Origin of the sequence: Rhodococcus sp. C3V (genome assembly GCF_029269915.1) — a bacterium.
Lineage (GTDB): Bacteria > Actinomycetota > Actinomycetes > Mycobacteriales > Mycobacteriaceae > Rhodococcus_F > Rhodococcus_F qingshengii.
The window spans coordinates 1-56,501 of record NZ_JARJBE010000017.1 but is presented as its reverse complement, the minus strand read 5'-3'; the positions used below and the strand labels follow the sequence as shown (position 1 = coordinate 56,501).

The window sequence follows — 56,501 nt, the reverse complement described above, 5'->3', positions numbered from 1 at the left end:
TGATCCGTCGTGGTGTCCAGTTGCCACAGCTTGCCGTCCTGTCTGGTGAGGAAGGACAGCCTCGAACCGTCGAGCTGCAAACCGCCAGGAGCAGCAATGCCGTCGAGGACGGTTCGTACCTGTCCTTCGGCGTCGACGTGATAGATCTTCGACTCGCCGGAGAGGTAGAACCCGCCGTTGTCATCGGTCTCGAGGTTTTCGAGCTGTTTCAACCCCTGGGCTACGGTCTCGACCTGCCAATCGCCGCACATCGGCGCGGTTGTCCAGGTTGCCTCCGCCGGCGTCGCCGCGGCAGCGGTCCCGGCTGCGATTGCCGCGACGATCAACAACGCCCGAGTTCGGTTGCGTGATAGCCCCATTGCGCACAACTTACGGCAAATCGGACCAATATCAAACGGTCTGGTCGGTATAGCCGGCGCCCAGGGGGTCGCTCCAGGTGGTCCACACGTCTGGCCCGAGTTCGATCTCGGCTGTGGTGAGTAGACACGCGTCGAGTTCTCGGTGCAGTCGAGACGGGTCGATGGATTGGCCGATGAAGACGAGTTCTTGTCGGCAGTCACCGACAGGTTCTTCCCACTTGTCGAGGATTCCGTCACGACGGTAGTCGTCGGCCGGCCACTCGTCACGGGGTAGAAACTTCCACCAACGGCCGACGTATCCGTGGCGAATGAGATGACCGGCCTGAGAAATACTCCCGATCTCGGTGAACCGGCCGGCATTCCAGTAGTAGCCCTTGGCCCGAAGTAACTTTCCGTTGGTCCACTCGCTGCTGAGGAAATCATGCAGCCGTTGGGGGTGGAAGGGTGCGCGCTCGCGGTACACCACCGAACTGATTCCGTACTCTTCGGTTTCGGGGATGTGTTCACCTTGGAGTTCTTGTAACCATCCGGGGGCCTGTGCAGCCTTTTCGAGTGAGAACAAACCGGTGTCGAGAATCGTGTCGAGTGGGATGCGACCGAGCGTCATCGGAACTATCGCAGCGGATGCGTTCAAAGAGCGCAGGACTGCGGTCAATTCGACCAGGTGCTGGTGCGAGACGAGATCGGCCTTGCTCACCAGGATGACGTCGGCAAATTCGATCTGATCGACAAGCAGATCCGCGATGTCTCGTTCGTCTTCCGGGGCATCGGCTTCGACGCGGCCCCCAGCCGTGTAGTCGCGCAGAAAACTGTGGCCGTCGACGACGGTGACCATGGTGTCGAGTCGGGCGACGTCGGCGAGGGCGTGGCCGTCGGTATCGATGAATGTGAACGTCTCTGCGACGGGAAGCGGTTCGGAGATGCCCGAAGATTCGATGAGTAGGTAGTCGAATCGGCCATCGGCGGCCAAGGCACTGATCTCGGAGAGAAGATCCTCTCGCAGAGTGCAGCAGATGCAGCCGTTGGTCATCTCGACCAGTTTCTCCTCGGAGCGACTGAGCGAGATCTCACGCTCGACTTCTGCACTGTCGATGTTGATTTCGCTCATGTCGTTGACGATCACCGCAACCCGCCGACCCTCCCGATTTCGCAGGATCTCGTTGAGTAGTGTCGTCTTCCCGGCGCCCAGGAAACCTGACAGCACCGTGACCGGAAGTCGTGTGTCGACCATGATTTCCAGTGTCCTTCCGAATGAGAGAATCGCTGTGATCAGGCGGCGGTCACGCGAAACGCTGTGATCGCGTGACCGCCGCCCGGAATGTTGGACGATCAGGCCGCAGGCTCGAGGTAACCCTCGAAAAGGTCGACTACGACGCTGCCGCCGTCGGTGTCGCTACCGAACAATTCCTCGGCGGCGAACTTCACGTGGTACGTCGGTTCTTCGCCGGCGTCGTTGCGCCCGTGGCCGATTGCGTCGGGAAACGGCCACTTCTCGGTAGTCCGATGAGAGATGGTCCCCACTCGTCCGCGGCAGTACGCAGGCATTCGAATATGCCCCGGAACGTACTCGTCGCGCACGCGTACTCGCTGACCGATTTCGAAGGTGGTCGTCTCGACGGGTGCCGGCCGCCCTTCGGATTCGCTGGGCCGCGACAGTGGGAACGGTCCCCCTGCAAGGCTTTCGAGTTCTTCCTGCGTCAGGATTCCCTTTTCGACCATCAGTGTCGCGACGCCGATGACGTACCTCTCGTAGTACGGGGTCATCATGTAGTGGCGTGGTTCCATCCGCTCGACGACGTATCGAACTTCGTCGACGCTGAATGCCCCGAGTTCGGCGACACCGGCGAACATCAGGCTGTACGGCAGGTGTTCCCACTCGGCGTGGAAGGTGGGGCCGATGTCGGCGTTGACGGTATGCGGGACTTTGCCGAAGCCTTGAACTCCGGCAAGATCGTGTACTCCATCCATGGTGTGCTTCTTTCTTGTCGGGGTGGTCAGACGGTGGGGACCTGCGGGACTGCGACGCCGATCAGGCAGTCCTTGGTGACGATTTCCTGCAGTTGTTCCTGGCTCCAGCCTTCGGTGCCTGCGGGACGTTGCGGTAGGACCATGTACCGAGTTTCGGCGGTGGTGTCGTAGACGCGGATCTCGACGTCCGACGCGATCTCGGTTCCCATCTCGGAGAGAACCTTCCGTGGCTCGCGGACCACGCGTGCACGGTATTCGAAACTCTTGTACCAGGTCGGCGGCAGACCGAGGATGGGCCACGCGGTGCATGAACACAGCGAGCACACGATCACGTTCTTGAGGGTCGGGGTGTCTTCGACTGCCACGATGTATTCGCCCTGGGGGCCCAGATATCCGTACTGGGCAACCGCGGCGGTACCGTCGGTGAGAAGCAGTTGCCGGAAATCGGGGTCGGTCCAAGCCCGCGCGACCAATTCCGCTCCGCGCCTTGGACTGAAGTCCTCCTCGAAGGTCTTCTTCCATCCCTCGACGTAACCGTCGGGTACCAATCCCTTACCGTCGAGTGCGCGGAACAGAGCCCACGCGCGATCGGAGACCGGCGCCTGGGCCGGTGCGGCGTTCTCCGTTGTGTGGTCGATCGTTACTGACATCTGGTTCACCTTTTCTATGCGGGCTGATCATGTGTGAATCGGTGGAATTTGTTGTGCAAGTGCGGATACAGAACTAGGTGAGGCTGAGTTGTGGTGCAGAGTCGGAGATGTGGTCGGCAGGCGTCGGAAACGCGCCGCGAAGCTTTTCGAATGCGCGCCCGACCCGGAGGACCGTCGCATCGTCGAAGGTCTTGCCGGTGATCATCATTCCGACCGGAAGCCCGTTCACCAGGCCGGCGGGAACGGACAGGGACGGGTGTCCGGTCACGTCGAATGGTGCTGTGTTGGCGATCATCCCGAGAGCCTTCGTGATGAAGGTTGCACGATCCACGTCGTTCGCCGGCAATTCGGATGCGACGTAGGGCAGTGTGGGCATCACCAGGACGTCGAATTGTCTCAAGGCAGTGTCGTAGGCGGCGCGGGCGAGCGGTACGAGGTTCCGGGCTTTGCCGTAGCTCGCGCCGCCGAGGGTGGTGATGCCGTGGTGGCCGGTCAGAGCCACCAGTTTGACGGTTTCGGACAGAGCGTCGGCGTGCTGAAGGCGTCGAGAAGCAAAGTGTGCCATCAGTTCCGGATCGTACAAACCTTCGGCGTTCATGCCGTATCCGTTGCCGTCCAACATCTGGTAGGCACCACCGTCCGTGGCGATCACGTTCCAGATGTGGAAAGCATGTAGGTGCCACGGGATGTTTACTTCCTCTACCGTGCAACCGATTTCGGCCAGACTGTGTGCCGCTGCGCGGACTGCGTCGTCGACCTCGGGCTGTGAGACCGCGTGCCCGAAACCTTCTCGAACGATCCCGATTCGCAGACCATCCACATCGGAGTCGAGGGTGGACAGATAGTCACCTGCTTCGACGCTGTCGGCTTGGCGTGGGTCGTTACCGTCGCGACCGGCGATGACCGAGAGCATCAGTGCGGCATCGTGGACCGTGCGTGTGATCGGGCCGAGATGGTCGATTGTTCGCTCGATGGGAAATGCACCGGTATACGGGACGAGCCCGAACGTCGGCTTGTGTCCGACGACGCCGCAGAATGCCGCCGGGATCCGGATCGATCCACCCTGATCCCCGCCGATGGCAAAATCGACGTCACCGTTTGCGACGAGAGCCGCACTGCCACCGGATGATCCACCTGCTTCACGCTGTGGGTCCCATGGATTGCGGACCGGTCCGCTTGCCGGTGTGAAGCTCGAACCGGAGAAACACAGGTCCTCACACACAGCTTTGCCCGCGACGGTTGCACCGGCCGCCAGTAGTCGAGTGACCACAGTCGCGTCGCGAGACGGAGTGAACCCCTCTACTGTCCGAGACCCGTTCATCATCGGAACTCCGGCCACGGTCACGTTGTCCTTGATCGCCACGCGTCGGCCGGTCAGGACGCCGTCCGACGTCGGCGGGATGCTTGTGGTCACATACCAAGCGCTCAAAGGATTTTCGCTCGCTGTTGGCACCGTGTGCTCACGTGACGTGGTCGGCGGGGTTGCCTCGTCGGCGTACAACTGGTCGACGACGTCGTAGGAGCCCAGTGCTCCGTCGATCAGTGCCGGCCACTCGAGCCGGGCTGATTGGTCGAGAGTGATGCCGTAATGCCTTGCGGCGGTGTCTATTGCATTGTCGTCAGGTCGGATTGTCGCCATGAGAAGTGTGCTCCTGATGTGATCGGCTTCACTTGTCTTTCAGACTAGGGCCGGATCCATAATTGCGTCAATAGGTATCGACATATTGACTCGTTAAGTTCGGGTTACGCGCGCTCAGAGAGAGCGGGGGTACAGGCGCCCACGGCGTGATTCAGCGAGCAGAATCGGTCGATGCAGTGGAACACCGTTGTTCGTAGAGCTTTTCGATGTCGTGACAAGCTGCCGAAGTACTGTTTCCGGATCGCCTGCCGACGTTCGTTCGACGGCGCGTGCGTAAGCGACGATCGCTTCGTACGTTGTCTCCGACAGGGAACTGAGCGGAGGCAGGAGTTCGTTCGAGCTCGCGCTGTATCGCTTTTCGAGGTCGTGATCGCCGGCTGCGTATTGAAAGTAGCCGAATGCCGCCCAGACTCCGTCGGCATCGGAATTGCCGATGAGCTGCTGAGTGGCCTCGTCGAGGACCAATGCAAACGTCCGCGTGGTGGCCCGCAGTCCGTGCTGGGCGCATTGTCGTTCGAAGAAGACCTCGTCATGGCCCACCAGGGTGGAAAGAATCAGTTCGGCCCCGGAGTCGGCTATCGACTCGATGATGCGTGAGAAGTCGGTTGTCCCCAACGGTACGTAGACTTCGCCGGCCACCGAACCTGTGGATTCGGCGATCACACGCCGGGCCGCCCAATGCGCTCCGAACGACCACGAATACTGCTGGCCGACCAGGAACCAAGTGCGAGAACCGGTCTCGGACATCATTGCGGGTATACCGGCTCGCGTCTGGTCGAGTGGGCGCTCACCCAATCGAAGGACTCCCGGACGCGATCGACCTCCCTCGTTGAGAACTGTGTGCACCAACAGCACACCGGTGTTCTGCAATGCAGATGCAGCGGCATTGAAGGTCGACGATGTCACGCACGCGAAAACGGCGCGACATCCGCTTTTCACCAATCGCAGTGCGGTCGCCGCTCCGGCCGCCGGGTCGGAAGCGTCATCGCCTGTCACCAAGTCGACGAGAACGCCGCCGATGCCGCCGTCGGCATTGATTTCTTCCACGGCCAGGGATGCGAGTGTTTCTGTCGCCTGGGCGAATACAGCTGCCGGGCCGGATTTGCTGACCAGCAGCCCGATCCGATGTCGGTCGGAACGCGGAGGTTCGGGTGGAGCGAATCCGCGCTTGTTGGCAAGCCAGGAAATGCCGTCCTGATCGAGGCTGGACTCGAGAACGATCCGGGTCCCGGCGCCGTCGGGAAAGAACCGGATCGTCAGGCGGCCGCGCCACGGTTGGTGGTGCACGATCACGACCGATCGGCCCCGCTTCACGCCGGCGACGTATCCCAACAGCGTGATCGGCATTCCGACTGGATCTGCGCGTGCGCCGTCGCCGACGGGAAGGGAGATGGCGGCAGCGGCCCCGACCGTCAGTTGCTCACATTCGAGTTCGAGCAGTTGCCCCGTTTCGAGGCGCTCGAAGGCTGACCCTGGTGGGTCGGTCGTCACGATCTGTGCCGTTACGGAGAGACCTGGCACGTTCTACTTCCTGCCTGAAATAGGTGCTGGGGCTCAACAGGGCATCACGCTCGGCGACTCACCGATGCGACGTCTGAATCCTCAGTCGCAGTGGTCGGCAACTCGGAGGCGTTCGAACCTGCTTCCAGCGCTCGCCCGAGGACGTCGCGCAGGAACTGGAGTGCATCGTTGGCGGGCCCCGATGGATCTATCGAGAACAGGCGATGACGTCCTTGACGCCGTTCGACGATCACGCCGGACAACCGCAGCGCCTTGAGATGTGTGGATACCGTGGTGCGACCGACCGTCGAAATTTGATCGCTGATGAAGCCCGCGTTGCACTCGCCGTGGGTAGCCAGCGTGTCGAGAATCTGTCGACGCACTTGGTCGGCCAGCACAGCAAACGCCAACTCTTCGTTTCGTTGAGTAGTCACTGTCTGCTGTCCGCGCTTCCTCGATGGTCTCTACTGAGATATGTCGACACCCGTCAACATATCTCGAGTTGCCTCCGAGGGAAAGAATGTGGCCGAAGATTGCCGGTGACTTCGGTCAGTGCTCGGCGGTGATCACCGCGTCGCGCAGCATTCCGGTCCCGGGATGGCAATTGATGTACTCGTAGAGCTGATCGGCGGCATCGAATACCGAGACCTCATGGTAGAGACGCAATTTCGACAGGCCCTCGGCCACCCGGAAGAACGTCGTGAAGATCCGTAGATGGGTCGGGTGGGATTCCGACCACCGTTCGAGTTGGTCGAGGGAGGCCCAGTGGCCGATGTTGTAGCTCAAGTCGAGGAAGTTTCCGTCGATGTCGATATTGCGTACGAATCGGTTGCTGTAGCACCCGACGGCCGGGCCGTTGTCGCGGAGGAAGTCCATGCCCGATTGAAGAGTGGGCAGGATTTCGTCCAGGTAGAGGCTGCGCTCGTCTGCTTCCGCGTCGGCCCAGTCCTGCCCGGACCTGATCAGTGCGATGTTGTCGTGTCCCCGCACTACTACGCGTCCACCTACGGCGGGGTCACCGGCGACGACCCGCAGTTCGCCCGAGGCCTGCATCCAGTCGGTTTGGGAGATCGGAAACCGCTCGCGCATCGAACCCCAGTAGCCGTGCTCGTTGATTTCGCCGCTGACACCGTCCATGACAGCTCCCACCCCGGGGAGGTCGTCTTGGAACGCGTAGAGCGTTTCGAATTGTTCGGCTCTCGGTGCCACGATCTCGCGGAAGAACCCCAATCCGTCCGACAGGCGGTCTTCGGACTCCCACCAGGAGGACACTGGAGGTGATGTGCTCCAACGATGTTGGGAAGAAACATCTTTCCAGTAACCGACCACGATCAGGTTCTCGTAGCCCTGGTTGTCGATGTGATGGGTGAGATCGTGGTGTGCCGGTCCGTCCGGCAAGTCGAAGCCGGCGACGATATCCCGCATCGCCTGCAGTGCTGCCGGGCGCTGATCCTCGCCGCGGAACTGCACGCCGAGATAGCCCATCACGACTTGGTGCAATGTGTCGTCTGCGCGCCCGACCCACATGGGAAACGGTGGCGTATAGGTATCCGGAACCCGCCTGGTCAGAGTGCGCGGGCATTGAAGGTGTTCGCCGATTGCAGATTCCATGAGTGCTCCCTGTGATGTAGGTGGTCGAATCGGGTGCCTGGCACTTGGCAACGCCGTGCCGAAAATCTACGCCCGCTCAGCCGAGCAAACTTGGCCGTCAGCGCCCGATGCTTGGCCTACCGTGCCAAGAATTGTGGATACGCTTCGGCGACAGAAAATTTTGAACACGATGTTCAATGGGTAAGTGTCCGAAGATGTTACAGATCAGCGGGTAGTACTTGTGGGGGCCGCTGCTTGCGACCGGTATCGCCGCGGGCTGATCCCGAATTCCGCCTTGAAGGCTCGACTGAAGGCGGCCAGGTCGGTGAATCCCCAGCGGTGAGAAATCTGAGTCAGCGACCGCTCTACTCCGTGTCGTTGCACGATCTCACGACGGCAACCGTCGAGTCGACGGCTGCGAATCGACCGTGACACCGTCGTGCCGTGTTCGGCGAAGGCTCGGTGCAACTGGCGAATGGAGACTTTGACCGATCCCGCGATGTCCACCGGAGACAGGGCCGGGTCTGCGATGCGGGCGTCTATGACCGACAGGGCGGATTCGTAGAGGCTGGTTCGCCGCGAGGTGATCGGTCGCGCAGTTGTGTGAAGAACGGACTTGACCAGGTTGCCGATCTCGTTGACGACTTCCTCCTCGTCTCCGCTTGCGTCGGACGTCATGCGGACGGAGGCAAGATCGTGAAGAAAGCGACCGAGCAGGCCACTCAGGCCCGCGTGTCCGTCGAAGGCGATGGCGGTCAGGCTCGTGACTTCCGCGTCGCTGAGCGACAGGTACGACCGTGGCCAGGTGAACACCTCAAGGCCCCAGATGCCGTCGTGTGCGTGTCCCTCGATCTGCCAATCGAAGGGGCGCGTGGTGTCGTACAGGACGTAGTCGCCACGTCGCAGGACGCATTCGCGGTCGTCTTGGCGCACGACCGCGCTACCGCGGCGGATCATCCCGATCTGCAGATAGTCCGCGCCGTCGCTTTTGATGAGGCTGTTGCTACGGACTATTCGTTGTTCCATCGATTGAACTGCGGATACCCGAACGTGTGCGAGTTGGGCCGAGTGGACGGCCCCGCTGAATCGATCGCCGTCTTCGATATCGGATACGTCGAGCGCGACAAAATGTTCACGCAACAAATCTGCCCAGTCGCCCGTGAGAGTCGTGCGTGTGGGCAGGGAGAAGCCGGATCGCGCGAGCATTGCAGGGCGCCTCCTCGCAGAAAAGCCGAAGTTCTCGGGTGCTCGATGTTCAGAGAGTAATCCCGCACATCAGACATGTCGATAGAAGTCGACATGTCATCGCGTCGGGAAGAAATTGTTTGCCATACAAACAACGCCGAGTTATTGTTTGTCGTACAAACAAGTAGGAGTTCGTGATGGCCACCGAGGCAGTTCCCGCAGCGCGCGCGACGCGTGAGTCGGGCAAGCAGACGCGCATGGCGCTGTTCAACGCCGCAACCGAGCTCTTCCTCGAGCACGGCGACAGCGTCTCCATCGCGCAGATCTGCACGGCCGCCGGCGCCCATCCCAACCAGGTGACCTACTACTACGGCTCCAAAGAAAAGCTCTTCGTCGAGGTGGCGTGCGCGGCCGTTCTGCGCGCAGGCAAGCGTGCCGAGGTCGATGCCGCCGACGCCGACACCGTGGGCGACTACACCGAGAAGCTGGTCGGATCACTCCTCGGCTCGGGCGCTCCCAGTGTCGAACTCTTCGTGGAAGCGATGATGATGACGGGTCGCCGTGGTGAACTCCGCGATCTGATCTCCGAGACGCTTCGCACTCTGCATTCCTCGGGTGAAACCGCCCTCCTCCGTACCTTGATCCGCACCGGCTGGCAGCTGCGCGCGGGCATCGACGTCGAGTCCAAGGCCTTCTGGTCTGCGATCTTCGGCCTCGTCATCCAGAAGACTGCCACCGGCGAGAGCTTCGGCTACTCCCTCGAGGAGGCGGTTGCCGTCATCTTCGCCACCCTCCAGATACCCGACGCCGTACTCAACAGCTCGATGGAATGAACTCTCTTCGAGCGTGATTCTCCGACAAGGACTTCGATGAATATCGTTCGCGTGTTCGACAGCAACGTCACCAAGACCCCGGATAAACCCTTCCTGATATTCGACGGTCACGATCACACGTACTCCCAGGTTCAGGAGGGAAGTCGACGTGCCGCGGGCTATTTGCAGTCGCTGGGCGTGCAGCCGGGTGACCGCGTCGCGCTGATGTGTTACAACACTCCGGGATTCGTGTACGCGATGCTCGGTGCCTGGCGCTTGGGCGCCGTCGTGGTCCCCATCAATCACAAGATGCAGACTCCGGAAGTTGCCTACGTGCTGGAGCACGCGAAGGTGTCGGTGTGCGTCTTCGACGGTGAGTTGGCGCCGGTTGTCGGTCGACTGGAGACAACGGCCAAGCTGATCAGCACGGACTCTGTCGCAGACGGTTTCGACTTCTTCGACGACGCCATCACCCGCCAGGAGGGCGTCGGCGGTATCGACATCGACGAGAACGATCCGGCCGAAATCCTCTACACCTCGGGGACTACCGGCTCGCCCAAGGGCTGCGTCCACAGCCACCGCAACGTCGTCGGTGTTGCCGTCACCGCGGCCCTCGCCGTGTCGACGACTCGGGACGAGCGACTGCTCATGGCCGTGCCGATCTGGCATGCTTCCCCGCTCAACAACTGGTTCATGTCCACGCTCTACATGGGCGGAACCGTCGTGCTGCTGCGCGAGTACCATCCCGTCAAATTCCTGGAAACAGTTCAGGAACAACGCATTACCCTCTGCTTCGGCCCGCCGGTCATCTACACCACTGCACTCAACCTCGTGCCGAACTTTGCCGACTACAACCTCGGAAGCGTTCGTGCGTGGTTGTACGGCGGGGGACCGATCGGCGCGGATGTCGCTCGGCGACTGGTGGAGTCGTACGGCACCACCGAATTCCGGCAGGTCTACGGCATGACCGAGACCGGGCCAGTGGGCACCGTGCTGTACCCCGAAGAGCAGTTGAGCAAGGCGGGCTCGATCGGCCGCGTCGCGCTGGCCGGCGTCGACCTGCGCCTGGTTGCCGATGACGGCACCGACGCGGAGCCCGATCAGATCGGTGAGATCTGGCTGCGCGCCGACACCGTCATGCAGGGGTACCTCGACGACCCCGCTGCCACGAAGGCTGCATTTGCCGACGGCGGTTGGTATCGCACCGGCGATCTGGCGCGCAAGGATGCGGACGGCTACCTCTTCATCGTCGACCGTGCGAAGGACATGATCATCACGGGCGGCGAGAACGTCTACTCCAAGGAGGTCGAGGACGTGATCTCCGGCCACCCGGACGTCGTCGACGTCGCCGTTGTCGGAAAACCCAACGAAGAATGGGGCGAGACCGTCGTCGCGCACGTCGTCTGGCGTGAACCGGATGTCATCAGCGCCGACGACATCAAGGACTATCTCTCGGACAAGTTGGCGCGCTACAAGATTCCGCGTGAAGTGGTGTTCGCGACGATTCTTCCGCGTACACCGACCGGCAAGATCCAGAAGCACCTCATCCGCGCAGCGAGCTGAAAGGCCTGTCATGACTGATATTTCCGAGAAGACCGTCACCCACCCGGCTCCGCATCGCACCCATGCAGTGCTCAACCAGTCGGTACCGCGCACGGACGTCAACGAGTTCGTGCTCGATACGGTCCTGGTCGAAGGCGTCGCGCGTCACGACGCCGATTGGGCCACCAGTGAACTCACCGATATCGGTGAACTGGTCGGCAGTGCCGGGTTCCAGCACGACGCCGAGCTGGCCAACACGGTGATCCCCGAATTGAAGACCTTCGATCGCTGGGGAAACCGCATCGACGAGGTCGAATACCATCCGTCGTATCACCGGATCATCTCTGCCGCCGTTGCGCACGGTGCTCACACCTCTGCCTGGGCTGACCCCAAGCCGGGTGCCAACGTGGCTCGGGCCGCGGCATTCATGCTCTTCTCCCAGGTCGAACCGGGCCACGCGTGCCCGATCTCCATGACGCACGCTGTGATCCCCTCGCTCGAGCTGCAACCCGATGTAGCCGCCATCTGGACCCCGCGTGCCCTTTCTCGGAGTTACACCCCCGAGTTGGATGCTCCCGGAAAGGCATCCGCGATCTTCGGAATGTCGATGACGGAAAAGCAGGGTGGCTCCGACGTGCGAGCCAACACGACCATCGCCAAGCCGGCCGGACGTGGCGGCCCGGGTGCGGACTACCTCCTCACCGGACACAAGTGGTTCTGCTCCGCGCCGATGTCCGACGCCTTCCTGGTTCTTGCTCAGGCCGAAGGTGCTGCCGGCGAGGGACTTTCCTGCTTCCTTCTCCCCCGCATCCTGCCCGACGGCACACGCAACGTCTTCCGTATCCAGCGTCTGAAGAACAAGCTGGGCAACAAGTCCAACGCGTCGTCCGAGATCGAACTCGACGGCACCGTCGGCACCATGATCGGCGAACCGGGTCGTGGCGTGCGGACCATCATCGAAATGGTGTCCCAGACGCGACTCGACTGCATCCTCGGCAGCACGGCAGGTATGCGTCAGTCGGTCGCCGAAGCGGTGTGGCATGCACGGCACCGCAGCGCTTTCGGTGCCGTCCTGGCAGATCAGCCGGCGATGACCTCGGTGCTTGCCGATCTGGCTCTCGAATCCGAAGCCGCGACCATCACCGCACTGCGATTGGCCCGTGCGCAGGACGAGGACGCGAATGAGCAGGAAAAGGCGTTCCGCCGACTCGCGACGGCTGTTGCGAAGTACTGGATCTGCAAGCGCGGCCCGCACCACTCCTACGAAGCCCTCGAGTGCCTGGGCGGCAATGGTTACACCGAGGACTTCCCGCTTGCCCGTCGCTACCGTGAGCAGCCCGTCATGGCCGTGTGGGAGGGGTCGGGCAACGTCATCGCGCTCGACGTCCTGCGCGCGATGACCCGTGAACCCGACTCCGTTGCCGCCTTCGACCACGAGATCAACCTCGCCCGCGGCAACAACCCGGTCCTCGATCAGCACCTCGATCGGGTACGACGCCAACTCGGTGAGCTCGCCACGATGGCACCTGCCGACGCCCAGTTCCGCGCTCGGACCGTCGTCGAGGCAATGGCGTTGGCGCTGCAGGCTTCGCTCATGGTGCGCCACTCCCCGGCCGCTTCGTCCGATGCGTTCATTGCCGCTCGCCTCGGCGCCGACCGTGGTCACGAGTACGGAACTCTGCCTGTGGGAACAGATTTCGCGGGAATTCTCGCGAGAGCCTAAGGCTGCTCCCTCAGTACCCTGGTGACGGTGTGTACTGCCGGCGTCGGATTGTTGGGTCGCCATGCCATCGCGATTTTCAGCGTGGGCGTGGCCCCGGCGATCGGCAGGTACACGACCCCGTCCATGGACAGATGCGCCGTCGACTCCACGACGACGGCAATCCCGACCCCCGCTCCGACCATGGCCAACAGGCTGTACGGATCGGGGGCTTCGTGCGCGACGGTGGGCGTGAAACCTGCTGTGGCGCAAACGGACAACGTCGCATCGCGCACCACCGAGCCGTGCTCGGCGGGATACATCACGAATCGCTCGGTTGCCAGGTCTTCCGGTGACACCGAGTCATGCGCACCGAGGTGATGCCTCGCAGGAACCGCGACCATCAAGGTTTCCTCCCGCACCGTGTGTGTCTCGAATCCGCGCGGAATGGGCAGGCCGACTATGCCCATGTCCAGTGCTCCGCGTCGGAGAGCGTCGAGCACCTCACCCGAGTACATCTGCGGCCGTAGTTCCAGTTCGATTCCCGGATGGGAGTCGGCCAAGGACCGTGTGAGGGCCGATAGGACGGTGTAGCCGCCTGTTCCGCCGAAACCCACTGTGACACGGCCCGTCTCGCCAGTCGACGCGGCCGATGCGATTTCTCGTACCACGGCGATCTGCGCTTCGATGATTCGTGCGGGCGTGACCAAGGCTTCGCCGGCTGCGGTCAGTTGCACTGATCTGGTGGTCCGGACGAACAGGTCGGTGCCGAGTTCGCGCTCGAGCGCCCGAATGGTCTGGCTGAGCGGGGACTGCCCGATGTGGAGTCGCTCGGCGGCCCGGCCGAAATGAAGTTCGTCGGCGACTGCGAGAAACGCGCGCAGCTGACGCAATTCCATGTCGCTCCTCCCGGTCTTCATTATGTGGTTCTCCCACATAAATGAGTCGAACTAAGTCTTGGACTCTACATGGATTTCGGACGATAGTGATTCACGCCTCACATTGCATCCCTTGGTGATGCCCGACGCGAGAATCAGGGAGAACCGTGGATCAAAACCCAGGTCAAGACACCAATCCGCCTGAATACAACACCAAACAGGCACGCAAGGCCGGAATCACGGCGTTCGTCGGAACGACCATCGAATGGTTCGACTTCTACATCTACGGAACCGCATCCGCCTTGGTGCTCGGCCCGCTGTTCTTCCCGGATGCGTCGCCGGCGGTGGGGACACTCGCAGCCTTCGCGACTTTTGCCGTGGGATTCGTGGCTCGTCCGGTCGGCGGAGTGGTGTTCGGTCATTTCGGAGACAAGTTCGGTCGCAAGAACGCCGTGATCATCACCCTCGCGCTCATGGGGTTGGGAACTGTCGGTGTCGGCCTCCTCCCTACGTACTCCCAGATCGGGATCTGGGCACCGATACTGCTTGTGGCACTGCGTGTTCTCCAGGGCATTGCCATGGGCGGCGAATGGGGCGGTGCCGTGTTGATCGCCACCGAATTCGCTCCCCCGAAGAAGAAGGTGCTCTACGGCGCGTTTGCGCAGCAGGGTTCACCGGTCGGCAACCTGCTCGCGACGCTGGCCTTCCTCGGCCTGACGTTGATGTCGGATTCCGTGTTCGAGTCGTGGGGTTGGCGTCTGCCGTTCCTCGGATCCGCAGCTTTGGTGATCGTCGCTCTCTACATCAGGTTGCACATCTCCGAGACACCTGAGATGAAGAAGGCTGTTGCGGCACAGGAACGTACACGGATGCCGCTGGTCGAAGTGTTGCGTTCGCATCCCGTCGAACTTGCTCTCGGCGTCGGCGCTGTGGTTGCCGGTGTTGCCATCACGTACGTCAAGACAACCTTTGCGCTCTCTTGGGCGACAACGGATCTCGGCTTCGAGCGTAGTGACTTCCTCCTCGTGATCACCGTGGCACTGGTAGCCCAGGCGCTCGTACAGCCTTTCGGTGCTGTGCTGGCCACGCGGATCGATCCGTCGAAAGCGGTCCGTTGGATGCTGCTTCCGGAAATCGTGCTCCTACCACTGATGTTCGTGCTGGTTCAGACGGGCTCCGTGCCCTTGGCGATTCTGGGGATGGTCCTCGCGACGGCGCCTCACGCAATGTATTACGCCGCGTTGGCCGGCATCCTGGCACAGGTTTTCCCCACCAATGTTCGGTATACCGGCATCTCTCTGTCGTACCAATTGTCGACCGCCGTATTTGCCGGAACGGCCCCGATGGTCAGCCAGTATCTGCTGACGCGAACCAACTCGATCTGGCCGGTCGTAGCTCTAGGGCTCGTGTATGTCGTTCTCTCCCTTGTCTGTATGACTGCTTTGTTGCGCAGGAGTGCGCTGCATGCGCAAGCGCCCGGGCTGGAGTCGACGAGCTCCTCGAACATGACCGATGCTTCCACCCTGAAAGGCGTTGACCACTGATGAACTTTGCACACACCGACCCCGCTCTGACAGCGGTAGTGGACAGATGGACCGCGAAGGCGGACCGAGAGACGTTGAACGGATTGCTCGACCGGCTGGGCCGAGATGCAGCCGGCCGTTTGTCCGAGCTTGCCGACATCGCGGACAAGAACCCGCCGGTGCTGCAGCAATTCGACAAGGCCGGTGACCGCGTCGACCGGATTTCCTATCACCCGGCCTACTTGGAACTGTGCCGGGCGGCGTACAACGAGTACGGCCTGTCCGCCATGTCGCACCGAAAAGGGTTGCACGGATGGGACTCCGTGCATCCGCCACTCGCGAAGTACCTCGCGTCGTACATCTTCGTGCAGGCCGAGTTCGGGCTGGCCTGCCCGGTGTCGATGACAGATGCTGCTGCGCGGACCCTGCGTATGTTCGGTGATCCGGCCGTGTTCTCGCCCTGGATCGACGCGTTGACGTCGACGGACCCCGAGCAGGCGAAGACGGGTGCGATGTTCATGACCGAGATTCAGGCAGGCACCGACATCGCCTGCACCGAAACACGAGCCGAGCGCGACGGTGACGGATGGGTTCTGACGGGCAAGAAGTGGTTCGCCTCCAACCCGGATGCCGATGTGATCATCACCCTCGCAAGATTCCCGGGCGGACAGGATGGTTCGACGCGTGGAGTCGGAATGTTCATGGTGCCCAAGACCTTGGGATCCGGCGAGCGCAACAACCTCACGATCGATCGTCTCAAGGACAAGCTGGGTACGCGTTCAATGCCGAGCGGCGAGGTGACGCTGAACCGGGCGCACGCACTCCAGGTCGGTGAACTCGATCGAGGGTTCCGCCAGATGGCTGAAATGGTCAACACGTCTCGCCTCTCCAATGCGATGCGTTCGAGCGCTCTCATGCGCCGAGCAGTTCGTGAAGCCGTCGAACATTCGAAGAGCCGAGTCGTGTTCGGTAAGAGGCTCTTCGACCAGCCGCTGATGCGGGCGACACTTCTTCCCCTTGCACTCGATGCCGAGGCTTCGCTGGCCCTGGTCGCGTACAGCGCACAGTGTCTTCAGGCAGCAGACGGCGGCGACGAACAGGCGCGCGCACTGATCAGAGTACTGACACCGATCGCCAAACACTTTGTCTGCAAACGCGCGCGGGTGGTCACCGGCGAGGCCATGGAGGTGCGCGGAGGAAACGGCTACATCGAGGAATGGGCCAACGCGCGCCTAGTGCGGGATGCCCACTTGGGCTCGATCTGGGAGGGCTCGAGCAATGTCATTGCGCTGGACGTACTTCGGTGCCTACGCAAGTTCAACTCGCACCGCACGGTCGCGGGAGCTATGACGGACATCTTATCCACCGTCGGACCGGATTGCGAAGCCGGGTCCGGAGTTCTGTTGCGGCGCTGGGAGGAACTGGTAGAGGAAGGAGATCGTCTGATCTCCGGATCTGACGATGCCGCCCAGGCCGCCAGTGCAAAGTATGCCGACGAGCTCGCTCGTGCCGTCATGGCGACCCTGCTTTTCGATCTTGCGGATCACGGCATCCGACACGGTAATGGGTACCGGTCGCTGCTGGTGGCGAATTCCTACCTGGCCGGTCTTGCGGGGAAGGTGCCGTCGGCTGCACTCGGCAATCTCGACGTGATCACCGACGGCGGTGACGTCGAGCTGGATGATGCACGTGACGTCGTAGCCGAGTTCCTCTCCGTAGCAGGGGTTCAGCGGTGAATTCTCCAACAGGCCCCACACCCCTCGCCGGCGTCCGTGTTCTGGATCTGTCGAAGATCCTTGCCGGGCCGTACGCAACCATGTCGCTTGCCGATCTCGGAGCCGACGTCACCAAGATCGAACACCCTGAAGGCGGCGACCCCACGCGTTCATGGGGACCTCCCTTCGTCGGGGTCGATGCCGCCTACTATCTCGCGATCAACCGCGGCAAGAAGTCGGTGACGATCGACCTCAAGTCCACCGAAGGGCAGGAGATCATTCACCGTATGCTCGAAGAGACCGATGTGGTCGTCGAGAACTTCAAGCCGGGGAGCGGATTACAGAAGATCTTCGACTACCAGGCACTGTCCGAGCGATACCCGCATCTGATCACCCTGCACATCTCTGCCTTCGGTGAAGAAGGACCGCTGCGCGACGAGCCGGGGTACGACATGATCGCGCAGGCCGCGGGTGGGCTCATGTCGCTCACCGGTGAACCGGGTGGTGCTCCGATGAAATCCGGGTTTGCGTTGGGAGACTTGGGCGCAGCGCTTTTCGGACTGATCGGTGTCCTGGCTGCATTGGTCGAGCGAGGCCGGACCGGGCGCGGACAGTACGTGACCACGTCGCTGTACGAGTGCCAACTCGCGATGCACGTGAACTGGGCGACCAGTTACTTCGCCACCGGTGAGCGCCCGACTGCGTTGGGCTCCGGTCATCCGAATCTTGCTCCGTATCAAGCATTTCCTGCCAGCGACGGGTACTTCGTCGTCGCTGTCGGCAACGACGCGATGTGGGAGTCGCTGTGCGAGGCCATCGGAAGGAGTGAACTGGTCACCGATCCGCGTTTTGCCCACAACCGCGACAGAGTGGAGAACCGCGAGAGTCTGGAACGAGAACTCACCAGCGCCTTCGCATCGGAGACCGTCGAACACTGGTGCGCTCTTCTCGCCCAACGCGCCGTACCGGTCTCACCGATCAGGCATCTCGACGAGATCTACTCCGATCCCCACACCGCCGCGCTCGGAATGGTCGGAACCGTCGACCATCCGACGCTCGGACCGTTGAAGCAAGTGGCCTTTCCGGTCAACTTCTCCGGCCAGAGGCCACGTCTGACGTCGGCGCCGCCAGTTCTCGGCGCCGACAACGACGAAGTCCTTGGTACCGCTCAGGCCAGCCCGCTCAACGCAGGTGGTGTGTTGTCGTCGCGCCAAGCGATGGCCTCGGCAAGCGTCGTGAGGTCGTAGTCCGGTCCGCTGACGCCGACGGTGAAGAGCGAGACACCGTCGGCGACCAGTTCAGCAGCATTTTCGAGCCCAGGCCACGGAACCGAGTGCTCTACTTCCAGCGGGTTCCGGCCCACGTCGGCGCAATGGTCGGAGAGGATGTCTGACTTGCGCAGGTGTGTCTCACGGTCGCCGAAGCTGTGCCAGACGTCGGCGTACTCGGCGACCAGGCGCAGGGTCTTCTTCTCGCCGCCACCGCCGATGAGGACCGGGATGTTGCGCGTCGGCGGCGGGTTGCCCTTCGCCAGGCGGCCCGTGATGCGGGGGAGGTATTCGCCAAGCAGTTTCAGCCGTGAACCGGGAGTGCCGAAGTCGTATCCGAACTGGTCGTAGTCCTTCTCGAACCAGCCGGCACCGATACCGAGGATCAGGCGCCCGCCGCTGATGTGGTCGACGGTTCGCGCCATGTCGGCGAGTAGATCCGGATTGCGGTAGCCACCACCGGTGACCAGGGCGCCGATCTCGACGCGTTCGGTCTGCTCGGCCCAGGCGCCGAGCATGGTCCAGCATTCGAAGTGTGCGCCGTCGGGATCGCCGGTCAACGGGTAGAAGTGGTCCCAGTTGAAGACGATGTCCACCCCGGCGTCCTCGGACCGCAAGACGGCGTCGCGTATCAACCCGTAATCGGGTGCGTGCTGGGGTTGGAGTTGAACACCGATGCGTACCGGACGAGTCATGCCACGCTCCTGACGAGAGGAATGGTTATCTTCTCCCATCATGGCCGGGTGTGCGCGGTACCGCTACCGCCGCAGGGTCGGCGAAACGATCACGCGCCGACAGCTTCGTGTACTCCCAACTCTTCGAGGAGTCGAGTGCGCAGCGCGGCGTATCCCGGCTGTGAGGGACTGCGCGGCTTCACGAACGACACGGTCTCGAGAATGCTGACCCGGCCGTCTCGCAGCACCGCAATACGATCGGCCAACAGGATTGCCTCGTCGATGTCGTGAGTCACCAGAAGGACCGCGGGGCGATGTTTGCGGCACAACTCCGCAACCAATGCCTGCATGCGGAGACGCGTAAGCGCATCGAGTGCAGCAAAAGGTTCGTCCAGCAGAAGAAGCCGCGGGTTACGTACCAGTGCTCGTGCCAGGGCCACGCGCTGGGCTTCACCACCGGACAGGGTCGTGGGCCAAGCACGTTCACGCCCGGCGAGCGACACTTCTGCCAGCGCGGCCGCGGCCGCTTCGCGGTTCTTCCGGGTGGAGCGTTGTCCGAGGATGACGTTGTCCTGGACTCGCTTCGACGCAATCAAACGAGGCTCTTGGAAGACGACGGTCCGGGCTTCCGGTGCACGGACCTCACCGGCATCGAAATCCTCGAGTCCTGCAAGGATCCGCAGAAAGGTCGTCTTGCCGCTACCACTGGCTCCGAGAAGTGCCACGAACTCCCCCGGTCTCACGTCGAGTGAGAAACCGTCCAGAATTGTCCGATCGCCGAAGGTCTTCACGACGTCGACAGCATGGACACCCGAATCCGTATGTTGGACGGTCATGCGCTCTTCCCCCACTGCTTGTAGGGCATCAGGATTCGCTCGATACCCCGAACGAGGAGGTCGACCGACAACCCCCAGATTGCGTAGATGATGACGACGACCACGAGGACGTCGGTCTGGAAGTATTGCTGCGCAGAAGTCATGAGAAATCCCAGACCCTTTGGTGCATTACTTAATTCGGCGACGATGAGTGCGAGAAGTGACACCGACAACGAGACCCTCAATCCGACGAGCACCGAAGGAATCATTTCCGGCAGAATCACCTGACGAATCAGTCCGAGACCCCGTAGTCCGAACACACGTCCGGCCTCGATGACCTTGCGGTCTACATTGCGGACTCCACTGTGAGTGTTGATGTACAGCGGAAACAGTGCTGCGGCCGCGATGATGATGATTTTGGGACGCTCGTCTATGCCGAACCACAGAATCAACAGCGGTGTGATCGCAAGAAACGGGATCGTGCGGAGCATCTGGAGCGTGGGGTCCACAAGCTTGTCGGCGAGAGCGAACAATCCTGACGCAATACCGAGCGAGAGTCCGAGGGCACCGCCGATGGTAAACCCGATGGCTACCCGCGCAAGTGAGACCGAAAGGTTCTCCCACAGAACACCAGTCGTCACGAGTTCGACAAACGCCGACCACACGGACCAGGGAGACGGGAAGACCTTTTCGTCGATTCGGCCCGTCGCTGATCCGAGTGCCCACACGGTGACTAATGCGACCGGAACACTCGCGCGAAGCGCAGTATCGGAGAGCCGGCTTCGTCGACGCTTGGCAGTGCGAGGCGCGATTCTGTCTGCATCCGAGACTGCCGCTACCGCTGCAGGTAACTGGGGTGCCTCGACGCTCACGAGACAGCCCAGGTCGTGACGTCGAATGCGTTGGGGGCCTTTCCGGACTTGACCAAGAAGTCGAGAGTCGAACGGACGGTGTTCAATCCGTCAGGGTCGACAGGCTCACTCTGAAAGTTCCAAAGCGTTGCTTCCTTGACAACGTCCACCGGTGATCCCGTTGCGTCGAAAACGAACTGTGCGTAGGCGTCGTGATCGGCATCGATCGCCTTGTCGCCTGCTTGAATGACTTCCCAAACAGCCTTGCCCAGATCGGGATTCGAGTTCAGCGTATCCCGCGACGTCAGCGCCACGCTGGTCGCGAGGAGATCCGGATCGTCGACGCTGGCCTTGGACAGGACAGGAAAGTCGATTTGTTTCCTCCAGATGCCGGCTGTCGTGGCCGGAAGGGGCACGGCGTCGATGTCACCACGTTGCAGAGCGGGGAGTGCATCGGCAAAGAGCAGATTGACCAACTCCACCTTGTCCGCGACACCGGCTCGTTCGAGGACCGCCCGGCCGTACTTGTCGAAGTTCGACCCGAACTGCAGTCCTACCTTCTTGCCTGCCAAGTCTTCGATCTTGGATACTCCGCCCTCACGGCCGAGGAACCAGATATCCGACGACGGTTTGTCGATCACGAGGGCCGGCACGTCGATTCCGCTGGCCTTGGCCTGAACCGCGGGGGTATCCCCGATCAATCCCACCTGCACGTCACCGGTCTGCAGCGCCTGCACCACCGGAGGGCCGTTGTTGAAGCCCACGAAGGCTTTGTACTCGAAGCCGTACTTCTCGAGGATGGGTTGCGCCAGGCCTTCGTGCACGGCGTACCCGAACGAGGTGGTGTCGGTAGGACTCTTGCCTGCAGCCCCGTTCCAGGGCGCCCCGACCGTCAGTGGGACAAGGTCTTTCGAACTGCTGTCGGAAGCCGCGGAGGTGGACGAGCATGCCGCTGTCGTCGCGAAAAGCGCAATTGTGAGTAGGGCTGTCAAGCCTTTGGCGCGAGATCGGGTTTTCATGGTGTTCTCCTGGCGTTCTGGGCGAGCTGGTGATAGTCGGCTGTGGATTGGGTCGGACGAGGGGACGATTTGCGCCATCCGACCCGTTCGCGGTACATCCCGAGCAGGTTCTGCCCGATCAGATGCTCCTTGTCGCGTAGTTCGGAGTCCTGAGGCTCAGGAGTACGCGACGGTGAGACGAAGATGGCGTCGGCGGGGCAGTACGCCTCACACTGGAAACATGTCTGACAGTCCGAATGCCGCGCGATCGCGGGTGGTGAATCCGCTACGGCTTCGAAGACGTTCATCGGACAGATGCGGACGCAGATGTCACACGTCGTGCACCGGTCGATGCTGATCAACTCGATCATGATGCACTTCCCTGCTGAGCCAATGCACTGCCGACGCGGGGCAACTCGGTATCGGGGGCAACCCAGATGTCGTTCAAGCCGCCACTGAGCAAGCGATGGGTTTGGTCCACGTCGGTGGCGGGAAAGTCGATGCGAGTATGCATGCCGCGAGTTTCGGTCCGTACCAAGGCCGAACGAACCGCCCAGCGGCTCATCGCGAGCATCCCGGCCGCTTCGCGTTGCGCGATAGCCTCTGTTCCGGCGGTTGTGTGGTCGAGGTCGCGAGATGCGCTCTCCCAGAGACGATCAAGTCGAGTAGCCGAATCGATCAACCCGCCGTTGCTTCGGAACACGGACTTGTCGATCGGGAGCATCTCGGACTGAATGGCGCGAACAGAGCCGCGTACGTCGTCGAAACCTCGATCTCTCACACCGAGCGTTCCTGACGATCGAGTGTCGGATAGGTCTGTCGCTCTTCGGCTATCGGAGAAGGACGCGGCTGCTCGTCCCGCCCAGGTGCCGGTCGCAATGGCCCACGACAGGTTGGGGCCACCCGCTCCGGTGGCTGCGCCGACGATGCGATCCCGTGCGGCGATGTCTCCAGCGGCGTAGAGTCCGGAAACTCCGGTGGACGCGTCATGGTCGAGGATATGTATCCCACCGGTGCCTCGGACCGTTCCTTCTTGAACCCAGTCCATCGGGAAGCGTTCGTTGAACGGATCGACCCCCAACTTGTCCGTGACCATGAAGAAATTGGGCATGGCGGCTCGCAATGCCGGTTGCACTTCCTCGCCGAACTGTGTGAACTGTGCGGTGATCGTGCCCCTCAGCGATGCGCCGAGAAGCTCTGCGCGGCTTTGATGTAAATCGTGATAGTGAATCGGTTCACCGAGATGATCCCAGTACGAGGCGGTGACGAAGAATCCATTCTTGTCCATGCTCGTTCCGAACGGCACCATTCCGTAGAAATTGGAGAACTCCATGCTCGAGAGGTGCGCGCCCACCTCCGCGGCCATCAGATGCCCGTCTCCGGTATTGACGTCTCCGCCGAGGGAATGGCTCTTCCACGTCGTTCCGCCGGTTGCCAGGATCACCGCACCGGCATCGACACGCCACGGCCGTTTCACTTGGCGCTGGTAACCCGTTGCACCGGACACCGTCCCACCGGCATCTACGAGAAGTTCCAGTGCCGGACTGTGATCGAGTACGAGTACACCGGACTTCTTCACCTTCCCCCGAAGGAATCGAAGGTAGTCCGGAGCTGCACCGGAGAACGATCGCTCACCGGGGCGGGCGCCGAAAAGTGTTCCGGAACCGCGCGGCTTCGTACTGGGTTTGTAACCCCATTCGGGAATGAGAGCGGTTCGCGCCCAGGCCTCGTCGAGTACCGCTTCAGTCCAGATGCGATCGGTGATGTATCCACCTGAGCGTTCACGCTTCGAAATCTCCTCGTCGCGGCGCTCGGCCACCGGCGGCACGAGCCAATGGCCGACTCCTGCAGTGGCGGCGACTCCGCTGGCACCGACATAGCCTTTGTCCACCAACGTGACGGCCGCGCCGGATTCGGCGGCGGCGACGGCCGCCCACGTAGCGGCCGGACCCCCGCCGACGACGAGGACGTCAGTCGACACGAGAAGGTTTTCGACGTCGTCAGTGACCACGTGCCCGCGAAAACGTGGGAGTGAGCGCGCCATGACAGCGCACCTCCGATCTGGAATGCGTTGGGAGAGAGAAGTACGAGATGTTCGCTCTAGCTACACGACGGTGAGAGGGAGGCCTCGAGGCGTTCGAGTCGGTCGGTGATCTTTGCCAATTCCGTGAGGATTCCGGCTTGCCCGGCCGGTGCGTACCGATTGGCGTGTGCAACGCCGACCTCGATCAACCCCAAGGCTTGATGGGTGGTTACTTGGAAGAAACCGAGCTGATCCAAGACTTCCGCCGCGTATCCCGTTGTCGCGTTGGCCAACGCCCACACAAGATTTGCTCCGTTGACGATGGAATTGCCGACGAGTTGCGCGTCGGTCACAGCCGCTTCGAGGATGGCTCTCGCCTCGGGGCCGAACGTCACGTCGTTGTCGTCGAGTGGGGTACCGTCGGGCACCACAAGGTCGAGAGTCTTCTGGATCGACGTCCGTGTCAGGCCGAGGTGGTCGAGGCCTCGCAATATCAGGTTCTCTTCCTCGTCTAGCAGCGCCTGCAACAAGTGTTCGGAATCGACTGTCCGTGAGCCTTTTCCAGCAGCTGCCGCGGGTGCCAGAGAAATTACCGACGCAAGATGTGGGCTGAAGGGTAGATCGGTGTCGATATGCTCGGTGATACGCACGGCAGAATCAGGAATTTCGCGATCGAGTGTTCCGCGGAGTGCCATCTGGCAGATTGCCGAGACAGGCAGTCCGCGTGCGCGTACAGCAGCAGCGAGGTCATCCGGGAGATAGATGTTGACCTTCGGCATCGATTCTTCCTCTTCTACCTGATCTCGACCGCTTGACCTGCACTGATGTGCATAACCCCATATAACCCCCACGGATGGTGTCGGGCAATCGTCGGTGCCGTTGTTCCGGCAGGAAAGCCCAGTTCAGGGGTTTGGTTCAGGCTGGTCCGAATCTGGTCGCGTGCGCACGGTCTGCCCACAGCAGACAGGCGGGGCCGCGGCACTGCCGCGCCGGTAGGAATGGATTCATGACTACTGAAGCGCCCACCGATACCGGCTACCGTGACCTGTTGACAGACAGGCTCTTCCGACAGCGCACCATTCTGCTCACCGGCGAGGTCAACGACGCCATGGCCGAACGTGTGTGTTCGGAACTGGTGCTCCTCGCCACCACCGACCCCAAGCGCGACGTCGTGCTCTACATCAATTCACCTGGCGGGTCGGTGTTTGCCGGTCTGGCCATCTACGACACGATGAAGCTCATCCCCAACGACGTCGTGACGGTCGCGATGGGCTTCGCGGCCAGCATGGGCCAGGTGCTTCTCTGCTCCGGCACCCACGGCAAGCGAATCAGCCTGGCGCACAGCCGCATCATGATGCACCAACCTTCGGCAGGTATCGGTGGCACTGCGGTGGACATCGCGATTCAGGCCGAGAGCCTCGAGCTGATGAAGCGTCAATCGCAGGAAATCCTCGCCGCCGAAACGGGCCGGACCGTCGAAGAGATCGAGACCGACAGCGATCGGGATCGCTGGTTCACCGCCGAGCAGGCGCGCGAGTACGGAATCGTCGACCGCGTCGTGACGTCCTTCGCCGAGATCGCACCGCAAGCCACCTTCCCCAAGATCGGATTGTGACGTCATGTCCCAGTACACGATTCCCAGTGTCATCGAGCGAACACCAACGGGTGAGCGATCTTTCGACATCTTCAGCAGGCTGCTCAACGAACGCATCGTCTTTCTCGGCATAGAGATCGACGACGGCGTCGCCAACGTCGTGATGGCTCAGATGCTGCATCTGCAAGCCGACAACCCGGAACGCGAAATCGGTTTGTACATCAACTCTCCCGGCGGTTCCACCACGGCGATGCTCGCGATCTACGACACCATGCAGTTCTTGAAACCGACGATTTCCACGTACTGCATGGGTCAAGCGGCTTCGGCTGCTGCAGTGCTTCTGGCTGCCGGCACTCCGGGCCATCGGCATGTTCTCGCCCATTCCCGGGTGCTGCTGCACCAACCGTCGACGCAAGGTAGCGGCACCATCTCGGACCTCGCGCTTCAAGCAGCCGAGATCCTGCGAATCCGGGAGCAGACCGAGGCGATTCTGAGTAAGCACACCGGTCAGAGCGTCGAGCGATTGCGTAAGGACACCGATCGCGACAGGATCTTCACCGCCGACGACGCTATCTCCTACGGACTGGCCGACACCCTCATCGAAGGGAACTGACTAGGCCGCCATCAGGACGGGACCCGAGATCGGTGCGGGAGAGTGCCCGAAGGTGAGGGAGTTGAGTGCAACGATCCGGTTGCCCGCTCGGAACAGTAGATGCTCGAGCGGCATCCCGAGCGCTTCGCAGATTGCGCGCAGAATTTCCGACGACGGTTCCTTCTTGCCCCGTTCGATCTCGGAGAGGTATTGCTTCGACATCCCGACCTTTGCGGCTACGTCGTCGAGAGTTCGGTCCTGATCGCGTCGAACCTCCCGCAGCACTCGTCCGTAGGCTTCACGAATCAGTGGGGGTTTGCGCACGGCAACAGCCGGATCGGGGAGTTCCGACTCACCCTTGACCAGGACCAGTCTGCGCGGCGCATCCATAGGCCGAGTATTCCAGCCGACCGGTACGGACACCACCGGGTTCGCCGAGGGCTGACATCTAGTCCGTTCGAACACCACCGGCAAGGAACATCGCTCGAAGAACGAAGGCCGCCTCGGGCCCGATGATCTCGCCGACAAGGCTCGTGTAGCGGTCGACGAACTCGGGCCCGTGGGAAGCCTCGTCGGAGGCGGGGTCGCCGAGGTGGTGCGCAAGTTCGTGCAAGACAACGAATTCGCGTAGCGCCCACCGGCCGTCACGGTCGTCCGGGACGGCGATGACGTCGTTCGAGTAGTGAGCGGCGGCATTGCCGCCGCGGGAGCGTACGGACACTGGAATGGTTGCGCGAGTCCAGGTCTCCCGTACCCAATTCAGCCCGAGTAGCTGATCGCAGTACGCCTGGACCGACTCCACGGAACCGAATTTGCGCTCGACCGGCAAGGTGATGGTGGAACCCATGACCTCGACGCTCCGAAGTCCACGCTCGTCGGCGCGATCGAACATGGTGCGCACCAACGTCTCTGCCTCGTAGACGGCGCTCCGCTGCGTATCCCTCACGAGTCGAGCTGCCCGCGTACCCCGCCGATCTCCGGAAGGTTCCCCAGACGTGCGGAGCGCGCCGCCCGATCACCCGCTCGTCGAGCATGTGAGGAATGCCCGGCGCTTGCGCGGCCGCCGCCCCGCCACGTCCCACGCGCTTTGGAGTTGGACGAGTAGTAGTCCTTCAGCTCGATTTCCTTGTTACGCAGCACGAGTGCGGTTTCGGAAGACGACGTGGCAGATTCTGCGATCGCGGTCTTCTCCGTCTCCTGCTTCGTCTCGGCCAACCGCGCGCCGATGCGGGACGCGTACGCCATCTGGAAGTTCAGGCGCGCCGTCACTCCGGCCACCGGCTTGCGGACCTGCGTGCTGACGCGTCGTCGTCCACGAGTTTCGACGACGGTCCGCACGGACGTTTCGCCGCGGTACGCCCCGGAACGCACGTAGGCATCGGAGTCACGCACCATCTGGAAGAGCAGGCTCGAATACAGGGCCTCGCACACGTCGATGTCGCCGGCGAAGCCGTAGGCGTAGATGACGGCCGACGTCTGCGCGATGTCGCATTGCACGTCGTTGGCAGCGGCGATGGCGATGAACAACTGGGCGTACGTTCGCAGTCCGCGCTTGCCCGGTTCGCCGATGGTGATGAGCCGTTGAGTGGGCGTCGCACGCTTTTCCGAAGACGCGGTGTGCGCACGCGCGACCGCCAGGTCGATCGCGGAACTGGTGGCCAACCGCTGAGCGGCAGCCATGAAGGCTTCACCTTCGTGTGGATTGTCGGTGGACTCCGCTTGGCGAAGCAGCGCACCGATGCGGGTCAGCATCTTCTCCGAACTCACCGTGAAAGACTACGCTCGCGCGCCGACACGGACGTTTATGCTGCTAGCGCACACGCTCACCCTCGACTTGGATCGTCCGGCACGTTCCTGCCGGTAGAAGGGATCAACCCCGTCATGGCTTCAGTGACTTTCGAGAGCACCACCTGCCTGTTCCCCGGATCGAACACTCCGGCAGTGGACAAGCTCGACCTCGAGATCGAGGACGGCGAGTTCCTCGTCCTCGTCGGACCCTCCGGCTGCGGAAAGTCGACCACCCTGCGCATGCTCGCCGGGCTCGAAGACGTCCACAGCGGACGCATCCTCATCGGCGACCGCGACGTCACCGGTCAGGAGCCGAAAGAGCGCGACATCGCGATGGTCTTCCAGAACTACGCGCTGTACCCGCACATGTCGGTGGCCGAGAACATGGGTTTTGCGCTCAAGCTCGCCGGAACCAACAAGACGGAGATCCGCGCCCGCGTCGAAGAGGTCGCGAAGATGCTCGATCTCGAGCCGTACCTCGATCGCAAGCCCAAAGCACTGTCCGGTGGCCAGCGTCAGCGAGTGGCGATGGGCCGCGCCATCGTCCGCCAGCCGCAGGTCTTCCTGATGGACGAGCCGCTCTCGAACCTCGACGCGAAACTCCGTGTGCAGACACGTACGCAGATCGCTCAGCTGCAACGACGCCTCGCGACGACGATGGTTTACGTGACCCACGACCAGGTCGAGGCCATGACGATGGGTGACCGCGTCGCCGTCCTCGAAAAGGGAATCCTGCAGCAGTGCGCCTCGCCGCGCGAGCTGTACAACAAGCCGAAGAACGTCTTCGTCGCCGGCTTCATGGGTTCGCCCGCGATGAACCTCTTCACCCTCCCCGTCGTCGACGGCGGCGTCGCATTCGGTGACGGGATCGTTCCGGTTCCGCGCGAGACGATGAACGGCGTCGTCGAAACCGAGGTTGTTCTGGGTATTCGCCCCGAGCACCTCGAGATCGCAGCCGAAGGCCTGCCGATGGAGGTCGACGTCGTCGAGGAACTGGGCTCGGACGCCTACGTCTACGGCCGGACCACGATCGGCGGACGGTTGCAGCAGATCGTCTCGCGTGGTGACTGGCGCAATCCGCCGCAGAAGGGCGAGCGCGTCAACCTGCGCGTCGACCCCGAGAAGGTGCACATTTTTGCCACCACCGACGGGCGTCGCCTGGGTTAGGTGGACCTGTCAAACGACACATGACCGATTCAGGTTCGGCGTAATACCCACAAGTAGGGGTGTCTCGTGCCACAGTAGGGGCCGATGCCGGGAGCCGGCACTCATGGCGCATGCCGTGAGCAGGCTCTCGGTGACCGTCTATTTGTCATACACATACGGGGAGCGAATCCATGGTTCTGAACTCGAAGGCGATGCGCCGCGCTGCAATTGCAGCCACGGCAGCGTCCATGCTGGTACTGGCAGGCTGTTCGTCCGATTCGGACAAGGACAGCGGAACCAGCACCACGGCCGCATCCGAGGGATCGTCCTCGAGCGAAGGCCGCGGACCCATCACGATCGTCGAGGGGCAGGATGCCCTGAACGAGGCGCTCGAAAACATCATCTCCGACTGGAATGCCGAGCATCCGGACGAGAAGGTCACGCTCAAGCCGCTGGCGAAGGAAGCCAACGCGCAGGTCGACGACATCACCCAGCGCATGCAGGCCAAGAGCGACGAGTACGACCTCATCGGCGTCGACGTCGTCAACACCGCCCAGTTCGCCGCAAACGGTTGGCTGCTGCCGCTCGAGGGCGACCTCGCGATCGACGAGTCCGGCCTCCTGCCGTCGACCGTCGCTTCGGGCACCTACAACGGCAAGCTCTACGCAGCGCCGAAGAACACCAACGCCGCGTTCCTGTACTACCGCAAGGACCTCGTCGAGAAGGCCCCCACCACGTGGGCCGAGCTCAAGGAAAACTGCCCGAAGGCTGTCGAAGCCGGCATCTCCTGCTACATCGGTCAGTTCAAGAACTACGAGGGCCTGACGGTCAACACCACCGAGATCACCAACGCCTTCGACGGCCCGTGGGTCGGCCCGGACGGACTCACCCCGGCCATCGACGACAAGACGAAGGCAGGCGTTCAGTCGATCGTCGACAACTTCGCCGACAACACGATCCCGCAGGAAGCGCTGACCTACTCCGAGGGCGAGTCGCAGACCGCGTTCGGCGACGGCAAGGCACTCTTCATGCGCACGTGGTCCGGCTTCTCGGTCGACGGTGAGAAGACCTCGGTTGCCGGCAAGTACGGCTACACCGTTCTTCCGGGTGTCGACGGACCGGGCGCTTCGACCGTCGGCGGCTACAACGTCGGCATCAGCGCGTACTCGGACGCACCCGCCACGGCTCGTGACTTCCTCGAGTTCATGCAGACCAAGAAGTCGCAGACGTACTTCACCGAGGTCGGCGGCGCACCCGTCCTCTCGGCTGTCTACGACGATCCGGCAGTGCTCGCTCAGTTCCCGTACTTCGCGACCCTGAAGGAAGCACTCGCCACCGCTCAGCCGCGCCCCGTCACGCCGTACTACACGCAGGTGTCGAAGTCGATCTCCGACAACACCTACGCTGCTATTCGCGGCGAGAAGACCGTCGAGCAGGCCTTGGCGGACACCAAGGCCGGCATCGAAACCGCCGGTAACTGATCTACCAGGAGCAATAAGCAATGGCAGAACCGCAGGATCCTTCCGCGGCTGTGCCTACCAACCCCACGGTCGGGGCCGGTTCAACCGGTCCCGACCGTTCGGGCGTTGGTGGGAGACACCGTGCACCGGAACCGCTAGAAGAGCCGTCGGCATCCGAGGCAGCAGGGACATCCCTGACCAAGGTTCTGCCTGACCTTGCAGCTACTCCACCCCCACCGACCTCGCCCCCGCCTGCGTCGGCCGACAAGCCGAAGAAGCGTCGACGAGTTCCGGTGTGGGCGTTTGTCGCACCGTCGCTGATCGTTCTCGCCGTCATCATTCTGTATCCGCTCGGACGAGCGATCTGGATGTCGATGCACAGCGACGGCAAGAAGCTCGATCCCGAGACCGGCATGTTCGTCACCGGTCAGTTCACGTGGTTCGACAACTACAAGAACTGGATCACCCAGTCCTGCAACACCGCCAACGGCTCGATTCCCTGCCCGCCCGGCACACTCGGATCGCAGTTCTGGCAGTCGATCGGAAATACGTTCGGCTTCACCGTCGTCACCGTCCTGCTCGAGACGGTGATCGGTCTGTCGATGGCGTTGATCATGGCCAAGACGTTCCGCGGACGCGGTTTGCTCCGCGCTTCCGTGCTGATTCCCTGGGCCATCCCCACCGCCGTCACCGCGAAGCTCTGGTTCTTCATCTTCGCCAACGACGGCATTGCCAACAAGATCCTCGGCACCAACATCCTGTGGACGGCGGACCCCTGGCCGGCGCGATTCGCGATCGTCGTCGCCGACGTCTGGAAGACCGCGCCGTTCATGGCGTTGCTGATCCTCGCGGGTCTTCAGATGATTCCAGCCGACGTCTACGAGGCCGCCAAGGTCGACGGTGCGACGGCGTGGCAGCGGTTCCGCATGATCACGCTTCCGCTGGTCAAGCCCGCACTCATGGTGGCGGTGCTCTTCCGCACGATGGACGCTCTGCGGATGTACGACCTGCCCGCGATCATGATGGGATCCAACCCGGCCACCTCGACCATCTCGGTTCTGGTGGTCGATCAGATGCGCGTCGGCGCCAATTCGGCGTCGGCACTGTCCACCATCACGTTCCTCATCATCTTCGCTGTGGCCTTCATCCTGGTCCGATTCCTCGGAGCCAATGCGGTCAGCACGCAGGAAAAGCAGCGGAAGGGGGAGCCGGTATGAACAAGGCACTACGCGGCAAGATCGGCACCTACATCGGCGTCGTACTGATCATCGTGTGGGGACTCGCTCCCTGCTACTGGATGATCGTGACGGCGCTGCGCGACCCGGCGGACACGTTCTCGACGTCGCTGTGGCCCACCAATCTCACGCTCTCCAACTTCACCGCGGCGCTCGATCCCGACGCCAAGGTGAACTTCACCCGTGCACTGATGAACAGCCTCATCATCGCGGGCGCGACCACGCTGATCGCCTTGGTCATCGGCGTGTTCACGGCGTACGCGCTCTCGCGTTTCGATTTCCGTGGCAAATACTTCGTCACCGGAATCATCCTCGGCGCGTCCATGTTTCCGGTTGTCGCCCTCGTGACTCCGTTGTTCCAGTTGTTCACCGACATCGGCTGGATCGGCAGCTACAAAGCGCTGATCATCCCGAACATCTCGTTCGTGCTGCCGCTGACGGTCTACACGCTGACGTCGTTCTTCTCCGAACTTCCGTGGGAGCTCGAGGAGGCGGCGCGTATCGACGGCGCCACCCGTGGCCAGGCCTTCCGTCTGATCATGCTTCCGCTCGCCGCGCCGGCACTGTTCACCACCGCGATCCTCGCCTTCATCGCAACGGTCAACGAGTACCTGCTCTCGCTCCAACTCTCGAGTGACAAGACCGCACCCGTCACCGTGGCGATGGCCAAATTCTCCGGAACCGACCCATTCGTCACGCCGTACACCTCGATCATGGCCGGCGGAACCCTCGTGATGGTCCCGCTGGTCATCATGGTTCTCATCTTCCAGCGACGCATCATCGCCGGTCTGACCGCAGGCGGCGTCAAGTCGTGATGCGGGCTTCGGGCGCACGGTTTCGATGAGGCGGGCTTCGCGTGCCCAGCGTATGGAGCTGATTGCCGGCTTCATCTCGGTCTTCGCCCTCATGGCGTTGATCGGCGCTGTGGTCGCGATCGTCAAGGGCGACCCCGGCGTGATGCCGTCTTTGGTGCTGCTCGGTTGCGTCGTCGCTCTCGGGCTGGCGTTCCGCGGATATCGGAACGCGGTCCGAGCAGAACGTCGCGAGTAGCCAGCCCGGTAGGGTGACATTTCGGTATCGCAGTTGCCGGGAGTTATCTGATCGAGATATCACCCTGGTGGAATGGTGCCGGTAAGTCCGGATCCACGACCGGGAGTGTTGAGTGAGTCCATCGAACAGATCGAGTGCGACGGGTGGCGATCAGTCGTCGGCTCGATCGGGCAAGTCGGCTAATTCGCCCCGGTCGAACAAGTCGGCCAAGCCCGCGAAAAAGCAGCGCTCGAAGTGGCGGTACGTCCGGCGGACCATCTACGTGCTCGTGCTCCTGATGGTCATCGTGCCCGCGTCGGTTTTTGCTGTCGCGTACAGCCGGACCGACGTCCCGCGCCCCTCTGACATGCAGACCAATCAGGTGTCCACCATCTACATGGCCGACGGCACGACCGTGCTCGGCAAGGTAGTGCCGGCGGAGGGAAACCGCACCGAGGTCGCGTTGTCGGCCATCCCGATTCACGTCCGCGATTCGGTGCTCTCGGCGGAGGATCGTAACTTCTACACCAACCCCGGATTCTCGATCTCCGGATTTGCTCGCGCTGCCCGCGACAACGTGATGGGCAAGGAAAGCGCCGGCGGTGGCTCGACGATCACTCAGCAATACGTGAAGAACGTCTTGGTCGGTGACAAGCGCAGTATCGACAGGAAGCTGCGTGAGCTCGTCATCTCCGCCAAGATGGCGCGCGAATGGTCCAAGGACGACATTCTTGCCGCGTATCTCAACACCATCTACTTCGGTCGCGGTGCGTACGGCATCGCCGCCGCGTCGAACGCGTACTTCGACAAGCCGGTCAGTGAGCTGAGCGTCGAGGAAGGCGCAGTTCTCGCGTCCGTCATCCAGAGCCCGTCGTTCCTGGACCCCGAGACCAATCTGTCCGCGCTGCAAGCGCGCTGGGACTACGTTCTCAACGGCATGGTGGAACTGGGCAGCCTGACCAAGACGGATCGCGACGCGATGCAGTTCCCGGCCGTCGCCCCCGCAAATCGGCCGACCGATCTGAACCAGGCGCCAGGACCCGAAGGCCACATCAAGACCCAGGTACTCAAGGAACTGGCCGAGGCCGGTATCAGCGACCAGACGCTGAACACCGCTGGTCTGCAAATCACGACAACCATCGACCCGGTTGCGCAGGAAGCTGCGCTGAACGCCGTCAGGCGGAATCTCGAGGGCGAGCCGGAAGACCTGCGGACCGCAGTAGTGTCCATCGACCCCAAGACCGGTGGCGTCGACGCCTATTACGGCGGTGACGACGGAGCGGGATTCGACTACGCCCAGGCGCCGCTGCAGACCGGTTCAGCGTTCAAGGTCTTCGGCCTGGTCGCAGCATTGATGGAAGACATTCCGCTGTCCGCACGGTTCGACAGTTCACCGCTCACGATCAACGGTGTGACCATCGGAAACGTCGGCGGCGAATCCTGTGGTCGATGCACCATCGCCGAGGCACTCAAGCGTTCGCTGAACACCAGCTTCTACCGGTTGATGCTCTCGATGGAGAACGGTCCCCAGAAGATCGCCGACGCCGCCCACCTGGCCGGCATCCCCGAGCACATTCCCGGACTCGACTACCCGACGCTCACACAGGAGGGTGGTCCGCCGGAGAACGGAATCGTGCTCGGCCAGTATCAGTCTCGCGTTATCGACATGGCGTCCGCTTACGCGACGCTCGCCAATTCCGGTGTGTACCAGCAGCCGCACTTCATCCAGAAGGTCGTGACGGCCGAAGGTGAAGTCCTGCTCGATCGCCCGGTCTCTCCCGGTGAGCGTCGTCTCGATGCTGCCGTTGCCGACAACGTCACGCAGGCGATGCTGCCGATCGCGTCGTACTCGAACGGTCACGCGCTTGCCGGTGGACGCCCGTCTGCAGCCAAGACCGGTACCGCGCAGTTGGGTGACACGGGCCAGAACAAGGATGCGTGGATGGTCGGTTACACGCCGTCGCTGTCCACCGCGGTGTGGATCGGAACTTCCGACGCTCAGGCCATCACCAACTCCTACGGTGGTTTGATCTACGGCTCCGGAGTGCCTGCGGACATCTGGAAGAGCACGATGGACGGCGCGCTGAAGGGATCCGACTGGGAGAGCTTTCCGTGGCCGGACCCCATCGGCGGGCAGGCCGGCGTTCCCGCGAACTCCGGCGTGACCTCGGGGGACGGGACGGGCACGCCCACGACGGGCGCGGTCGCTCCCCCGGCGCCCATCGAGGTGCCCGGCCTACCGCCGATCGAAGTACCGCCGCTCCCCCAGTTGCCGCGTCAGATCGAGATCCTGCCGGGCATCGTCATCCCACTACCGGGCTGACAAGCAGCGCCCGATTTCCGGTTCTCAGGCCTGATCGTCGAAGAGACCGAGTTGGGTGGGCGCTGCATCCTTGGCGGGCAGTACGACGACGCGCAGTCCGCGCCTGAGGTTGCGGATCGCGTGCGTCCACGCGCGCTTCTCGCCCGCACACAGGTCGGTGTCGTCGTCCTTGCGGCGGACGGACTCGGTCAACGCCTCGTGCCAGGCAGTCTCCTGCTCCTGGCTGATCCGCAGGTAGTCGAGAATGGTGTCGCGGTCGTGCTCACAGATCACGGCAACCTCTTCGGCGCTGAGCTCGCCCGTTCCGTCTGCGTCGAGTTCGAGGAGCGCCATGAGAGCCGGCGGAAATTCGTGGCACTCGTGTGACTCGTATTCGGCACCGGGATCTTCGTGCTCGGAGGCCATGCCGTCGTTGAAGGCGGTGTCTCCGGTTGCGCGGATGGGTTGCCCGCCCAGTTCTTCGGCGAGTTCGTCGGATGCTTCGGCCAGTTCGGCGAACGAGCGCAGAGCCCGCAGCAGGTGCTCGGCGACGAAGGGTGCGCCGTCCACGCGGACCACGCCCAGCACACTCTGCTCGACGAGAATGAGCTTGATGGTCGGCCATTGCCGATTGAGCTGAGCAAGAATTACAGCAGCGTTCTCGAGGTTCTCCACCGAATGCACGACCCGCGAGAACACCTCCACGTACTCGTCGTCCTCGAGGACACGAACATAGGTGACCTGCTCACCGCGGACCAGCGGGATGTCGCCGTCGTCGTCACGCTTGGGCGGATGACCGAGAAGGCGCTCGACGGCCCCGTCGACCAGGATCCGCAGCATGTCGCCCGAACCCGAGGGAGCGTGAGACGGCGTCGTGGCGAACGCCGGCGTCGACTCGCGCCCACTGGTGCTGGCACGCAGGAACGACGGGTGCGCAATGCTCCACATTTCACGGAAGACGCGCAACACCTTTGTCACCAGCTCCTCGGGACGAGCGCGGTCGACGTCGATGTAGAAGGACATGGACCCATTGCCCTCGGGTTCGTGCTCGCACAGATCGGGAGCGTTGAACCCCATGTCGAGCAGCGTTGAATGGTCTTCCGGTTCGAGCATCCGCATTGGATGCAGAAACCTGTTGGAAGGAACTTCACAGCGCACGGAGGTCTGGTTCCATGCGAAGAACTGGATGCACGCGGGTGCGTCGGCCAGTTCGTCCATGCTGTCGTAATGCGACTCCACCACGAGGGTGTCGTCGTCCTCCATCACGGAGATGTAGCGAGCGAGATGAGTCTCGAAAGTAGTCCAGGCACTCAGGATTTCCAGATCGAAAGTATTGTCCGACATCGTCGCTCCTCTGGTCCGGGGGCGCATGGGGCCCTACCGACGACTCGCCGAAACCCCTGCTTTTCAAACCCCGCCTACGACGTTAGTCGTGGGGTCCGACAGTGACAGTGTTCGTAGGATCCGAGTGACCGTGTTTCAGTCAGGGGATTATCTTCCGAGCCTGCAGATTGGCGAAGATGTCGAGGAACATCGCTTCGGTGTCGACGTGGCGGTGAAATCCGAACCGCCGAGCTTTCGATCCGTCAGCGAAAAAGTCGTAGTCCCATCCGAATACGAAGTCACCGAACCCCCAGGACGAGACATCGGAATACGGGGTCCGAGCAAGGTGGTGTTCCTCGACGAGTTCATCCCACACCGACTCCTTGTCCGCCATTGCGACATCGAGGGACATCGGGAGCGGAGGTGCGACGTCCATGTCGAAGAAGGCTGCGATCTTCGGCCACATCTCCTGCCAGCGGAACAGGTCGCCGTTGTTGATGTTGAACGCCTGATTTGCGCACTCGGGGTTGGTCGCGGCCCAGACCGTCGCTTCGGCCAGGAGTCCGGCGTCGGTCATCTCGATCAAGCTGGTGTACGCGCCGGGTTTGCCGGGGAATCGGAGTGGGACACCCAGTTTCTTCGAGATGGTCGCGTAGACGGCGATGACCATCGCGAGGTTCATCGGGTTACCCAGTGCGAATCCGGAGACGACCGAGGGTCTGATCGCCGACCATGTCCACGACTTGCCGAGCTGCCGACGTTCGAGGAACTGCTGTTGGTCGACGTTGAACTCGGGTGGCATGTGCGGTGGATCGCTCTCGCGGGCCGGAGTTTTGAACGGTCCGAGGTGTGCCCCGTAAACCTTGTAGCCCTGCATCAGGCTGACGTGCTCGAGTCCGCCCGCAACGGGCTCGATGGCGTCGAGAGTGTTGACCAGCATCGCCAAGTTGGGCGGAACCAGCTCGGCCCATGTCGGGCGGTCTTGATAGGCGGCGTAGAAGACATGGGTGACGTCGTCCAGTCCGCTCAGTGCTGCTGCGGTCTGTGAAGGATCGAGCAGGTCGACTGCGATGTGTTCGACCCGGTCGGCGTCCGTACCGCCTCGCCGCGAGAGTCCGATGATCTTCCATTCTCCGGTCGACTCGAGGTGATCGATCAAGTTCCCACCGATCACGCCTCGGGCTCCGACCACGAGTGCCACTTTGTCGTGCTGCACCATTTCAGCCTCCCATTGGTATATCGCGATGTTGCGATATAGGGAGTGAACCACACATATCGGCATTTCGCGATCTAGCGGTATGATCTCGAACATGGAAGACGCAACAACCGAGTGGGAAACGGCGTTCAAGGCGCTGGCCAACCCGATGCGTGTGCAAATCCTGCAGTGGTTGAAAGACCCCGGGAGCTTTCCCCCTCAACTCGAGCCTGCCGAGGAGGTCGGAGTGTGCCTCAAGCACATTCAAGCGAGGGCGAAGGTGTCGCAATCGACGGCGTCTCAGTACATGGCCGCGCTCCAGGCCGCGGATCTGGTGACCACCACACGAATCGGTCAGTGGCGGCATTACAAACGAAACGAGCAACAGATCGAGAAGCTTGCTGCATTCATCAGGCAGGGTTTGTAGGTACCAGCACCTGACCGATCCCTCCGGGGCCGCCAACGTTGTGGCAAAACCTCACATCGCCGGCGCCGTCGGTATGTGCATTGTGGTCGTTTCTCGGGTTGCTCGTTGTCCTTACGCTCGGCAGAGGGTACTGGCAAGGAGAGGCGTGCGATGAGTCGTGAGAGCTGGGTGGGCCGTGATGCCCGATCCATCGCCGAGGCCGTGCGGTCGGGTCAGGTGTCGGCGCGGACCGTCGTCGAAGAACATCTCGCACGGGTCGACGAATGCAATGTCGAACTCAACGCACTGGTCACCGTGTGCGCCGAGGAGGCTCGCACGGCCGCGGATTCCCTGGACGAGCGACGCCTTCTCGGTGAGACACTCGGCCCCCTTGCCGGGGTTCCGTTCACGGTCAAGGACCTGATCGCCACTGCCGGCGTGCGCACCACTGCCGGTTCTCGCACTCTGGCGGACAACGTCCCGGCCGTCGACGCCCCGGCCGTCGCGGCATTCAAGGCTGCCGGTGCGATTCTGATCGGCAAGACCAACACCCCGGAATTCGGCGCGTGCGGCCTGACTCGAAACGAACTGTTCGGAACCACGGCCAGTCCGGTGCGACCGGACGGCGTCGTCCGGTCCCCCGGCGGATCGAGTGGCGGCGAGTCCGCGTCGGTTGCTGCCGGAATGAGCGTGCTCGGACTCGGTACGGATTTTGGTGGCTCGGTGCGTTGGCCCGCCCACTGCACCGGCCTCACTTCGGTTCGCCCGACGCTCGGCCGTATCGACCCTGAAGGGCAATACCCCGGCGTGCTTTCGGATGGACGGGTACTCGCCAATCCTGCGACGATGCACGGCACGATCCAGACCATCGGCCCACTGGCCCGCAACCTCGGTGATGCGGCGCTTGCGTTGCGCGTCCTGTCGATGCCGCATTTCTCGTGGAGCGAGCCTGATTCGGTCGACGTCGACGACCTCGACATCCGCTGGGCCACCGGCGAGGGAACGATTCCCGTCGACGAAGAAATCCGGTCAGCGGTTCGGACGGTGGCGATCAGCCTGGACGCGAGCGAGTACGACGGTCTGGCTCTGCCGCGGGCCAACGCGCTTTTCGGCGCGTTGCGATCGGTCGAGACCCACGCGGACATCCACTCTCTCGCCGCAGGTTCAGCGCACTCTTTCGACGCGGACATCACCGCCATGCTTGCGGCAGGCCGTGATCGCAGTTCCGCCGAGGTGGAAGCGCTGTGGGCGGATCGTGCGATGTTGATCGCCGACTTCCTCGACGAGATGGGCGACGTCCTGATTCTGCCGGTTGCGTCGGTGCTCGCTCCGCCGCTCGGTGTGGAGAGCTTCGAGGTGGGCGGTCGCAAACTCACGTGGATGGACGCGCTCGCGAGTTGCCGGGCGATCAGTGTGCTCGGCCTTCCGTCGGTCGTGGTTCCGGTAGGACTCTCCCGCAACGGTTTACCGGTCGGAGTGCAAGTGGTGGCCCGGCCGTTCCACGAGCATGTTGCGCTGTCCGTGGCGGCGCGAATCACGTCGAATGCGCAAGCTCTAGTCTGACTTCCATCTTTCGGTTTCGGCTGCGAAACGTGTTGCGTACGAGTCGGCAAGGTCGTGAAGAGTGGTGACGCAGTCGCCGTAGTACGTCGGTGCATGCATGGTCGCCAGAATCCGCGGCTCGAGGTCGGCCAGGGCACGGATCGTGGGTTCGAGATCCGGGGTGAGGCAGGTGGCGTGGCCCAAGTCCTCGGCTTCCAAAGCGGGACCGACGATTTCGTGCTCGGTGGTCGCGGGGTGGTGCCCGAACGCGGTGAAGAGGTCTCCGCAGAACAGCGTCGACGTCGTCTCCTCGAACATCAGGCCCGCGTCCCAACCGTGTGGGACGTGTGGGGTGTCGATGTGCCGGACTCGGCGGCTGCCGGTTTCGAGTACGTCGCCGTCCTGCAAGGGAAGTGGCGCCCGATCGGCCAGATCGTTGACCTGGACGAAGCACCCCATCGCACCGTGTGCAACTTGCGCTTCGGGGGCCGCCGCAAGCCAGGAGTTCATGGACCCGCATTCGTCGGCCTCGACGTGACCGAACGTGATCCATTTCAGACGGTCGATGTCGATCAGCGTGGAGAGTGCGTCGGAAGCCGAGGTGAACAACGCTCGCTGCCCGGTGTGGAAGAGCAAGGGTTCCTCGCCGTCGACGAGAAACTGGTTCATCGTGAGGTTCGCTTCGTCCACGAAGGTCGACAGTCGGTAGATGTCCGGCGCGATTTCGGTGATCGTGGTGGTCATCGCTGTGCTCCGATCAGGGCTGTTGTACATGTCGAGCTGTCTTCTCCAGCCTTCTCGCCGCCCCGCGCCTGCACAAGGTTCTGGACGTGCTTACGGCTCTGCAATAGTGGAGGACGTGTTCGTACTGCTGCTGACAGGCCCGCCGGGCGCGGGGAAGAGTTCCGTGCTGACCGCGCTTCACGATCGACTCGGCGAGGCCGGGGTGAGCAACGCGATGATCGAGGTGGACGAACTCGAGCGGTGCTATCCGCCGCTGGGGACCGAACGGGCAATCGCACACGTCGGGATGTTGTGCGCGTCGTACAGGGAAGCGGGGTACGAACTCCTGTTCCTCACGGCGACCGTCGAAGACGACGACTACGGGCATGCCTTGCTGGCCGCGTCCGGCGCCGAGGGGCACCTGCTGGCACGCCTCGAGGCCGATCCGGATACGTTGCGCACCAGAATCATCGAACGTGAACCGGCCGGCTGGGCCGGGTTGGACGAGTTGGTGGAGGCGTCACAACTGCTGGCCGGTTCGATGCCGACGCTCAGTGGAGTCGACGTGGTTCTGAGCACCGAAGGCCGCGATCCCGAAAGTGTTGCCGACGATCTGGAAGCGGCTCTGCGAGAACACAGTCCGTCGCTTCTAGCTGTCGGTGTTCAGAGCGGTGACCACTGAAGCGAACATCGTCGACTTGATTGCCCCCAGTGTGCCCGCATTCTTCGGGCCGATCGGTGCAACCATTTCGATGGCCTTGGCGGTCAAAGCGTCGACGGATGCGGTGAAGTCCACCAAACCGGCTGCGAATGCGTCACTTCCGCCGTATCGCCGCCCCGTGGTCATGGCGACGATTGCCGACGCCGGGCTGAGTTTGGCCTGGATGAGAGCTGCCATTCCTTCGGTGAAGGGGATGTTGATGTCCACCTCCGGGAAGCAGTAGTAGCCGCGATCATCGCGCATGACGCGGTAATCGTGCGCGATGCCGAGCATGGCGCCGGCTCCGAAGGCGTGGCCGTTGATCGCCGCGACGGTGGGCATGGGGAACGTCAGCATCCGGGCGAACAGCGACTGCACCTGCTGCACATACCACTTCGCCTTGTCGCCGTTCGCGCCCAGCCAGTCGAGGTCGAGTCCGTTGGAGTAGAACTTGCCCGTCGCCGTGGTGACCAGGGCATGTGCGCCTTCACTCAGAGTCTGGTCGAGCAGCTTGTCGACGGAATCGAGCCAATCCGGCGAGAATCGATTCTCGTCCTCGCCGAGATCGAGAACGGCGATCTTGTCTTCGAAGCGCAGAGTTGCGGTCATGATTGGCCTTTCCTGTTGCGTGGCTTGGGCAGTGGTGGGTCGAGATGCAGAACCGCTCGAACGGCGGCATCCAACCGCGCGCGTGCTGCGGCGTCGGGGACTCGCCAACCGTCGGCGCGTTTGGCGGGATGGATGAGCAGTCCGGTAGGCAGGCCGACAACACAGGCCTCGATTGCCTCGACGGCTCGGCCGTCCTTGCGGCCCCAGAGCGCGGTCGACAACCGGATGAACAACTCGACCAGAGACCGGTCGAGTTGTGTGAGTTGCTCGGCGATGTCGGCAGGGACGTCAGTGCCGAGCAGTTCGTCGCGCTGGATCGTCAACAGCAGCAACGCGGATTGTGGGTAGTCGAGCGCGAAGACAGCCGGAACTTCGGCGGCTGCGACGACGGCGGAAACCGCCGAAGTCGGCGACGGGTCCGCGAGAGCGTCGTCCACTCTCGATTGTTGAAGCGCGAGAAATCGTCGCGCAGCACGCAGCCACGCGCTACCGACCAGTCCACTGCGAGAGCCGAATGCGTGATAGATCGCCCCGTTGGATACACCGGTGGCGTCGGAGACTGCCCGGACCGTGACAGCGCTCGGTCCGGCAGTGGCGGCAAGTTTTTCGGCAGCGTCGAGCAGGGTGTCGAGGTCGTGGACGCGTGGCCGAGGCATGAACGCACAGTAACAGAGCGTCTGCTCTGTTACTGGCTGCGGTCAGATCACCGAATTTGCGCGAAGATCCTCGATCTCCTCCGGACGCAGGCCGAAGTCGGTGAGTACGTCGTCGGCGTCACCGCCGAGAGTCATGGGTGGCGCAGTCCTGACGGGAAGAGTCTTGCCGTCCACCCAGAACGGTCCGCGGACAACGGGAATCGACGTTCCGTCGGCGCTCTGGGTCTGCTCGACCATCTGCAATGCCTCGACCTGCGGGTCGGAGAACACCTGATCGATCGAATGGATGGGGCCGCAGGGGATTCCGGCACCGCGGATCTCGGAGATCCATTGCGCTGCGCCCTTCGTGGTCAGTAGGTCCTCGAGTTCTTTGGTCAGTTGGTCTCGGTGCGCCAAACGTTCTTTACCCGTGGCATATTCGGTACGGAAGGCGAGCTCGGGGTCACCGAGTACCGAGCACAGTGCGATCCAGTGCTTGTCCGAGCCGGTGGCAATGTTGATCGGGAAGTCGGCAGTGTCGAAAGCGCCGTACGGCGTGATCGTCGGGTGCGTATTGCCGTTCGGCGTCGAAACCCGCCCGGTGCTCAGGTAGTCCTGCGCCTGGAAGGTCATGATCGAGATCGCGGATTCCAGCAACGAGGTCTGCACGCGGTGCCCACGACCGTCGCGTCCGCGCGAAGCCAGTGCCGCCGTGATTCCCAGTGCCGCGTAGATGCCCGAGACCGTGTCGATGATGGGGATACCGACCCGCATCGGGGTCTGTTCCCCGGCACCGGTGACCGACATCAGCCCGGACATGCCCTGGGCCACCTGATCGAGTCCGGGCGCGAACTGGTCAGGGCCCACCGGGCCGAAACCACTGATGCTCATCACGACGAGCCCTGGATTCTCCTGCTCGAGCGAGTCGGGATCGAGCCCCATGTCGGCCAGTACTCCCGGACGGAAGTTCTCGACCAGCACATCTGCGTCGAGGGCCAGGCTGCGAAGCAGTTTCCGCCCGCGGTCACTGCGCATGTCGATGGCGATCGACCGTTTGCCGCGGTTCACGGAAGCGAAGTAGAGGCTTCGATCGCCGTCGAACGGCGGCCACTGACGCGAACTGTCGCCGGAGCCACGGGTTTCGACCTTGACCACGTCGGCGCCGAAATCCGAGAGCAGCGACGTGCACAGAGGCCCCGCGAGAGCACGGGTGAGGTCGAGAACTTTGATACCGCTGAGCAATTGGTCCATGGGAGAAACCTCGGTTCTGTGGTGTGCAACGTCGCCCACTCGATCCGTCGCACCATCTGCGTGAATTGCCGCTGCAGTGATCGTCGGAGAGGGGAAGAATGAAGGTCAGGCCTGCTTTCGGCTGGGCTCGGTGACAACACTGGTCGAGAGCGCAAGGTGATGCGACGGCGACATTGCACAACTGCAGGGCCCGGATTTAGGCGCATTGTGTGACAGGCAGGATTGCGGTGGGCCGATACCGTGAACTCTCTACGGACGGCGATGCAAGCGGGAGGCGAGGCGATGCGCGACATTTCCACTCAGCTGGCGCAGTGGCACGCCCGCGGCGAGGATTTTGCACTGGCGACGGTTGTCCGTACCTGGCGATCCTCACCGCGCATGCCCGGTGCTTCGATGGCCGTCTCACGCTCCGGCGAGGTGGTCGGCAGCGTCTCGGGCGGGTGTATCGAGAGTGCACTGTACGAGATCGCCCAGGAGGTTCTCGCCGACGGCACCAGTCGCGTCGAGGTCTTCAGCGTCTCCGACGACGACGCCATCGGAGTAGGGCTGACCTGCGGCGGAACCATCGAAGTGTTCGTCCAGGCCGTCGGAGCCGATTTCGCCGAGTTCGGTCAGGTTTGTGAACGGATCGAGGCCGATACGCCCGTCGTCGTGGTCACCGAAGTGCGTCCGGGAGCACCGGCACGGCACCTCGTCGTCGAGCACGGCCGACGCAGCGGAGATCTGGATGCCACGGAGGACGAGGTGTCCATCCTGCTGCGCACGATGGACACCGGTGAGTCCGTCGCTTTTGTCGCGCCGGCGGGAACTCTCATCGATTCGCAGCACGACCTGCTGGTCGAGATCTTCGCGCCACTACCGCGGATGTACGTGTTCGGGGCCATCGACTTCGCGGCCTCGATGTGTACGTTGGGCGCCTTTGCGGGTTATCGCGTGACCGTCGTGGACGCACGGCCGGTCTTCGCGACACGGGCGCGCTTCCCCGACGCCCACGATCTGGTCGTCATGTGGCCACACAAGTTCCTCGAAACCGCACCGATCGACAACAAAACCGTCCTGGCCGTGCTCACGCACGACGAGAAGTTCGACATCCCCCTGCTCGAGATCGCGCTGCGTTCGCCGGCTGCGTACGTCGGCGCGATGGGAAGTCGTGCGACGCATGAGCGTCGGGTGGCGCTGTTGAAGGAGCGTGGCGTCACCGACGTCGAGTTGGGGCGTCTGCACTCACCGATCGGGTTGGATCTCGGCGCGAGGACACCGGAGGAGACTGCAGTGTCGATCCTCGCCGAGATGACCAAGACCCTTCGCAATGCCTCCGGTTTGGAACTGCGGGATCTGCAGGGGCCGATCCACCCGCCACCTCAGGAGAATCCGACCGCCCTGCATCGAACGGCCTGAGTCGACTGCGCTGAATTCGGACATCTTGTGTTCGGTGGGGATAGGATCGTTTCTTTCGTGAACCATCTTCCGTGATCCGAATGAAATCGAGGTGCCTGCCAAGTGGCAAACCCGGCCGTACCGGCATCCGAGGTGAATGCTGTTCTCTCCGAAGTTCTTCGAACCCAGCTCCTTCCTGGTGTTCGAAAGGTCGCCGGCGGCTGCGAAGACCCGACGGTAGCCCGGGTGGGATTCATGGCGGTTCCGGACATCGGACCGTGGCTGCGGCACGGACAGTTGCTGATCACCACGCCGGAAACCCTCGCCAGGGTCACCGAAACCTTCAAAGCATTTGTCGGACGGTTGTCGACGCGAGGTGTTGCGGCACTTGCCGTCCAATTCGGCGCAGACGGGGACACTCTCGCGCCGGAGCTGGTCGACGCGGCCGAAAGCGCCGGCTTCCCGCTCCTGGTTTTTCACGGTGCGTGTGATCACCCTGCGGCGAGAGACCGTGAGCAGACGGAGTCGGCCCAGATCGACGCCATGTTCGGGGCCGAGCGCTTGCGACGGCTGCTGGTCGACGTCGTGATGGGCGGCGGCGGCCTCCCGCAATTGACCGAAGTCATCGCTCGGGAGATGAAGGGCGCCGCCCTGATCACCACCTCGGACGGACGCGAGATCTGCCGCGCCGGGGACGCCGCGGAGCGCAAGCATCTGTCTGCCTGTCCCGCCGTCGATTCCACCGGTCGTCTGCGGACCGACACCGTCGAGGGCGGATTGGGTCTGCACGAGTTCGACGGTCAATTCATCGCGGTGTCCGCGATTTCCGCCAATCACATCGACCACGGGCGTCTCGCGTTGTTCACCGGTGAGCGCGTCATGACGAGTTACGACCAGTACCTGGTCGAGCGGGCCGCGTCGGTGTGCGCGTTGGTCATCACCCGTGAGCAGGCCGTTGCGTCGGTGGAAGAACGCCATCGCGCCAACTTCGTTCACGACCTGCTCCTCGGCCGTGCCGGGGACCACGATCACGTTGTCTCCCACGCCAAGACGTTCGGTTGGGACTTCGATCGCCCGCTGGTGATCGTCTCGATCGAGCCGGACCCGGTCGACGAACCGGCCTCGGCGGCGCCCGCTCGGCTGCCTGTTGTCGATCGCCAGGCGATGGCGTTCTCCGGGGCGATCGCCCACCGCGATCCCGGTGCGGCGGTGACCGCGCTGACGGGCGAGACGGTGATCGTCATGGGCGTCGGCACCGACACGATGGCATTGGTGCGGGACCTCGTCACGGTCGTTCGCGGTGAAGGTGGCGGCGGGAGAAGGCCGTTCAGTGTCGGGGTGTCCCGGCCGACAGCGGCGATCGACGCAGTCCCCGCGCTCTACAGTCAGGCGCGCACCGCACTGACCGTCGGGCGACGGATCTCCGGTCCGTGGACGGTGACTCAGTTCGACGATCTCGGTGTGTACAGACTGCTCAGTCTGGTCGAGGACGAAAACGAACTGGAGACGTTCGCGCGGGAGACACTGCGGGAACTGACGGAGGAAACTGCCGAAGCGCAGGACATGCGCAAGACATTGGAAGTCTTGCTCGCGACCAACATCAACATCGCCGAGACAGCGCGCAAGCTCCACTTCCATTACAACACACTGCGTTACAGGGTCGTTAAGCTGGAGAAAATGCTGGGACCCTTCACGGCGCAACCCGAGCTACGGCTGGATCTGTCTCTAGCACTGAAGATAACCGCGATGCGCGGCATCAATCACTAATATTGCCAATCCGAGTCCGTGGGTTCTGGCAGATTGTCATCACGTCGATACCCCTGCGCTGTAATAGCGTTTCACTCCAGTCACGGTGTTTTGTGAGCTGGAGCACACTCAGCGTTCGGACACCTTCCTCTGCACGAAAGGTCCCATCATGCCGATTTGGACGTTGCACGGAGATGGAAAGAACATCAAACCGGGTGAAGTGGTCGCTCCCGGCGAGCGGCTCAGCTGGGGAAGAACCATCGGGCTGGGTAGCCAGCACGTGGTGTCGATGTTCGGCGCGACGTTCGTGTTCCCGATCATCATGGGCCTCAATCCTCAACTTGCCGTGATGATGTCGGGTTTCTGTACGCTCTTCTTCCTGTTGGTGGTCAAGGGACGCATTCCCAGCTACCTCGGTACGTCGGCGGCTTTTGTCGGTGGTATCGCCGCCATTCGCGCCCAGGGCGGAACGTCCGCAGAGGTGACCGGCGCGATCCTGGTGTCCGGACTGGTCCTGGCGGCCATCGGTATCGCGATCCACTTCCTCGGCGGCCGGGTCGTGTTCAAGGTTCTTCCGCCAGTGGTGACCGGCGCGGTGGTGATGTTGATCGGATTCAACCTGGCACCCGTCGTCGCGGGGCTGTACTGGCCGCAGGACCAGTGGGTGGCTCTGATCGTCATGGTGGCCCTGATCGTCATGAGTATCGCGCTACGCGGCTTCATGGCGCGCATCGCCATCTTCCTGGCGCTGATCTTCGGTTACGTCCTCTCCTGGATCCTCGACCGGGTCTCGGGGACGATCACCTCCTACGACGCAGGCACCGGTCAGATCACCGAGCACTTCCGCGTCAACTGGGATTCGGTGCAGTCGGCGTCGTGGTTCGGCCTTCCCCCGTTCTCGGACGAGGCCAACGGAATCGTCGGCATCCACGCTCCGTCGTTCAGCCTCACGTTCATCATCCTGGTCCTTCCGGGTGTCATCGCGTTGATCGCGGAGAACGCGGGCCACGTCAAGGCCGTGGCCGAGATGACCGGGGACGACCTCGACCCGTACATGGGACGTGCGCTCGCCGGTGACGGTTTCGCCACCGCTATCGCCAGCAGCGTCGGCGGTTCGCCCACCACGACGTACGCCGAGAACATCGGTGTCATGGCAGCGACCCGTGTGTACTCCACCGCCGCCTACGCGGTTGCCGGCATCGTCGCCATGATGCTCGGCTTCTCCCCCAAGTTCGGTGCCGTCATCTCGGCGACGCCCGGCGGTGTTCTCGGCGGAATCACCGTGGTGCTCTACGGCATGATCGGTCTGCTCGGCGCGAAGATCTGGAAGGAGAACGGCGTCGACTTCGGCAATCCGCTCAACCTCATGCCGATCGCGGCCGGCCTCATCATCGGTATCGGCGACACGGCTCTGAAGTTCAGTGACACGTTCTCGCTCAGCGGGATCGCGCTCGGCACCATCGTCGTGATCGGGATGTACCACCTGTGCCAGTTCATCGGTTCGAAGAACCCGGAACTGAATGCGAAGAATCCGGAACCGAACAAGCCGGATTCGAAGACTCCCGGCGGCGATCGGGAGGAACCCGCCAAGCAACTCACGTGACGCTTGGCTGAGTGTGCTCGATCGACGAAGGCCGGACATCCTCCGCGGAGGATGTCCGGCCTTTCCGGTGTTCTGGGTACTGATCGATCAGACGGAGGTACTGGCTTCGACCAGGCCGATACGGTCGATGCGTTCGGTGCGGGTGTTGAGCCGTTCAGTCGCATCGGTAGCACTGAGCACGCTCAGCTCGTAGTGCAGTACCGCTCCGACGCGAGTGCAGAAGGCGGCGGATTCGTCCGCGGCATCGGGAAATTCGGGGATGACCCGATCGACGATGCCGCCCGCGAGCAGATCGAAGGACCTGATCCCTTGACTGGCTGCCATGTCCGGCGCGTGCGTGACGTCGTGGAACATGATCGCGCTCGCACCTTCGGGAGGTAAGGGCGAGAGCCAACCGTGGCGGGCCGCCAGCACTCGATCGGCCGGAATCAGTGCCAGGGCGCCGCCGCCCGTGCCCTGCCCGAGCAGGAGGGAAATGGTGGGGACCTCGAGTGAAATCATGTCGGCTATGCACCGAGCGATCTCGCCCGCCAGTCCGCCTTCTTCGGCCTCCTTCGACAGTGCCGCGCCCGCTGTGTCGATGATCGTCACCAGCGGCAGGTCGAGTTCTGCGGCCAACCGCATACCTCGCCGAGCCTCCCGCAGAGCGCCGGGGCCGAGTGGGGAGTGAGCAGTCTGTCCGCGCCGGTCCTGTCCGAGAAGGACGCAGGGCATGTCGCCGAAGCGAACGAGCGCGAGCATGATGCCGGGATCGTTCTCGCCTTGGCCGGTTCCGTTGAGCGGGAGCATGTCCGAGGCGGAATTGAGCAACACTTCCCGTATCCCCGGTCGGTCTTCGCGCCGGGATGCGACGACGGATTCCCACGCCGACGTATCGGGTGGGCAATCGTACGAGCACGGGTCACTGGGCAATAAGTACCCACGATGCGCCCCGGTGATGATGCGCAATGCGCGTTCGACGATTTCGGCGAGCTGGTCTGGCGGCCTCACTGCATCGATGAGTCCGTGCTCGTGAAGGTTCTCCGCTGTCTGGACACCGGCGGGGAAAGGTGAGTTGTACAAGGCCTCGAACACTCGGGGGCCGAGGAATCCGACGAGGGCCCCCGGTTCCGCGATCGTCACGTGACCGAGTGATCCCCAGGACGCGAATACGCCTCCGGTGGTGGGGTTTCGGAGATAGACGATGTAGGGCAGGTGCGCTTCTTTGTGCTTGATGAGCGCCGCGGTGATCTTGACCATCTGCAAAAACGCCGTCGTCCCCTCCTGCATACGCGTTCCCCCGGACGTGGGAAGCGCAAGAAGGGGCAGCTGCTCCTGCGTGGCTCGACGGATGGCGACGACGAGGCGTTCTCCCGCCGCCACGCCGATCGATCCGCCGAGAAAGCCGAACTCGCAGACGATGATTGCCACACGGCGGCCTCGGACGGAGGCGCTTCCGGTCAGGACGGACTCGTCGAGTCCGGTCTTCTCCTGGGCCCGCAGAAGTGCTTCGGCGTAGTCGGAGTCGGTCGCGAGGGGAATCGGAGGGGTATCCCACGATTCCCAGGTGCCGGCATCGATCACCAGGTCGAGCAAGTCGCGAGCCGTCAGGCGGTTCATCGGGTGAATCCTTGTAGCCATGACATGATTTCGTCAGTGTCTTCACCGAGAACCGGAGGTGCAGTGTGGCGGGTCTCCGTCACTTCGGTTCCGTCCGGATCGAAAAATCGTAGCGGTGGACCGGGCAGTGTGATGTTTCCGAGCGTGCTGTGGTCGACGTCGACGAGCAATCCCTGTGATCGGGTCTGCTCCCATTCGTACACTTCGGAGATCGTCCGAACCCGTCCTGCTGGTACTCCGATGCGGTCGAGTTCGGTCAGAAGCTCGTCACGCGAGTACGGCTTGAAGGTACGTTCGATCAATTCGACGACCTGGAAATGATTTTCGACGCGTTCGGCGTTTGTTGCCATACCCGGGGCGTCAGGGTCGAGGTCGAATCCTTCGCAGAATCTTCTCCACAGGCTTTCGCTGCCGACCGAGATCTGTACTGCGCCATCGCCGGTACGAAAGAGTCCGTACGGTGCGATGGAGGGATGGTGGTTGCCCTGCGCTGTGCCTACCTCACCGGCGACGGTCCACTTCGTTCCTTGAAACGCGTGAACACCGACCACGCTGGCCAAGAGCGACGTTCGGACAACGCGGCCTTTCCCCGTCTGTTCGCGTTCCTTCAAAGCCGCGACGACACCGAACGCCCCGTACATTCCGGCGAGAAGGTCGGCGATCGGAACTCCGACTCGTTGAACGTCGTCCGGACTCGAGCCGGTCAGCGACATGAGTCCGGCTTCCCCCTGGGCGATCTGGTCGTAGCCGGCGCGACCGCCTTCCGGGCCGTCGTGGCCGAAACCGCTGATGGACAGAACGATCAGTCGAGGATTGAGTTCGGCCAGCCGCTCGGTCGAGAATCCGAGTCGATCGAGAACTCCGGTGCGAAAGTTCTCCATGAGAACATCGGCGCGGCAGACGAGATCTTCGAGGGTCGCTCGCCCACTGTCGGATTTCAGATCGAGCGTGATCGACTTCTTGTTCCGGTTCGTGGACAGAAAATACGTCGATTCCCGTTGCGTGTTCGGTGGTTCCAACGTGGGCTCCACAAAAGGCGGCCCCCACCCACGGGTGTCGTCGCCGCCGTGAGGTGATTCGACCTTGATCACGTCGGCACCCAGATCGCCGAGCATCATTGCCGCGTGAGGACCCGCGAGTGCGCGCGTGAGGTCGACGACTATCACGTCGTGTAACGGACCACTACGAGCACTTGTGTTGTGAGGCTTCGAAGTCGAGTTCATGTCGCACCGCCGTGTTCTGGTGTAATTGGCTGAGCCAGTTGGTGGTTGAGGCCTCCGTAGTTCGGTCGACTCCGGTCCGCTGGACCGAGAAACCGGCCAGGGCCACTGAAGGAGGTATGTGCGGCCCGTCTTTCGAACCGTAAGCGGGCACCGGTGAACGGCACATGGGTAACCTTGCCGACGACGGGTGTCAGTGGTGGGTAAGAAGTGACGAACGCTCACCGGGCGGCGCGATTGCGGTTGTATCGAACCGTTATCGGGACGTTCTGTCAGCTCATATCGTGCGAAGTCATGACATTTCGTGCATCTTCATGACCTGCAGGGCGAGTGAGACGTTCAATCGAAGGACGGGGTCGTCGGTGAACGATCCGACGACGCTCTCCAGCTTTCCGATTCTGTAACGCAAAGTGTTGTAGTGCATGTGCAGCGCCCGGGAGGCCTCGGCGACATTGCAATTGCAGTCGAGCAGGGTCTGGAGTGTCAGACGCAGGTCAGCGGCTTCGGCGTTGTCCGCCGACAAGGACTTCAGAACGTCATCGGTGAACGAACGCAGTTCGCTCTTGTCCGTCTGGAGCGAGAGGAGTCGGTGTACACCGAGTTCGTCGAAGTGTGCGATCTGCCCCGGCCCGTTGATACGTCGGCCGACGACCACGGCTGTACAGGCTTGGTCGTAGGCCGCGGGTAGATCGGCCAGGGAGTAGATCACCCGGCTCACTCCCGTGCTGAAGGATCGGCGGCCGCTGGTGCGATCGCCGGCAACCTTGCGCACCAACCCTTCGATGTCCCGAACCGCACGGTCGGTGCTGGTCGGGAAAAGCGTGACCACCTCGTGTCGAAACCCGACGGACGGCGCCGTCCGCTCGTGTGTTCGTACCACTTGTTGCCAGCCGTCGCTGAGTCGATCTTGGTCCGTGCGAGTGGAATTCGCGTGCTGGGATTCCGGGTGATCGACGTCGAGTTCTGCAACCACAACGGCAAGTGGACGAGTGACATCCCACCCCAACTGGGTGAAGTGCGCGCTCACTTCCGCTGGCGAGCCGGCTTCGCCTATCAGTGCGTCGCGGAGGAAGTCGCCGCGGAACTTGGATTCCACTGCCGCAACTGCCAGCTGTTTGGTGACGGCCAGCGCGGCAACGGTGGCCGCTCGCTCCAGCGCTTGAACGACAACTGCGCCGAGTTCGTGGGTGCCGGCGTACGCCACCATTCGGCCGTGGTCGGTGCCGCCGGCCACCACCCGGGTGAGCGCCAACTGGCCGGGAAATCCTTTGGGCGCGTTCTGTAAACCGACAGCGACCCGTTCGGTCAGGAACCGACCGGTGCTTTCGAACAACGGAAGCGCGTTCAGCGCGGCTGAATCTCCGGCCTCCGTCAACACTCTTCCGTCCGGCGAGCAGATGAGAACGCTGACGTCGAAAAGCGCGGCGAATTCTGCGGCAATCTGAGGTAGATCGCCACCTTCCAAGACGATCGACGTCAACGAGCGGTGAAGTCGATCGGCAATGTCGAGTGCCGCGGACTGCTTCGCCACCAACTTGGTGAAGACCTCCGAGATCACCTCGTCGAATCCCGCGGTGACGGGAAGAACCAACAGCGGAAGCCCTCGCTGCTCTGCCATGTGCAGCATCGCCTCGGGCAGCTCGTCGAGATAACGGCCCGTTTTCACGGCAAGTGCCGCGACTCCTCGACGTGCAAGACCGTCGACGAGGTCACTGAGATCTGTGTCGTCGAGAAGCTCGCCGGTTCGCCCGTAGCGCAGCGGGAACCCGGTTGTCACCAACAACTCGTTCGGCTTCACCCAAGCGAGGATGTCCGGTACTTCCATCACGTTCACCGATTGAACGAGGTGGCGCAAGCCCCCGTGCCCGGCAAGGACTTCGGCTCCACGCAGACTGGGCAGCTCGAGGACATCCCGAACTGTGAGTCTGTAGTCGCCACCTTCTGGCAAATGTTGAAGCTCTTCGCTCGAATATTTGGCAGATCTATCCATGTCGCGAGACTACGCTCGATCTCACAGTGAACATTGTCAACAGTTGACGAAAATAGCCTCTCGGAATGAGCGGTTCTCCGTATGTCTGCCAACTACCGCGGCCCGAATTGGCGATCGCCCGCGTCTCCGAGTCCAGGTATCAGGAAAGCATTTTCGTTCAGGCCGTCGTCGATGCTCGCTGTGAGGAGCCGGACCGGATGTCCGGAGTTCTTCAGTGCTTCGATCCCTTCCGGAGCCACGACGACACATATTGCAGTCACATCGGTGGCTCCGCGTGCAATGAGCAGATCGATTGTGCGGACGATGGATCCACCGGTCGCCAACATCGGATCGAGGACGTAGACGGGGGTGCTCGACAGATCAGCAGGCAGGGACTCCAGATACGGAACCGGCTGGTGTGTCTTCTCGTCTCGTGCCATTCCCACGAAACCGACGCCTGCCTGCGGAATGAGGGCACTCGCCTGTTCGACCATGCCGAGGCCCGCTCGCAAGACCGGGACCCGGAGTGGTGGATTCGCCAGCCGCACCCCCAGCGTCGGAGCAACTGGCGTCTCGATGTCGAACTGTTCCAGTTCTGCGCCGCGCATGGCCTCGTAGACCAACATATGGGTCAGTCTGCGCAAGGCGGACCGGAACGTTGCGTTGTCGCTGCGAGCGTCGCGCATGGTCGTGAGCAGCGATGCCGCCAGCGGATGGTCGACAACAGTGGTGTCCATGGTCGAATCGTAAGTGAGAACCGATGGGGCGGCGCACAACCGGTGATTCGGAGTCGAAATAACCAATCGCGGTTTTCGTTTGGGCAAGTATTGACGATGCCGATGGGTTCGAGTCGTCATAGCGTGGTCGACACGGCAGTTCCGAACCGCTCGGCTGGACTGGGCGCCCGGAGCTGTCAAGGCCCAATTTTGCCTCCACGATTCCCTATACAAGGAGATGCCAATGCCCGAAGCAATCGAGGTCCGTAAGGTTCCGCTACACAGCGTCTCCGACGCCAGTGAGCTCGCCAAGCTGATCGACGACGGTGTCCTCGAGGCCGACCGCGTCATTGCAGTCATCGGCAAAACCGAGGGTAACGGCGGCGTCAACGACTACACGCGCATCATCGCGGACCGAGCGTTCCGAGAGGTTCTCTCCGCCAAGGGTAATCGCAGCCCCGAAGAAGTGGCGGAGGTGCCGATCGTCTGGTCCGGCGGCACGGACGGCGTGATCAGCCCGCACGCGACGATCTTCGCGACCGTGCCGGCAGACAAGGTCACCAAGACCGACGAGCCGCGCCTGACCGTGGGTGTCGCCATGAGTGAGCAACTGCTGCCCGAGGACATCGGCCGTACGGCCATGATCACCAAAGTTGCTGCGGCAGTGAAAGACGCGATGGCCAATGCCGGCATCACCGATCCCGCCGACGTGCACTACGTACAGACCAAGACTCCGTTGCTGACAATTCACACCATCCGTGACGCCAAGAGCCGCGGCAAGACTGTGTGGACCGAACAGACTCATGAGTCGATGGACCTGTCCAACGGCGGAACGGCTCTGGGGATCGCGGTTGCGCTCGGCGAAATCGACATGCCGACCGACGAGGATGTCATGCACAGCCGCGAACTCTTCTCCTCTGTCGCATCCTGCTCGTCCGGCGTCGAGTTGGACCGCGCGCAGATCGTCGTCGTCGGTAACGCACGTGGCGTCGGCGGACGCTACCGGATCGGCCACAGCGTGATGAAGGATCCGCTCGACCAGGACGGCATCTGGGCGGCGATCCGTGACGCCGGACTCGAACTTCCGGAGCGGCCGCACTCGAGCGACCTGGACGGTCAACTCGTCAACGTGTTCTTGAAGTGCGAGGCCAGTCAGGACGGAACGGTCCGTGGCCGTCGTAATGCGATGCTCGACGACTCCGACGTGCACTGGCACCGCCAGATCAAGTCGTGTGTCGGCGGAGTCACGGCAGCTGTCACCGGCGATCCGGCAGTGTTCGTCTCGGTATCGGCAGCGCACCAGGGTCCCGAGGGCGGCGGCCCAGTCGCTGCCATCGTCGATCTCGGTCAGTAGTAGGCAAGAACCTCGCTGGAAACCTCGACAGTCGCGCCGCCACCGGCAATTCGTCCTCGAATCAGTTGCCGGTGGCGGCGAGTCCGCCGCGGCGTACCCCACTTCACTGCTTGAAAGGATTCACGATGGTTCATGCTGCTGACCCTGTCGACGAGAGCGTTTCCGGTGCGCCCGAGAATCGCGAACTCGTCATGGCCGATGCGGTCACGCTCAGTGGTCTGATACGCAGGCGTGAAGTGTCGTGTGTCGAGGTGATGGACAGCTTCCTCGATCAGATCGAATTACATAACCCGGCGGTGAACGCGATTGTCGCATTGCGGGATCGGGAAGCGTTGACGGCGGAGGCGCGCGAGCGTGATTCGCAGTTGGCGAGTGGGGAGTATCTCGGTTGGATGCACGGGTTTCCGCATGCGGTGAAGGATCTTTCGGCGGCCAAGGGTCTGCCGTTCACGTCCGGGTCGCCGATGTTCGCGGACCGAATCGCCGAAGATGACGAACTGTTCGTCAAGCGGATCAGGTCTGCCGGTGCCATCGTGATCGGCAAGACGAACACACCGGAGTTCGGGCTCGGATCCCAGACGTACAACCCGGTGTGGGGTACGACGGTGTCGCCGTACGACAATTCGCGCACTGCCGGCGGTAGCAGCGGAGGCGCCGCTGCGTCGTTGGCGCTCCGCATGCTGCCGGTGGCTGACGGAAGCGATTACATGGGTTCGCTCCGAAACCCGTCGGCATTCAACAACGTTGTTGGGTTTCGACCATCCTGGGGTCGGATACCGGAGACGGGATTCATCGCTCAGGGCGCTGTTGTGGGCCCGATGGGCCGAACCGTCACCGACGTGGCTCACCTGCTTTCCACGATGGCGGGGCCGGATGCTTATGCACCGTTGGGGATTCGTGAGAATCCCGCGGTATTCACCGAAAGCCTCGCACGTGATCTGAAGGGCTCTCGGATCGCATGGGTCGGTGACTGGAACGGTTACCTGGCAACCGAACCTGGAGTTCTCGAGTTGTGCGAATCCTCGTTCGAGGTCTTCGAACAGTTGGGGTGCCGCGTCGAGGCGGCGCTTCCCGACTTCAAACCCGAGGACATCTGGCAACTGTTCTTGCGGTGGCGTTGGTGGGCACAGCTCGGCTTGATCGATCAGTACAACGATCCGAGCTTGCGCGAGTTGATGAAGCCCGAACTGTTGTGGGAACTCGAGCACGCGGTCACACTGTCGGCTCTCGACGTGACCAAGGCCGCGGAGGCCCGCAACGGCTGGCTGTCGGCCATTACCAAGATGTTCGAAACCTACGATTACATTCTTGCGCCCAGTGCCCAGGTGTTTCCTTTCGACAAGAACACTCACTGGCCCGAGACCGTCGACGGCCGGTCGATGGACACGTATCACCGGTGGATGGAGACGGTTGTTCCCTGGACGATGGCCGGGGTTCCGGTTGCGGGGATGCCGGTCGGCTTCGATGATCGCTCGCTTCCCATGGGTATCCAGATCATCGGTCGGCACGGCGCCGACTTGGACGTACTCCAACTCGCCTACGCATTCGAGCAGGCAACCCAGTGGGTCGAGCGGGTTCTTCCGCCCGCACTCCGCGTGAACTGACCGATCTATTTCGAACGTATCCAGTTGGGAGAGAACGACGATGGCTTCGGCATTGTGGCACGGGTTCGCGGACATGGGCGCTGTGGAGAAGAAC

The 56,501-nt window shown here is 62.6% G+C and carries 53 protein-coding genes (1 of these 53 running past the window's edge); 22 read left to right on the top strand and 31 right to left on the bottom strand.

Going from position 1 to position 56,501, the window contains the following annotated elements; translation table 11 throughout:
* The 9 genes from P3G66_RS28960 to P3G66_RS28920 form a co-directional block, all read right to left on the bottom strand.
* Positions 1-359, bottom strand: the 5' end (the start) of a protein-coding gene (locus tag P3G66_RS28960) for an SMP-30/gluconolactonase/LRE family protein (protein WP_276117471.1). Its footprint begins 556 nt before the window's first position; the window shows 359 of its 915 coding nt (coding positions 1-359); its start codon is at positions 357-359; its stop codon lies beyond the left edge, outside the window.
* 31 nt (positions 360-390) lie between these two features.
* A complete protein-coding gene (gene zigA / locus P3G66_RS28955; RefSeq protein WP_276117470.1) occupies positions 391-1,590 on the bottom strand; it encodes a zinc metallochaperone GTPase ZigA in 1,200 nt (399 codons plus the stop codon).
* Positions 1,591-1,688: 98 nt separating this feature from the next.
* Positions 1,689-2,327: a nitrile hydratase subunit beta gene (nthB, locus tag P3G66_RS28950; RefSeq protein WP_007735254.1), complete on the bottom strand. Its 639-nt coding sequence runs from the start codon at positions 2,325-2,327 to the stop codon at positions 1,689-1,691.
* 26 nt (positions 2,328-2,353) lie between these two features.
* A complete protein-coding gene (nthA, locus tag P3G66_RS28945) occupies positions 2,354-2,977 on the bottom strand; it encodes a nitrile hydratase subunit alpha (protein ID WP_003946052.1) in 624 nt (207 codons plus the stop codon).
* Between the two features lie 73 nt (positions 2,978-3,050).
* Positions 3,051-4,616, bottom strand: coding sequence for an amidase (locus tag P3G66_RS28940; protein ID WP_030537651.1), 1,566 nt, complete (start codon positions 4,614-4,616; stop codon positions 3,051-3,053).
* Between the two features lie 114 nt (positions 4,617-4,730).
* Positions 4,731-6,137, bottom strand: a complete 1,407-nt coding sequence (locus tag P3G66_RS28935; RefSeq protein WP_276117469.1) for a substrate-binding protein — start codon at positions 6,135-6,137, stop codon at positions 4,731-4,733.
* 44 nt (positions 6,138-6,181) lie between these two features.
* Entirely contained in the window at positions 6,182-6,550 is a 369-nt protein-coding gene (locus P3G66_RS28930) for a winged helix-turn-helix domain-containing protein (RefSeq protein WP_054825621.1), read from the bottom strand.
* Between the two features lie 115 nt (positions 6,551-6,665).
* Positions 6,666-7,727 carry a phenylacetaldoxime dehydratase family protein gene (locus P3G66_RS28925; RefSeq protein WP_054825622.1) on the bottom strand — a complete coding sequence of 354 codons (1,062 nt, stop codon included), beginning with the start codon at positions 7,725-7,727 and terminating at the stop codon, positions 6,666-6,668.
* A 204-nt stretch (positions 7,728-7,931) separates the two neighbouring features.
* Positions 7,932-8,912, bottom strand: coding sequence for a helix-turn-helix domain-containing protein (locus P3G66_RS28920; RefSeq protein ID WP_161120450.1), 981 nt, complete (start codon positions 8,910-8,912; stop codon positions 7,932-7,934).
* Positions 8,913-9,088: 176 nt separating this feature from the next.
* Between P3G66_RS28920 and P3G66_RS28915 the strand changes: the two genes are divergently transcribed.
* Genes P3G66_RS28915 through P3G66_RS28905 form a run of 3 tightly spaced genes read left to right on the top strand, consistent with a single transcriptional unit; the run spans position 9,089 to position 12,968 of the window.
* Positions 9,089-9,724 (top strand): TetR/AcrR family transcriptional regulator C-terminal domain-containing protein, encoded by a 636-nt coding sequence (locus P3G66_RS28915; RefSeq protein WP_030537647.1) that lies wholly within the window; start codon positions 9,089-9,091, stop codon positions 9,722-9,724.
* 36 nt (positions 9,725-9,760) lie between these two features.
* On the top strand, positions 9,761-11,266 hold the full coding sequence (locus tag P3G66_RS28910) for a long-chain-fatty-acid--CoA ligase (protein ID WP_003946039.1): 1,506 nt from the start codon (positions 9,761-9,763) through the stop codon (positions 11,264-11,266).
* A gap of 10 nt (positions 11,267-11,276) precedes the next feature.
* Entirely contained in the window at positions 11,277-12,968 is a 1,692-nt protein-coding gene (locus tag P3G66_RS28905) for an acyl-CoA dehydrogenase family protein (RefSeq protein WP_276117468.1), read from the top strand.
* Here the strand turns inward: P3G66_RS28905 and P3G66_RS28900 are convergent.
* On the bottom strand, positions 12,965-13,843 hold the full coding sequence (locus P3G66_RS28900; RefSeq protein WP_003946037.1) for a LysR family transcriptional regulator: 879 nt from the start codon (positions 13,841-13,843) through the stop codon (positions 12,965-12,967). The genes P3G66_RS28905 and P3G66_RS28900 overlap by 4 nt on opposite strands.
* A gap of 146 nt (positions 13,844-13,989) precedes the next feature.
* Between P3G66_RS28900 and P3G66_RS28895 the strand changes: the two genes are divergently transcribed.
* From P3G66_RS28895 to P3G66_RS28885, 3 genes are read left to right on the top strand one after another with little or no spacing between them, the layout of a single operon-like run.
* A complete protein-coding gene (locus tag P3G66_RS28895) occupies positions 13,990-15,366 on the top strand; it encodes an MFS transporter (protein WP_003946054.1) in 1,377 nt (458 codons plus the stop codon).
* On the top strand, positions 15,366-17,081 hold the full coding sequence (locus P3G66_RS28890) for an acyl-CoA dehydrogenase family protein (protein WP_276117467.1): 1,716 nt from the start codon (positions 15,366-15,368) through the stop codon (positions 17,079-17,081). The genes P3G66_RS28895 and P3G66_RS28890 overlap by 1 nt, the downstream gene beginning before the upstream one ends.
* The gene (locus P3G66_RS28885) at positions 17,078-18,307 is read left to right on the top strand and encodes a CoA transferase (RefSeq protein ID WP_276117466.1); all 1,230 of its coding nucleotides are present in this window, start codon (positions 17,078-17,080) and stop codon (positions 18,305-18,307) included. The genes P3G66_RS28890 and P3G66_RS28885 overlap by 4 nt, the downstream gene beginning before the upstream one ends.
* On the opposite strand, the gene P3G66_RS28880 is transcribed toward P3G66_RS28885, so the two are convergent.
* The 7 genes from P3G66_RS28880 to P3G66_RS28850 all read right to left on the bottom strand — a co-directional run bounded on the left by P3G66_RS28880 (position 18,229) and on the right by P3G66_RS28850 (position 24,468).
* Positions 18,229-19,023, bottom strand: a complete 795-nt coding sequence (locus P3G66_RS28880; RefSeq protein WP_276117465.1) for an LLM class F420-dependent oxidoreductase — start codon at positions 19,021-19,023, stop codon at positions 18,229-18,231. The genes P3G66_RS28885 and P3G66_RS28880 overlap by 79 nt on opposite strands.
* An 89-nt stretch (positions 19,024-19,112) precedes the next feature.
* Positions 19,113-19,838 carry an ABC transporter ATP-binding protein gene (locus P3G66_RS28875; RefSeq protein WP_003946013.1) on the bottom strand — a complete coding sequence of 242 codons (726 nt, stop codon included), beginning with the start codon at positions 19,836-19,838 and terminating at the stop codon, positions 19,113-19,115.
* The gene (locus P3G66_RS28870) at positions 19,835-20,689 is read right to left on the bottom strand and encodes an ABC transporter permease (RefSeq protein ID WP_003946019.1); all 855 of its coding nucleotides are present in this window, start codon (positions 20,687-20,689) and stop codon (positions 19,835-19,837) included. The genes P3G66_RS28875 and P3G66_RS28870 overlap by 4 nt, the downstream gene beginning before the upstream one ends.
* A complete protein-coding gene (locus P3G66_RS28865; RefSeq protein WP_054831701.1) occupies positions 20,686-21,687 on the bottom strand; it encodes an ABC transporter substrate-binding protein in 1,002 nt (333 codons plus the stop codon). The genes P3G66_RS28870 and P3G66_RS28865 overlap by 4 nt, the downstream gene beginning before the upstream one ends.
* Positions 21,684-22,037 carry a ferredoxin family protein gene (locus P3G66_RS28860; RefSeq protein WP_276117464.1) on the bottom strand — a complete coding sequence of 118 codons (354 nt, stop codon included), beginning with the start codon at positions 22,035-22,037 and terminating at the stop codon, positions 21,684-21,686. Before P3G66_RS28860 ends, P3G66_RS28865 begins: the two co-directional genes overlap by 4 nt.
* Positions 22,034-23,710 carry an FAD-binding protein gene (locus P3G66_RS28855; RefSeq protein WP_003946029.1) on the bottom strand — a complete coding sequence of 559 codons (1,677 nt, stop codon included), beginning with the start codon at positions 23,708-23,710 and terminating at the stop codon, positions 22,034-22,036. Before P3G66_RS28855 ends, P3G66_RS28860 begins: the two co-directional genes overlap by 4 nt.
* A gap of 56 nt (positions 23,711-23,766) precedes the next feature.
* Complete coding sequence (locus P3G66_RS28850; protein WP_003946017.1) at positions 23,767-24,468, bottom strand: Clp protease N-terminal domain-containing protein; 702 nt, start codon at positions 24,466-24,468, stop codon at positions 23,767-23,769.
* Between the two features lie 227 nt (positions 24,469-24,695).
* Here P3G66_RS28850 and P3G66_RS28845 point away from each other — a divergent pair, with 227 nt between their 5' ends.
* Entirely contained in the window at positions 24,696-25,304 is a 609-nt protein-coding gene (locus tag P3G66_RS28845; RefSeq protein ID WP_007735229.1) for an ATP-dependent Clp protease proteolytic subunit, read from the top strand.
* 4 nt (positions 25,305-25,308) lie between these two features.
* Entirely contained in the window at positions 25,309-25,896 is a 588-nt protein-coding gene (locus P3G66_RS28840) for an ATP-dependent Clp protease proteolytic subunit (RefSeq protein ID WP_276117463.1), read from the top strand.
* On the opposite strand, the gene P3G66_RS28835 is transcribed toward P3G66_RS28840, so the two are convergent.
* From P3G66_RS28835 to P3G66_RS28825, 3 genes are read right to left on the bottom strand one after another with little or no spacing between them, the layout of a single operon-like run.
* A complete protein-coding gene (locus P3G66_RS28835; protein ID WP_003946041.1) occupies positions 25,897-26,265 on the bottom strand; it encodes a helix-turn-helix transcriptional regulator in 369 nt (122 codons plus the stop codon).
* Positions 26,266-26,323: 58 nt separating this feature from the next.
* Positions 26,324-26,821, bottom strand: a complete 498-nt coding sequence (locus P3G66_RS28830) for a TIGR04338 family metallohydrolase (protein ID WP_054781392.1) — start codon at positions 26,819-26,821, stop codon at positions 26,324-26,326.
* Positions 26,818-27,642: a DUF2786 domain-containing protein gene (locus P3G66_RS28825; protein WP_030537724.1), complete on the bottom strand. Its 825-nt coding sequence runs from the start codon at positions 27,640-27,642 to the stop codon at positions 26,818-26,820. Before P3G66_RS28825 ends, P3G66_RS28830 begins: the two co-directional genes overlap by 4 nt.
* A gap of 114 nt (positions 27,643-27,756) precedes the next feature.
* Here P3G66_RS28825 and ugpC point away from each other — a divergent pair, with 114 nt between their 5' ends.
* From ugpC to P3G66_RS28795, 6 genes are all read left to right on the top strand, one after another.
* Positions 27,757-28,830, top strand: a complete 1,074-nt coding sequence (gene ugpC / locus P3G66_RS28820) for a sn-glycerol-3-phosphate ABC transporter ATP-binding protein UgpC (protein ID WP_003946073.1) — start codon at positions 27,757-27,759, stop codon at positions 28,828-28,830.
* 170 nt (positions 28,831-29,000) lie between these two features.
* Positions 29,001-30,290 carry an ABC transporter substrate-binding protein gene (locus tag P3G66_RS28815; RefSeq protein ID WP_276117462.1) on the top strand — a complete coding sequence of 430 codons (1,290 nt, stop codon included), beginning with the start codon at positions 29,001-29,003 and terminating at the stop codon, positions 30,288-30,290.
* Between the two features lie 20 nt (positions 30,291-30,310).
* Positions 30,311-31,486 carry a sugar ABC transporter permease gene (locus P3G66_RS28810; RefSeq protein ID WP_007735224.1) on the top strand — a complete coding sequence of 392 codons (1,176 nt, stop codon included), beginning with the start codon at positions 30,311-30,313 and terminating at the stop codon, positions 31,484-31,486.
* Positions 31,483-32,319 carry a carbohydrate ABC transporter permease gene (locus P3G66_RS28805; protein ID WP_003946046.1) on the top strand — a complete coding sequence of 279 codons (837 nt, stop codon included), beginning with the start codon at positions 31,483-31,485 and terminating at the stop codon, positions 32,317-32,319. Before P3G66_RS28810 ends, P3G66_RS28805 begins: the two co-directional genes overlap by 4 nt.
* Before the next feature lie 25 nt (positions 32,320-32,344).
* The gene (locus P3G66_RS28800) at positions 32,345-32,554 is read left to right on the top strand and encodes a hypothetical protein (protein ID WP_019746112.1); all 210 of its coding nucleotides are present in this window, start codon (positions 32,345-32,347) and stop codon (positions 32,552-32,554) included.
* Positions 32,555-32,666: 112 nt separating this feature from the next.
* Positions 32,667-34,856, top strand: coding sequence for a transglycosylase domain-containing protein (locus P3G66_RS28795; RefSeq protein ID WP_075835009.1), 2,190 nt, complete (start codon positions 32,667-32,669; stop codon positions 34,854-34,856).
* A gap of 24 nt (positions 34,857-34,880) precedes the next feature.
* On the opposite strand, the gene P3G66_RS28790 is transcribed toward P3G66_RS28795, so the two are convergent.
* Positions 34,881-36,179 carry a hypothetical protein gene (locus tag P3G66_RS28790; RefSeq protein ID WP_276117461.1) on the bottom strand — a complete coding sequence of 433 codons (1,299 nt, stop codon included), beginning with the start codon at positions 36,177-36,179 and terminating at the stop codon, positions 34,881-34,883.
* A gap of 139 nt (positions 36,180-36,318) precedes the next feature.
* On the bottom strand, positions 36,319-37,377 hold the full coding sequence (locus P3G66_RS28785) for an SDR family oxidoreductase (RefSeq protein WP_276117460.1): 1,059 nt from the start codon (positions 37,375-37,377) through the stop codon (positions 36,319-36,321).
* Positions 37,378-37,468: 91 nt separating this feature from the next.
* Between P3G66_RS28785 and P3G66_RS28780 the strand changes: the two genes are divergently transcribed.
* Together P3G66_RS28780 and P3G66_RS28775 are read left to right on the top strand one after the other, a co-directional pair.
* Entirely contained in the window at positions 37,469-37,780 is a 312-nt protein-coding gene (locus P3G66_RS28780) for a metalloregulator ArsR/SmtB family transcription factor (protein WP_007735219.1), read from the top strand.
* A gap of 150 nt (positions 37,781-37,930) precedes the next feature.
* Positions 37,931-39,322: an amidase gene (locus tag P3G66_RS28775; RefSeq protein WP_118605737.1), complete on the top strand. Its 1,392-nt coding sequence runs from the start codon at positions 37,931-37,933 to the stop codon at positions 39,320-39,322.
* On the opposite strand, the gene P3G66_RS28770 is transcribed toward P3G66_RS28775, so the two are convergent.
* Positions 39,314-40,045 carry an MBL fold metallo-hydrolase gene (locus tag P3G66_RS28770; protein ID WP_003946042.1) on the bottom strand — a complete coding sequence of 244 codons (732 nt, stop codon included), beginning with the start codon at positions 40,043-40,045 and terminating at the stop codon, positions 39,314-39,316. The two genes, P3G66_RS28775 and P3G66_RS28770, sit on opposite strands and share 9 nt — an antisense overlap.
* 115 nt (positions 40,046-40,160) lie before the next feature.
* Here P3G66_RS28770 and P3G66_RS28765 point away from each other — a divergent pair, with 115 nt between their 5' ends.
* The gene (locus tag P3G66_RS28765; protein ID WP_276117459.1) at positions 40,161-40,706 is read left to right on the top strand and encodes a hypothetical protein; all 546 of its coding nucleotides are present in this window, start codon (positions 40,161-40,163) and stop codon (positions 40,704-40,706) included.
* On the opposite strand, the gene P3G66_RS28760 is transcribed toward P3G66_RS28765, so the two are convergent.
* Genes P3G66_RS28760 through P3G66_RS28750 form a run of 3 tightly spaced genes read right to left on the bottom strand, consistent with a single transcriptional unit; the run spans position 40,674 to position 43,219 of the window.
* Entirely contained in the window at positions 40,674-41,333 is a 660-nt protein-coding gene (locus P3G66_RS28760) for an enoyl-CoA hydratase-related protein (RefSeq protein ID WP_276117458.1), read from the bottom strand. The two genes, P3G66_RS28765 and P3G66_RS28760, sit on opposite strands and share 33 nt — an antisense overlap.
* On the bottom strand, positions 41,330-41,989 hold the full coding sequence (locus P3G66_RS28755) for a TetR/AcrR family transcriptional regulator (RefSeq protein WP_003946066.1): 660 nt from the start codon (positions 41,987-41,989) through the stop codon (positions 41,330-41,332). The genes P3G66_RS28760 and P3G66_RS28755 overlap by 4 nt, the downstream gene beginning before the upstream one ends.
* Before the next feature lie 42 nt (positions 41,990-42,031).
* Positions 42,032-43,219 carry a CoA transferase gene (locus tag P3G66_RS28750; protein ID WP_276117457.1) on the bottom strand — a complete coding sequence of 396 codons (1,188 nt, stop codon included), beginning with the start codon at positions 43,217-43,219 and terminating at the stop codon, positions 42,032-42,034.
* Between the two features lie 282 nt (positions 43,220-43,501).
* Between P3G66_RS28750 and P3G66_RS28745 the strand changes: the two genes are divergently transcribed.
* From P3G66_RS28745 to P3G66_RS28735, 3 genes are all read left to right on the top strand, one after another.
* Positions 43,502-44,617: an XdhC family protein gene (locus P3G66_RS28745; RefSeq protein ID WP_042926172.1), complete on the top strand. Its 1,116-nt coding sequence runs from the start codon at positions 43,502-43,504 to the stop codon at positions 44,615-44,617.
* 102 nt (positions 44,618-44,719) lie between these two features.
* Positions 44,720-46,363 (top strand): PucR family transcriptional regulator, encoded by a 1,644-nt coding sequence (locus tag P3G66_RS28740; RefSeq protein ID WP_054831697.1) that lies wholly within the window; start codon positions 44,720-44,722, stop codon positions 46,361-46,363.
* 148 nt (positions 46,364-46,511) lie between these two features.
* Complete coding sequence (locus P3G66_RS28735; protein ID WP_003946008.1) at positions 46,512-47,945, top strand: solute carrier family 23 protein; 1,434 nt, start codon at positions 46,512-46,514, stop codon at positions 47,943-47,945.
* A gap of 87 nt (positions 47,946-48,032) precedes the next feature.
* On the opposite strand, the gene P3G66_RS28730 is transcribed toward P3G66_RS28735, so the two are convergent.
* The 4 genes from P3G66_RS28730 to upp form a co-directional block, all read right to left on the bottom strand.
* The gene (locus P3G66_RS28730; protein WP_276117456.1) at positions 48,033-49,544 is read right to left on the bottom strand and encodes a carboxyl transferase domain-containing protein; all 1,512 of its coding nucleotides are present in this window, start codon (positions 49,542-49,544) and stop codon (positions 48,033-48,035) included.
* Positions 49,541-50,767, bottom strand: coding sequence for a CoA transferase (locus P3G66_RS28725; RefSeq protein WP_007735210.1), 1,227 nt, complete (start codon positions 50,765-50,767; stop codon positions 49,541-49,543). The genes P3G66_RS28730 and P3G66_RS28725 overlap by 4 nt, the downstream gene beginning before the upstream one ends.
* Positions 50,768-51,056: 289 nt before the next feature.
* Entirely contained in the window at positions 51,057-52,754 is a 1,698-nt protein-coding gene (locus P3G66_RS28720) for a PucR family transcriptional regulator (RefSeq protein WP_003946020.1), read from the bottom strand.
* A gap of 92 nt (positions 52,755-52,846) precedes the next feature.
* The gene (gene upp / locus P3G66_RS28715; RefSeq protein ID WP_276117455.1) at positions 52,847-53,470 is read right to left on the bottom strand and encodes a uracil phosphoribosyltransferase; all 624 of its coding nucleotides are present in this window, start codon (positions 53,468-53,470) and stop codon (positions 52,847-52,849) included.
* Positions 53,471-53,693: 223 nt separating this feature from the next.
* Between upp and P3G66_RS28710 the strand changes: the two genes are divergently transcribed.
* Positions 53,694-54,803, top strand: a complete 1,110-nt coding sequence (locus P3G66_RS28710) for a ring-opening amidohydrolase (protein WP_007735206.1) — start codon at positions 53,694-53,696, stop codon at positions 54,801-54,803.
* On the opposite strand, the gene P3G66_RS28705 is transcribed toward P3G66_RS28710, so the two are convergent.
* Positions 54,797-54,937: a hypothetical protein gene (locus tag P3G66_RS28705; protein WP_155277953.1), complete on the bottom strand. Its 141-nt coding sequence runs from the start codon at positions 54,935-54,937 to the stop codon at positions 54,797-54,799. The genes P3G66_RS28710 and P3G66_RS28705 overlap by 7 nt on opposite strands.
* Here P3G66_RS28705 and P3G66_RS28700 point away from each other — a divergent pair.
* A complete protein-coding gene (locus tag P3G66_RS28700; protein WP_047270153.1) occupies positions 54,929-56,407 on the top strand; it encodes an amidase in 1,479 nt (492 codons plus the stop codon). The genes P3G66_RS28705 and P3G66_RS28700 overlap by 9 nt on opposite strands.
* The last annotated feature ends 94 nt before the right edge of the window (positions 56,408-56,501 follow it).

Excerpts from the sequence above, each read along its gene's own strand:
- zigA (WP_276117470.1), bottom strand. The coding sequence starts at position 1,590 with ATGGTCGACACACGACTTCCGGTCACGGTGCTGTCAGGTTTCCTGGGC.
- nthB (WP_007735254.1), bottom strand. The coding sequence starts at position 2,327 with ATGGATGGAGTACACGATCTTGCCGGAGTTCAAGGCTTCGGCAAAGTC.
- nthA (WP_003946052.1), bottom strand. The coding sequence starts at position 2,977 with ATGTCAGTAACGATCGACCACACAACGGAGAACGCCGCACCGGCCCAG.
- P3G66_RS28940 (WP_030537651.1), bottom strand. The coding sequence starts at position 4,616 with ATGGCGACAATCCGACCTGACGACAATGCAATAGACACCGCCGCAAGG.
- P3G66_RS28925 (WP_054825622.1), bottom strand. The coding sequence starts at position 7,727 with ATGGAATCTGCAATCGGCGAACACCTTCAATGCCCGCGCACTCTGACC.
- P3G66_RS28920 (WP_161120450.1), bottom strand. The coding sequence starts at position 8,912 with ATGCTCGCGCGATCCGGCTTCTCCCTGCCCACACGCACGACTCTCACG.
- P3G66_RS28915 (WP_030537647.1), top strand. The coding sequence starts at position 9,089 with ATGGCCACCGAGGCAGTTCCCGCAGCGCGCGCGACGCGTGAGTCGGGC.
- P3G66_RS28910 (WP_003946039.1), top strand. The coding sequence starts at position 9,761 with ATGAATATCGTTCGCGTGTTCGACAGCAACGTCACCAAGACCCCGGAT.
- P3G66_RS28905 (WP_276117468.1), top strand. The coding sequence starts at position 11,277 with ATGACTGATATTTCCGAGAAGACCGTCACCCACCCGGCTCCGCATCGC.
- P3G66_RS28900 (WP_003946037.1), bottom strand. The coding sequence starts at position 13,843 with ATGGAATTGCGTCAGCTGCGCGCGTTTCTCGCAGTCGCCGACGAACTT.
- P3G66_RS28890 (WP_276117467.1), top strand. The coding sequence starts at position 15,366 with ATGAACTTTGCACACACCGACCCCGCTCTGACAGCGGTAGTGGACAGA.
- P3G66_RS28880 (WP_276117465.1), bottom strand. The coding sequence starts at position 19,023 with ATGACTCGTCCGGTACGCATCGGTGTTCAACTCCAACCCCAGCACGCA.
- P3G66_RS28875 (WP_003946013.1), bottom strand. The coding sequence starts at position 19,838 with ATGACCGTCCAACATACGGATTCGGGTGTCCATGCTGTCGACGTCGTG.
- P3G66_RS28865 (WP_054831701.1), bottom strand. The coding sequence starts at position 21,687 with ATGAAAACCCGATCTCGCGCCAAAGGCTTGACAGCCCTACTCACAATT.
- P3G66_RS28860 (WP_276117464.1), bottom strand. The coding sequence starts at position 22,037 with ATGATCGAGTTGATCAGCATCGACCGGTGCACGACGTGTGACATCTGC.
- P3G66_RS28855 (WP_003946029.1), bottom strand. The coding sequence starts at position 23,710 with ATGGCGCGCTCACTCCCACGTTTTCGCGGGCACGTGGTCACTGACGAC.
- P3G66_RS28850 (WP_003946017.1), bottom strand. The coding sequence starts at position 24,468 with ATGCCGAAGGTCAACATCTATCTCCCGGATGACCTCGCTGCTGCTGTA.
- P3G66_RS28845 (WP_007735229.1), top strand. The coding sequence starts at position 24,696 with ATGACTACTGAAGCGCCCACCGATACCGGCTACCGTGACCTGTTGACA.
- P3G66_RS28840 (WP_276117463.1), top strand. The coding sequence starts at position 25,309 with ATGTCCCAGTACACGATTCCCAGTGTCATCGAGCGAACACCAACGGGT.
- P3G66_RS28835 (WP_003946041.1), bottom strand. The coding sequence starts at position 26,265 with ATGGATGCGCCGCGCAGACTGGTCCTGGTCAAGGGTGAGTCGGAACTC.
- ugpC (WP_003946073.1), top strand. The coding sequence starts at position 27,757 with ATGGCTTCAGTGACTTTCGAGAGCACCACCTGCCTGTTCCCCGGATCG.
- P3G66_RS28815 (WP_276117462.1), top strand. The coding sequence starts at position 29,001 with ATGGTTCTGAACTCGAAGGCGATGCGCCGCGCTGCAATTGCAGCCACG.
- P3G66_RS28810 (WP_007735224.1), top strand. The coding sequence starts at position 30,311 with ATGGCAGAACCGCAGGATCCTTCCGCGGCTGTGCCTACCAACCCCACG.
- P3G66_RS28805 (WP_003946046.1), top strand. The coding sequence starts at position 31,483 with ATGAACAAGGCACTACGCGGCAAGATCGGCACCTACATCGGCGTCGTA.
- P3G66_RS28800 (WP_019746112.1), top strand. The coding sequence starts at position 32,345 with ATGAGGCGGGCTTCGCGTGCCCAGCGTATGGAGCTGATTGCCGGCTTC.
- P3G66_RS28790 (WP_276117461.1), bottom strand. The coding sequence starts at position 36,179 with ATGTCGGACAATACTTTCGATCTGGAAATCCTGAGTGCCTGGACTACT.
- P3G66_RS28785 (WP_276117460.1), bottom strand. The coding sequence starts at position 37,377 with ATGGTGCAGCACGACAAAGTGGCACTCGTGGTCGGAGCCCGAGGCGTG.
- P3G66_RS28780 (WP_007735219.1), top strand. The coding sequence starts at position 37,469 with ATGGAAGACGCAACAACCGAGTGGGAAACGGCGTTCAAGGCGCTGGCC.
- P3G66_RS28775 (WP_118605737.1), top strand. The coding sequence starts at position 37,931 with ATGAGTCGTGAGAGCTGGGTGGGCCGTGATGCCCGATCCATCGCCGAG.
- P3G66_RS28770 (WP_003946042.1), bottom strand. The coding sequence starts at position 40,045 with ATGACCACCACGATCACCGAAATCGCGCCGGACATCTACCGACTGTCG.
- P3G66_RS28760 (WP_276117458.1), bottom strand. The coding sequence starts at position 41,333 with ATGACCGCAACTCTGCGCTTCGAAGACAAGATCGCCGTTCTCGATCTC.
- P3G66_RS28755 (WP_003946066.1), bottom strand. The coding sequence starts at position 41,989 with ATGCCTCGGCCACGCGTCCACGACCTCGACACCCTGCTCGACGCTGCC.
- P3G66_RS28750 (WP_276117457.1), bottom strand. The coding sequence starts at position 43,219 with ATGGACCAATTGCTCAGCGGTATCAAAGTTCTCGACCTCACCCGTGCT.
- P3G66_RS28745 (WP_042926172.1), top strand. The coding sequence starts at position 43,502 with ATGCGCGACATTTCCACTCAGCTGGCGCAGTGGCACGCCCGCGGCGAG.
- P3G66_RS28735 (WP_003946008.1), top strand. The coding sequence starts at position 46,512 with ATGCCGATTTGGACGTTGCACGGAGATGGAAAGAACATCAAACCGGGT.
- P3G66_RS28730 (WP_276117456.1), bottom strand. The coding sequence starts at position 49,544 with ATGAACCGCCTGACGGCTCGCGACTTGCTCGACCTGGTGATCGATGCC.
- P3G66_RS28725 (WP_007735210.1), bottom strand. The coding sequence starts at position 50,767 with ATGAACTCGACTTCGAAGCCTCACAACACAAGTGCTCGTAGTGGTCCG.
- P3G66_RS28720 (WP_003946020.1), bottom strand. The coding sequence starts at position 52,754 with ATGGATAGATCTGCCAAATATTCGAGCGAAGAGCTTCAACATTTGCCA.
- upp (WP_276117455.1), bottom strand. The coding sequence starts at position 53,470 with ATGGACACCACTGTTGTCGACCATCCGCTGGCGGCATCGCTGCTCACG.
- P3G66_RS28710 (WP_007735206.1), top strand. The coding sequence starts at position 53,694 with ATGCCCGAAGCAATCGAGGTCCGTAAGGTTCCGCTACACAGCGTCTCC.
- P3G66_RS28700 (WP_047270153.1), top strand. The coding sequence starts at position 54,929 with ATGGTTCATGCTGCTGACCCTGTCGACGAGAGCGTTTCCGGTGCGCCC.
- P3G66_RS28705 (WP_155277953.1), bottom strand. The coding sequence starts at position 54,937 with ATGAACCATCGTGAATCCTTTCAAGCAGTGAAGTGGGGTACGCCGCGG.